General features: G+C 60.5%; 55 protein-coding genes (2 of these 55 running past the window's edge). 4 read left to right on the top strand and 51 right to left on the bottom strand.

The genetic code is table 11. The features are described 5' to 3' along the window. Positions 1-191, bottom strand: partial view of a GNAT family N-acetyltransferase gene (locus B5G03_RS05935; protein ID WP_087180840.1) — the beginning only. The gene continues 292 nt to the left of window position 1, outside the view; only the first 191 of its 483 coding nucleotides appear in the window; it begins with the start codon at positions 189-191; its stop codon lies off the left edge, out of view. Between the two features lie 208 nt (positions 192-399). On the opposite strand from B5G03_RS05935, the gene B5G03_RS05930 reads away from it, so the two are divergent. From B5G03_RS05930 to udk, 3 genes are all read left to right on the top strand, one after another. Beyond that, positions 400-2,151, top strand: a complete 1,752-nt coding sequence (locus B5G03_RS05930) for an ABC transporter ATP-binding protein (RefSeq protein ID WP_087180839.1) — start codon at positions 400-402, stop codon at positions 2,149-2,151. Beyond that, positions 2,148-3,884: an ABC transporter ATP-binding protein gene (locus tag B5G03_RS05925; protein ID WP_087180838.1), complete on the top strand. Its 1,737-nt coding sequence runs from the start codon at positions 2,148-2,150 to the stop codon at positions 3,882-3,884. The genes B5G03_RS05930 and B5G03_RS05925 overlap by 4 nt, the downstream gene beginning before the upstream one ends. 150 nt (positions 3,885-4,034) lie before the next feature. Then, positions 4,035-4,652 carry a uridine kinase gene (gene udk, locus B5G03_RS05920; RefSeq protein WP_087180837.1) on the top strand — a complete coding sequence of 206 codons (618 nt, stop codon included), beginning with the start codon at positions 4,035-4,037 and terminating at the stop codon, positions 4,650-4,652. A 78-nt stretch (positions 4,653-4,730) separates the two neighbouring features. On the opposite strand, the gene B5G03_RS05915 is transcribed toward udk, so the two are convergent. From B5G03_RS05915 to B5G03_RS05815, 21 genes are all read right to left on the bottom strand, one after another. Beyond that, a complete protein-coding gene (locus B5G03_RS05915) occupies positions 4,731-5,702 on the bottom strand; it encodes a serine hydrolase (protein WP_087180836.1) in 972 nt (323 codons plus the stop codon). Positions 5,703-5,928: 226 nt separating this feature from the next. Then, positions 5,929-6,138, bottom strand: a complete 210-nt coding sequence (locus tag B5G03_RS05910; protein ID WP_058963565.1) for a hypothetical protein — start codon at positions 6,136-6,138, stop codon at positions 5,929-5,931. 102 nt (positions 6,139-6,240) lie between these two features. Then, complete coding sequence (locus B5G03_RS05905; RefSeq protein ID WP_087180835.1) at positions 6,241-6,441, bottom strand: hypothetical protein; 201 nt, start codon at positions 6,439-6,441, stop codon at positions 6,241-6,243. A 16-nt stretch (positions 6,442-6,457) separates the two neighbouring features. After that, positions 6,458-6,649, bottom strand: coding sequence for a hypothetical protein (locus B5G03_RS05900; RefSeq protein WP_087180834.1), 192 nt, complete (start codon positions 6,647-6,649; stop codon positions 6,458-6,460). A 75-nt stretch (positions 6,650-6,724) separates the two neighbouring features. Further along, positions 6,725-8,143 carry a glycogen synthase GlgA gene (gene glgA / locus B5G03_RS05895; protein ID WP_087180833.1) on the bottom strand — a complete coding sequence of 473 codons (1,419 nt, stop codon included), beginning with the start codon at positions 8,141-8,143 and terminating at the stop codon, positions 6,725-6,727. A gap of 115 nt (positions 8,144-8,258) precedes the next feature. Next, positions 8,259-9,383, bottom strand: coding sequence for a glucose-1-phosphate adenylyltransferase subunit GlgD (gene glgD, locus B5G03_RS05890; RefSeq protein WP_087180832.1), 1,125 nt, complete (start codon positions 9,381-9,383; stop codon positions 8,259-8,261). Further along, positions 9,377-10,594 (bottom strand): glucose-1-phosphate adenylyltransferase, encoded by a 1,218-nt coding sequence (locus B5G03_RS05885; RefSeq protein ID WP_087180831.1) that lies wholly within the window; start codon positions 10,592-10,594, stop codon positions 9,377-9,379. The genes glgD and B5G03_RS05885 overlap by 7 nt, the downstream gene beginning before the upstream one ends. Positions 10,595-10,665: 71 nt before the next feature. Further along, positions 10,666-12,714: a 1,4-alpha-glucan branching protein GlgB gene (gene glgB / locus B5G03_RS05880; protein ID WP_087180830.1), complete on the bottom strand. Its 2,049-nt coding sequence runs from the start codon at positions 12,712-12,714 to the stop codon at positions 10,666-10,668. 480 nt (positions 12,715-13,194) lie between these two features. Beyond that, complete coding sequence (locus tag B5G03_RS05875; protein WP_087180829.1) at positions 13,195-14,406, bottom strand: AGE family epimerase/isomerase; 1,212 nt, start codon at positions 14,404-14,406, stop codon at positions 13,195-13,197. A gap of 106 nt (positions 14,407-14,512) precedes the next feature. Then, positions 14,513-15,430, bottom strand: a complete 918-nt coding sequence (locus B5G03_RS05870; RefSeq protein WP_087180828.1) for a dihydrodipicolinate synthase family protein — start codon at positions 15,428-15,430, stop codon at positions 14,513-14,515. Between the two features lie 199 nt (positions 15,431-15,629). Continuing rightward, the gene (locus B5G03_RS05865) at positions 15,630-16,079 is read right to left on the bottom strand and encodes a NanQ anomerase/TabA/YiaL family protein (protein ID WP_087180827.1); all 450 of its coding nucleotides are present in this window, start codon (positions 16,077-16,079) and stop codon (positions 15,630-15,632) included. After that, positions 16,076-17,722, bottom strand: a complete 1,647-nt coding sequence (locus tag B5G03_RS05860; protein ID WP_162613355.1) for an FAD-binding protein — start codon at positions 17,720-17,722, stop codon at positions 16,076-16,078. Before B5G03_RS05860 ends, B5G03_RS05865 begins: the two co-directional genes overlap by 4 nt. Before the next feature lies 1 nt (position 17,723). After that, positions 17,724-18,734, bottom strand: a complete 1,011-nt coding sequence (locus B5G03_RS05855) for an ABC transporter ATP-binding protein (protein ID WP_058963575.1) — start codon at positions 18,732-18,734, stop codon at positions 17,724-17,726. A gap of 2 nt (positions 18,735-18,736) precedes the next feature. Next, the gene (locus B5G03_RS05850; protein ID WP_087180824.1) at positions 18,737-19,762 is read right to left on the bottom strand and encodes an ABC transporter ATP-binding protein; all 1,026 of its coding nucleotides are present in this window, start codon (positions 19,760-19,762) and stop codon (positions 18,737-18,739) included. A gap of 12 nt (positions 19,763-19,774) precedes the next feature. Continuing rightward, positions 19,775-20,668, bottom strand: a complete 894-nt coding sequence (locus B5G03_RS05845) for an ABC transporter permease (RefSeq protein WP_087180823.1) — start codon at positions 20,666-20,668, stop codon at positions 19,775-19,777. A gap of 19 nt (positions 20,669-20,687) precedes the next feature. Then, a complete protein-coding gene (locus B5G03_RS05840; protein ID WP_087180822.1) occupies positions 20,688-21,650 on the bottom strand; it encodes an ABC transporter permease in 963 nt (320 codons plus the stop codon). Positions 21,651-21,804: 154 nt separating this feature from the next. Further along, positions 21,805-23,409: an ABC transporter substrate-binding protein gene (locus B5G03_RS05835; RefSeq protein WP_087180821.1), complete on the bottom strand. Its 1,605-nt coding sequence runs from the start codon at positions 23,407-23,409 to the stop codon at positions 21,805-21,807. A 517-nt stretch (positions 23,410-23,926) separates the two neighbouring features. Further along, positions 23,927-24,397: a NanQ anomerase/TabA/YiaL family protein gene (locus tag B5G03_RS05830; RefSeq protein WP_087180820.1), complete on the bottom strand. Its 471-nt coding sequence runs from the start codon at positions 24,395-24,397 to the stop codon at positions 23,927-23,929. A 105-nt stretch (positions 24,398-24,502) separates the two neighbouring features. Beyond that, a complete protein-coding gene (locus tag B5G03_RS05825) occupies positions 24,503-25,336 on the bottom strand; it encodes a carbohydrate ABC transporter permease (RefSeq protein ID WP_058963581.1) in 834 nt (277 codons plus the stop codon). A gap of 13 nt (positions 25,337-25,349) precedes the next feature. Continuing rightward, positions 25,350-26,294, bottom strand: a complete 945-nt coding sequence (locus B5G03_RS05820; RefSeq protein ID WP_481808406.1) for a carbohydrate ABC transporter permease — start codon at positions 26,292-26,294, stop codon at positions 25,350-25,352. Between the two features lie 163 nt (positions 26,295-26,457). Beyond that, entirely contained in the window at positions 26,458-27,807 is a 1,350-nt protein-coding gene (locus B5G03_RS05815; RefSeq protein ID WP_087180819.1) for an ABC transporter substrate-binding protein, read from the bottom strand. Between the two features lie 345 nt (positions 27,808-28,152). Here B5G03_RS05815 and B5G03_RS05810 point away from each other — a divergent pair, with 345 nt between their 5' ends. After that, positions 28,153-29,007, top strand: coding sequence for a MurR/RpiR family transcriptional regulator (locus B5G03_RS05810; RefSeq protein WP_087180818.1), 855 nt, complete (start codon positions 28,153-28,155; stop codon positions 29,005-29,007). 83 nt (positions 29,008-29,090) lie between these two features. On the opposite strand, the gene pgsA is transcribed toward B5G03_RS05810, so the two are convergent. The 29 genes from pgsA to B5G03_RS05670 form a co-directional block, all read right to left on the bottom strand. Further along, entirely contained in the window at positions 29,091-29,666 is a 576-nt protein-coding gene (gene pgsA / locus B5G03_RS05805; protein WP_087180817.1) for a CDP-diacylglycerol--glycerol-3-phosphate 3-phosphatidyltransferase, read from the bottom strand. After that, entirely contained in the window at positions 29,650-31,002 is a 1,353-nt protein-coding gene (gene rimO / locus B5G03_RS05800) for a 30S ribosomal protein S12 methylthiotransferase RimO (protein ID WP_087180816.1), read from the bottom strand. The genes pgsA and rimO overlap by 17 nt, the downstream gene beginning before the upstream one ends. A gap of 214 nt (positions 31,003-31,216) precedes the next feature. Next, on the bottom strand, positions 31,217-31,729 hold the full coding sequence (locus B5G03_RS05795; protein ID WP_087180815.1) for a regulatory protein RecX: 513 nt from the start codon (positions 31,727-31,729) through the stop codon (positions 31,217-31,219). A gap of 4 nt (positions 31,730-31,733) precedes the next feature. After that, positions 31,734-32,900 carry a recombinase RecA gene (gene recA / locus B5G03_RS05790; protein ID WP_087180814.1) on the bottom strand — a complete coding sequence of 389 codons (1,167 nt, stop codon included), beginning with the start codon at positions 32,898-32,900 and terminating at the stop codon, positions 31,734-31,736. Positions 32,901-33,081: 181 nt separating this feature from the next. Beyond that, a complete protein-coding gene (prmC, locus tag B5G03_RS05785) occupies positions 33,082-33,945 on the bottom strand; it encodes a peptide chain release factor N(5)-glutamine methyltransferase (protein WP_087180813.1) in 864 nt (287 codons plus the stop codon). Further along, entirely contained in the window at positions 33,939-34,871 is a 933-nt protein-coding gene (locus B5G03_RS05780) for a DUF1385 domain-containing protein (protein WP_087180812.1), read from the bottom strand. Before B5G03_RS05780 ends, prmC begins: the two co-directional genes overlap by 7 nt. A gap of 11 nt (positions 34,872-34,882) precedes the next feature. Beyond that, on the bottom strand, positions 34,883-36,736 hold the full coding sequence (locus B5G03_RS05775; protein ID WP_087180811.1) for a hypothetical protein: 1,854 nt from the start codon (positions 36,734-36,736) through the stop codon (positions 34,883-34,885). A gap of 4 nt (positions 36,737-36,740) precedes the next feature. Next, positions 36,741-38,210, bottom strand: coding sequence for a sensor histidine kinase (locus B5G03_RS05770; RefSeq protein WP_087180810.1), 1,470 nt, complete (start codon positions 38,208-38,210; stop codon positions 36,741-36,743). Positions 38,211-38,238: 28 nt separating this feature from the next. Next, positions 38,239-38,937, bottom strand: coding sequence for a response regulator transcription factor (locus B5G03_RS05765; protein WP_087180809.1), 699 nt, complete (start codon positions 38,935-38,937; stop codon positions 38,239-38,241). Positions 38,938-38,983: 46 nt separating this feature from the next. Beyond that, positions 38,984-40,267 carry a hypothetical protein gene (locus B5G03_RS05760; RefSeq protein WP_140401644.1) on the bottom strand — a complete coding sequence of 428 codons (1,284 nt, stop codon included), beginning with the start codon at positions 40,265-40,267 and terminating at the stop codon, positions 38,984-38,986. Between the two features lie 68 nt (positions 40,268-40,335). Then, on the bottom strand, positions 40,336-41,094 hold the full coding sequence (locus B5G03_RS05755) for a ZIP family metal transporter (protein ID WP_087180807.1): 759 nt from the start codon (positions 41,092-41,094) through the stop codon (positions 40,336-40,338). Positions 41,095-41,162: 68 nt separating this feature from the next. Continuing rightward, a complete protein-coding gene (locus B5G03_RS05750) occupies positions 41,163-41,813 on the bottom strand; it encodes an SGNH/GDSL hydrolase family protein (protein WP_087180806.1) in 651 nt (216 codons plus the stop codon). An 18-nt stretch (positions 41,814-41,831) separates the two neighbouring features. Further along, complete coding sequence (locus B5G03_RS05745) at positions 41,832-43,100, bottom strand: hypothetical protein (RefSeq protein ID WP_087180805.1); 1,269 nt, start codon at positions 43,098-43,100, stop codon at positions 41,832-41,834. After that, positions 43,097-44,308 carry a hypothetical protein gene (locus tag B5G03_RS05740; RefSeq protein ID WP_087180804.1) on the bottom strand — a complete coding sequence of 404 codons (1,212 nt, stop codon included), beginning with the start codon at positions 44,306-44,308 and terminating at the stop codon, positions 43,097-43,099. The genes B5G03_RS05745 and B5G03_RS05740 overlap by 4 nt, the downstream gene beginning before the upstream one ends. Positions 44,309-44,327: 19 nt before the next feature. Beyond that, entirely contained in the window at positions 44,328-45,098 is a 771-nt protein-coding gene (locus B5G03_RS05735; RefSeq protein ID WP_087180803.1) for a hypothetical protein, read from the bottom strand. Beyond that, positions 45,095-46,498: a sensor histidine kinase gene (locus B5G03_RS05730; RefSeq protein WP_087180802.1), complete on the bottom strand. Its 1,404-nt coding sequence runs from the start codon at positions 46,496-46,498 to the stop codon at positions 45,095-45,097. Before B5G03_RS05730 ends, B5G03_RS05735 begins: the two co-directional genes overlap by 4 nt. Further along, positions 46,495-47,154, bottom strand: a complete 660-nt coding sequence (locus B5G03_RS05725) for a response regulator transcription factor (protein WP_087180801.1) — start codon at positions 47,152-47,154, stop codon at positions 46,495-46,497. The genes B5G03_RS05730 and B5G03_RS05725 overlap by 4 nt, the downstream gene beginning before the upstream one ends. A 179-nt stretch (positions 47,155-47,333) precedes the next feature. Next, on the bottom strand, positions 47,334-47,579 hold the full coding sequence (locus B5G03_RS05720) for a hypothetical protein (protein ID WP_087180800.1): 246 nt from the start codon (positions 47,577-47,579) through the stop codon (positions 47,334-47,336). Between the two features lie 29 nt (positions 47,580-47,608). Continuing rightward, positions 47,609-47,842 carry a hypothetical protein gene (locus B5G03_RS05715; RefSeq protein WP_087180799.1) on the bottom strand — a complete coding sequence of 78 codons (234 nt, stop codon included), beginning with the start codon at positions 47,840-47,842 and terminating at the stop codon, positions 47,609-47,611. 149 nt (positions 47,843-47,991) lie between these two features. Next, positions 47,992-48,657: a deoxyribose-phosphate aldolase gene (gene deoC, locus B5G03_RS05710; protein WP_087180798.1), complete on the bottom strand. Its 666-nt coding sequence runs from the start codon at positions 48,655-48,657 to the stop codon at positions 47,992-47,994. After that, positions 48,657-48,797: a hypothetical protein gene (locus B5G03_RS17365; protein ID WP_162613354.1), complete on the bottom strand. Its 141-nt coding sequence runs from the start codon at positions 48,795-48,797 to the stop codon at positions 48,657-48,659. Before B5G03_RS17365 ends, deoC begins: the two co-directional genes overlap by 1 nt. Before the next feature lie 194 nt (positions 48,798-48,991). Continuing rightward, positions 48,992-50,917 (bottom strand): bifunctional 4-hydroxy-3-methylbut-2-enyl diphosphate reductase/30S ribosomal protein S1, encoded by a 1,926-nt coding sequence (locus B5G03_RS05705; protein ID WP_087180797.1) that lies wholly within the window; start codon positions 50,915-50,917, stop codon positions 48,992-48,994. Positions 50,918-50,956: 39 nt separating this feature from the next. Next, positions 50,957-51,574, bottom strand: a complete 618-nt coding sequence (locus tag B5G03_RS05700) for a lysophospholipid acyltransferase family protein (protein WP_087180796.1) — start codon at positions 51,572-51,574, stop codon at positions 50,957-50,959. 38 nt (positions 51,575-51,612) lie between these two features. Then, positions 51,613-52,275 carry a (d)CMP kinase gene (cmk, locus tag B5G03_RS05695; protein ID WP_087180795.1) on the bottom strand — a complete coding sequence of 221 codons (663 nt, stop codon included), beginning with the start codon at positions 52,273-52,275 and terminating at the stop codon, positions 51,613-51,615. Positions 52,276-52,345: 70 nt separating this feature from the next. Beyond that, a complete protein-coding gene (locus B5G03_RS05690; RefSeq protein ID WP_087180794.1) occupies positions 52,346-53,560 on the bottom strand; it encodes a BaiN/RdsA family NAD(P)/FAD-dependent oxidoreductase in 1,215 nt (404 codons plus the stop codon). Beyond that, positions 53,545-55,251 carry a hypothetical protein gene (locus B5G03_RS05685; RefSeq protein WP_087180793.1) on the bottom strand — a complete coding sequence of 569 codons (1,707 nt, stop codon included), beginning with the start codon at positions 55,249-55,251 and terminating at the stop codon, positions 53,545-53,547. Before B5G03_RS05685 ends, B5G03_RS05690 begins: the two co-directional genes overlap by 16 nt. A gap of 34 nt (positions 55,252-55,285) precedes the next feature. Next, positions 55,286-56,209, bottom strand: coding sequence for a glycosyltransferase (locus B5G03_RS05680; RefSeq protein WP_162613353.1), 924 nt, complete (start codon positions 56,207-56,209; stop codon positions 55,286-55,288). Beyond that, complete coding sequence (locus B5G03_RS05675) at positions 56,190-57,326, bottom strand: FAD-dependent oxidoreductase (RefSeq protein WP_087180791.1); 1,137 nt, start codon at positions 57,324-57,326, stop codon at positions 56,190-56,192. Before B5G03_RS05675 ends, B5G03_RS05680 begins: the two co-directional genes overlap by 20 nt. A gap of 15 nt (positions 57,327-57,341) precedes the next feature. After that, positions 57,342-57,671, bottom strand: partial view of a glycosyltransferase family 2 protein gene (locus B5G03_RS05670; protein ID WP_087180790.1) — the final stretch only. It continues 468 nt past the right edge of the window; only the last 330 of its 798 coding nucleotides appear in the window; its start codon lies off the right edge, out of view; its stop codon occupies positions 57,342-57,344.

Here is a 57,671-nt window from a genome sequence, read left to right as displayed (position 1 = left end):
ACCTCCCGGCCGTCCGCCAACACAAACAACACCTCCGCCTTCTGCTTGCGGAAGATCCATTCCTTCAGCGTGGCCTCATCTGCCACCACCTCACTGAGCATGCCCTCGTAGTCGGCCAGCTCCCGGATAAATTGCAGGATCAGCGGGGTATCCCCCTCCTCTGCAAAGCGAAATGCGGGTGTTTGATTCATCCAGCTCTCCTCCTGTCGTTCCGGGCGCTTTTCTGTTGCGGGAAAAGACCCGTTTTTTGTATCTACCACAAATTTTATCACAAATCCGCCGGGTAATCCATTTTGCTGCCCGCCGGACGCTTCGCTTTTCTTTTCTTGTTTCTTCTTATATAATAAAGGACAAGCCGGATTTTTCCCGGCCCTATTTTATTGCAAAGGAGCGTATCGCTTGAAAGCACTGTGCACCAATTTCCGGGGATACTACCCCCAGCTGATCCTCGGGCCCCTGTTCAAATTGCTGGAAGCCGTGCTGGAGCTCATGGTCCCGCTGCTCATGGCCAACATCATTGATGTGGGCATTGCCGGCGGAGACCGGGCCTATGTGCTGCGGCAGGGTCTTTTTCTTCTTTTGCTGGCGGTACTGGGCGTCGCGGCAGCCACCACCTGCCAGTACTTCGCCAGCGTGGCCGCCTTCGGGTTCGGCGCTTCCCTGCGCCGCCAGGTCTTCCGCCACATCCTCAGCCTTTCCGGCCATGAGACCGACGCCATCGGCGCGGGCAGCCTGATCACTCACATCACCAACGATGTGAACCAGGTGCAAAACGGCGTGAACATGTTCATCCGCCTTGCCACCCGCGCCCCCTTTCTGGCCATCGGTTCCATCGTGATGGCCTTTGTGCTGAACGCCCGCATCGCGCTGATCTTCCTGATCTCCACCCCGCTGATCGTGCTGGTGCTGTATCAGGTGATGAAGCGCACCCTGCCGGACTACGCCCGCATCCAGCAGCGGCAGGAGACGCTGGGCACCCTGACCGGCCAGAACCTGGAGGGCGCCCGGGTCATCCGGGCCTTTTCCCGCCAGGAAAGCGAGAAGAAGGATTTCGCTGCTGCCAGCGATGCCCACAGCGCCCTCACCATCCAGGTGGGCCGCATTTCGGCCACGCTGAATCCCCTCACCTATGTGATCGCCAACTTTGCCATTCTGGCCATTCTGTGGTACGGCGCCCGCTTTGCGGACCGGGGGCTGATCCTCAGCGGCGATGTGTTCGCCATGGTCAACTACATGACCCAGACCCTTCTGGCGCTGATCGTGCTGGCCAACCTGATCGTTCAGTTCACCCGCGCTGCAGCCAGCGCCAAACGGTTGAGCGCCCTGCTGGCCACCGAGAGCAGCATCCGAGGTGAGAGCGTCCCCCATACCCGGGAGCAGAGTGCCTTTTTGGCCTTTGAGCAGGTGGATTTTTCCTACGCGGGCCCCGCGGGAAAAAACACCCTGGAGGGAGTGAGCTTCACCGCCGAACAGGGCCAGACCATCGGCGTGATCGGCGGCACCGGCTGCGGCAAGACCACTCTGGCCAACCTGATTTTGCGGTTTTACGACGTCACCGGCGGCCGCATCCTGCTGGATGGCCAAGACCTGCGCAGCTATCCGCTGGAATCCCTGCGGGAAAAGATCGGCTATGTGCCTCAGAACGTGAAGCTGTTTTCCGGCACCATTCGCAGCAACCTGCAGCTGGGTGCACCCCAGGCGGACGATGATGCCTTGTGGGCAGCACTTACCACCGCCCAGGCCCGGGACTTTGTACAGCAGAAGCCGGAAGGCCTGGACACTCCGGTGGAGGAGGGCGGCAAAAACTTTTCCGGTGGCCAGCGTCAGCGCCTGACCATCGCCCGCGCTCTGGCAAAGCGGCCCTCACTGCTGATTCTGGACGACTCCTCCAGCGCGCTGGATTTCGCCACCGACGCGGCGCTGCGCCGCGCCCTGAAGCAGGACACCGGCGGCATGACGGTGCTGCTCATCAGCCAGCGTGCCTCGGCCGTAAAGGACGCGGACCGCATCCTGGTCATGGACGAAGGCCGGCTCGTGGGCCAGGGCAGCCATGAGGAGCTGCTGCAGACCTGCCCGGTCTACCGGGAGATCTGTGTTTCTCAGAAACTGGTGCCGCAAGCAAACCCGGAAAGTGAGGTGAGTGCCCGATGAAGCGCTCGATTCTGAAACGGATTTTTTCCTACCTGCGTCCCTACCGGGGCAGCCTTGTGCTGGGCTGCATTTCCGCAGTGCTGCAGGTAGCCTTCACCCTGATGACGCCGGTGCTCATCGGCCGCGCCATCGACTGCCTGATCGGCCCGGGTCTTGTGCAGTTCCGGCATCTTGCCGTTCTGCTGGCAGCGATGGCCCTGTGCATCCTGCTGGCGGCGGGGTTCCAGTGGGTAATGAACGTGTGCATCCGCCGCATCAGCGCCCTTGCCGCACAGGACATGCGCCAGCAGGCCTTCAATGCCCTGAATGCGGTCCCCATTTCCACCATCGACCAGCTGCCCCACGGCGATCTGGTCAGCCGCCTGGTCAACGACACGGACGCGGTGTCCGAAGGTCTGCTGCAGGGGCTTACCCAGCTGCTGCCCGGCGCGGCCACCATTCTGGGCGTACTGGTCATCATGTTTTATCTGAACCCCTTCATCGCACTGGTGGTGGTGCTGGTCACCCCGCTGTCCATCCTGTTTGCCCGCTTTGTGGCCAGCCGCACCCATGCGCTGTTCCGCAAGCAGGCCGCGGCCCAGGGCCAGCTTTCCGCTTATGTGAACGAGATGGTGAACGGCCAGGATCTGGTGAAGGCCTTCGGTCATGAGACTCAGTGCTGCGAAACCTTCGACCAGATCAACGAGGAGCTGCGCAGCGCCAGCCTGTGGGCGGTGTTCTACTCGGCGGCAGCCAACCCGGGCACCCGTTTTGTGAACAACATCGTTTACGGCGCGGTGGGTGTGTTCGGCGGTCTGGCCGCTCTGAGCGGCGCGCTGAGTGTGGGCACCCTGAGCGCCTTTCTCACCTACGCCAACCAGTACACCAAGCCCTTCAACGAGGTCACCAGCGTGCTCACCCAGCTGCAGACCGCCATGGCCAGCGCCCAGCGCCTGTTCCAGACCATCGATCTGAAGCCGGAACCGGCGGATGCGCCCGGCGCACTGGAACCCGAGCGCTGCAGCGGCCGGGTGGAGCTGGACCGGGTGGATTTTTCCTACCGGAAGGACGTTCCGCTGATCCAAAATCTCTGCCTGAAGGTGGAGCCGGGCCAGCGCATCGCCATCGTGGGGCCCACCGGCTGCGGTAAAACCACCCTCATCAATCTGCTGATGCGCTTTTACGAGGTGGACAGCGGGCGGATTCTGGTGGACGACGTTCCGGCGCGGCAGCTCAAGCGCAGCGCTCTGCGGGGGATGTACGGCATGGTACTGCAGGAAACCTGGCTGAAAAATGCCACCGTGCGGGAGAACATCGCCTACGGCAAGCCGGATGCCACCATGGAACAGATCATCCAGGCCGCCAAGGCCGCCCATGCCCATGGCTTCATCCAGCGCCTGCCCCAGGGTTACGACACCCTCATCGCCCCGGGCGGCGGCAACCTTTCCGCCGGGCAAAAACAGCTGCTGTGCATCGCCCGCATTTTGCTGTGCCGGCCCCAGATGCTCATTCTGGACGAGGCCACCAGCAACATCGATACCCGCACCGAGATGCTGGTGCAGCAGGCCTTCGAGCAGCTGATGGAGGGACGCACCAGCTTTGTGGTGGCGCACCGGCTTTCCACCATTCAGACGGCAGACCAGATTCTGGTCATGGATGCGGGCCACATCGTAGAACAGGGTACCCACCGGGAGCTTCTGGCCAAGGGCGGCTTTTACGCTCGGCTTTACAACAGCCAGTTCGCCATCCAGTGACACAACTCGCCTTTTCCCGTCCAAATTCTCATTTTTTGTTCCCCTTGTGGGCACAGATATGATATAATATATAAAATAACGATTCAGCCGGGGCAGGCGGTTCACCGCACGGCCCGGGGGCTCTAGGGATGTGCAAGGAGGCAATCTGGCATGGATATTATGGTACTGGGCGTAGCCGGCGGCACCGGCAGCGGAAAAACCACGTTGACCCGTCGTTTGAAGGAGCGATTTGGCGACCAGATCAGCGTGATCAGCCACGACAACTACTACAAGCGTCAGGACCACCTGACCTACGACGAGCGCTGCCGCACCAACTACGACCACCCGGATGCCTTCGATACCGACCTGATGGTGGAACATCTGGCCGCACTGAAGCAGGGCGAGACCATCTACTGCCCGGTATACGATTTCTCGGAGCACAACCGCTCGGACGACCTGCTGGAGATCAAGCCCGCACCGGTGATCCTGGTGGAAGGCATTCTGATCTTCGCCAGCCAGGAGCTGTGCGATCTGATGGATATCAAGGTCTTTGTGGACACCGACGCCGACGTGCGCATCCTGCGCCGCATCGTACGGGACGTGAAAAAGCGCGGCCGCACGCTGGACAGCGTCGTCTCCCAGTACCTGACCACCGTAAAGCCCATGCACGAACAGTTTGTGGAGCCCAGCAAGCGCCGGGCCGACCTGATTATTCCCGAGGGCGGCAAGAATCCCGTTGCTCTGGAAATGCTCATCCACCGGCTGGAAAGCCATCTGAACCAGGCCTGACCCATAAAAGCAGCGGCCCCGCGTACCTTGAACCAGGCACGCGGGGCCGCTTTTATTTCATTTTGGCGCAACGACCGCTCAGTTTTCCAGAATGATCTCCGCCGCCAGCTGGCCCACCTGCTGCATTCGCTCACGCCCCTCCTCGGGGAAGGAGACGTCCTCGCTGCCCCAATCGGTGAACATGGAGATAATGTAGGGCCGGTCCGCATAGACGATAGCCATATCGTGCAGCGCCTGATCCCAGCTGCCGTATTTCTTGGCCGCCGGGGCCGGGCAATACAGCAGATCGTGGTCTGCTGCCAGGAAGGACTCCTGCAATTTCAGAGCATTCTCGCTTCCGGTCTCAAAATAATCGTACAGCGCCCGCATTGCCCGGCCGCCGTCCGCACCGGTGACCCAGCCGTGGATGCCTTCCTCCACCACCTCGCAGCCCTCCGGGCTGGCGAAACTCAGCTCCGTCAAAAAGTCCGAGAAGCCGGTTTCCAGGCTACCGGGCCACATCTGGCCCAAATCGTGCGCCGCTCCGTTGCTGCTGTGGGCGATCATGGGATCGATCAGCTCCCAGCCGGTCTTGCCGCCCACGGTCGCGTCCAGGTCGATCAGGCCCGCATCATCCCGCTGGCAGAGCCACAGCGCATAAGGCGCCTTGAGGGTGCTGGCGCAGTAAAAGCCGTTATCCGGCTGATATGTATAGGTCTGACCGGAACCGATATCCTGAATCCACACCGAGATGCTGCCGGGCATGCTGTCCAGCAGCGCGTTCATCTCGGCCGCTTCCGCCGGTGTGATGGGCTCGTCACTGCTCAGCTCCGGCTCCGGTGTGGCCGTGGGCAGAGGCGCGGCAGTGGGCTCCGGTTCAGAATCCGGCTGGGGCGCGGGATGCGCCTGGCTGCTGCTCTGGCTTGCGGCTGTGCTTGCCGCCGCCCCCACTGCCTGCCGCATCATCGAGCGGGCGGCCGCCACGATCACCATGACCATAACCACCGCCATCACCACCCAGGGCCAGCGGGCATGTTTCTTCTTTCGGGTGTTTCTTGTTTGTGTTTTCATTGCTTTTTGTCCGGCGGGCAAGCCGCCTCGTTTCCTCCCTTTTCCCCCAAAAACAAGCTGCCGGCTGTGAAAACACCTGCCGGCTCGCTTTTTCTATTATACTACAAATTCGCCCAAATAGGACAATTACACAAATTTTTCAATTCCCGGGCCCATCGCCCTGCCCCAAAACGAAAGCCACGCCGGAACTTCCGGCGTGGCTTTCTGCTACTGATACGTTCGACCCTCAGGCACCCTTTTTCCAGTTGTCGCTCATACGCTCCCACCAGGTGGGCTCGTAGGTCCCCAACTGCTTGTGATATGCCTTTTCCGCAGCGCGCATTGCCTTATCCGCTTTGCGCTGCTCGGTGGTGTAATTCACCATTCCGTAGCTGTTCACATCGATCTCGATCTCGGGCTTTACCCGACCGGATTGTGCAGGCATCAAAAACAACATAAAACGCGCATCTCCTTTCAACAGCGTTCGTACCAGCTCGCGCACAAGCCCCGGTGGCTGTGCGCAAAAAAACGGGGAATGCAACCGCATCCCCCGCCTTTTTCATTTGAAGAATCGTTTCAGCAGGGTCTGCAACCGCCGGCCAAGTCCGGGCCGGTAAGTTCCAAGCTCTTTCTGATAGGCCTCTTCGGCCGCTTTCATCTGTTTATCCGCTCTGCGCTGACCGGCGGTCTGCCGACGGGAACGTGCGGTCTCATCAAACTGCCGCATCTCCGCGGCTGTGCGCGGGATTCTGCTGTTCATGACCGTCCACTCCTTTTCACGCGCTGCGGAACAGCGCCTTGAGGCGCTCCAGAAGGGTAGGCTTATAAATTCCAAGCTCCTTCTGGTAGGCGGCTTCTGCGGCTTTCATCGCCTTTTCCGCGTCCTTTGCACCGGCGGAAAAGCCCTCCGTCTCGGTATACAGCTTGGCATTCAGCCCTTGCTGAATCTGATTGGGGCCGTAATTCATAATTCCTACCTCCTCTCCTCGCTTTTAGAATATCATACAAAATTCAAAAAAGCAAGCAGAATCCTTTTGGCCGAATCACCAAAGAGTGGTCACCTGATTGTACATGTCGATGTAGCTCTGAGCCGACACATTCCAGCTGAAGTCGCAGCACATGGCGCGGCGCACCAGCACCGGCCAGCCCTCCTTCTGCCAATAGCCTTCCTTGGCGCGCCAGCAGGCCTCGTACAGGTCGTGGGCGTTGTACTGGCTGAAGGTGAAGCCGTTGCCGTAGCCGTCGCCGGAATCGTGGATGGAATCCCGCAGGCCGCCGGTCTCACGCACGATGGGAATGGTGCCGTAGCGGCAGGCCACCATCTGGGCCAGGCCGCAGGGCTCACTCTTGGAGGGCATCAGGAACATATCCGCGCCCGCATAAATGCGGCGGGCCAGCGGTGGCACAAAGCCGATGTAAACGCCCACCCGGCCGGGATGCCGGGCTGCCAGATCGCTGAAGAACGCCTCATAGGCATGTTCGCCGTTGCCCAGGATCACCAGCTCGATGCCCTGCTCCAGCAGGCCCTCGGCCACGCTGCGCACCAGGTCCACACCCTTGTGGCCCACCAGGCGGGTGACCATGGCCATGACGGGGCTGCCGTCCTGATCCAGGTTGAACTCCTCCTGCAGCGCCTTCTTGCAGGCTGCCTTGCCCTCGGGGAAGGTGTCTGCATTGTAATGGGCGGCGATGTTGGGGTCGCTCTCCGGATTGTAGGAATCCACATCGATGCCGTTCAGAATGCCGCACAGCTTGTACTGTTTCTGGCGCAGCAGGCCGTCCAGGCCATGGCTGAACCAGGGGTCCAGAATCTCGCCTGCGTAGGTGGGGCTTACGGTGCTCACCTTGTCGGCAGTCTCGATGGCGCCCTTCATGAAGTTGGCGCAGCCGTCGTACTCCACGATGTGGGCATCCCGGCGGCCGATGCCACAGGTGTCCTCCAGAATATCCAGGCCGTACTTGCCCTGGTACTGGATGTTGTGGATGGTAAACACGGTCTTGATGCGGCTGAACTTGTCCAGATGGCGGTAGTACAGGTTCAGGAACACCGGCACCAGAGCGGTCTGCCAGTCGTTGGCGTTGATCACATCCGGCACGAAATCGGTGTAGAACAGCATTTCCAGAATGGCCCGGCTGAAGAAGGCGAAGCGCTCGCCGTCATCATAGAAGCCATACAGGCCGCTGCGGCGGAAGTAGTACTCGTTGTCCAGGAAATAGAAGGTCACACCGTCCCGCTGACAGGTGAACAGGCCGCAATACTGGCTGCGCCAGCCCACCGGAACACTGAAGTTGGTCACGTAGGTCAGCTGGTCGCGGAATTTCAGATCGCCGTACAGCGGCATGACCACCCGGCAATCCACGCCGTTTTTCACAAGGGCCTTGGGCAGGCTGCCCGCCACATCGCCCAAACCGCCGGAGGCGGCAAAGGGATTGGCCTCACTGGCGCAAAAAAGAACATTCATCGTGTCGTCCTCCTTCAATGGGGTATATATGGGATAGGGCGGGAGCCGGTGGAATCCCCGGCTCCCGCCCCGGGGAGAGAGATCAGGGAATACTCAGATTCCCTTCAAGGATTATTTATACCGTGTGCCCCTTGGCCACATATACCGGGAAGGTATCTGTGCCGGACAGCTTCTTATCAGCAGTGATCTTCACGTTCTTGTCGGTCACAGCGTATTCCACTTCGGCGCCGGCTTCCACAACGGTGTTCTGCATCAGCACGCAGTTCTTGACCTTCGCACCCTTCTTTACCTTGACGCCGCGGAACAGCACGCAGTTCTCCACTTCGCCCTCGATCAGGCAGCCGTCGGCCACCATGCTGTTTTTCACCAGGGAATCCATGGCGTAGCGGGTGGGCGCATTGTCGTGCACCTTGGTGTAAACGGGCTTATCCTCGGGGAACAGCGCATCCAGATTCTTGGGGTCCAGCAGACGCATATTCTCTTCAAAGAAGCTCTTACGGTCCGCAATGCGGGCAGTGTAGCCGGTGTATTCAAAGCCCTGCACGTTCAGCAGCTCCAGGTTGCGGGCCAGGATGTCCTTCTCGAAGTACAGCAGGCCGCGGATGGAGGCGTCCTTGATCATGGCGATCAGGCTCTCGCGCTGGATGATGTACACGTTCATGGACAGGTTCTGCACACCGGGACGGTAGTCGTTGGTGAGCAGCTCGGTCACGCGGCCGTCCTGCAGCTTCAGGGTGTAGTTGTCCTCTTTCAGGCCCTGAGGAATCACGCTGCGCTGATACATCACGGTCACGTCGGCCTGGCTGGCCACATGAGCAGCGATCAGCTCGTTGAAATCAAAGTTGAAGGCCACGTCGGAATCGCTCATGATCACGAACTCTTCCTTCTGATCCTCCAGGAATTCCACCAGGCTGGCCAGCGCTTCCACGCGGCCGCGGTACAGCTTCACATTGGCCTCCGCATAGGGGGGAACCAGGTTCAGACCGCCACGCTTGCGGGTCAGGTCCCATTCACGGCCGGAGCCCAGATGGTCCATCAGGGAGTGGTAGTTCTGCTTGACCACGATGGACACGTTGCTGATGCCGGAATTCACCATGCTGGACAGCACAAAGTCGATCAGGCGGTAACGGCCGCCAAAGGGTACGGAAGCCATGGTACGCTCGGCCACCAGTTCCTGCACCAGGGAGTCATGCGCGTTGGGGAAAATAATTCCCAGAGCGTCCGTGTTCGATTTTACCATTGCTCCTCACCATCCTTAACATCTTTAACAACCATTGCCTTGGGGCCTACCTTGGCATTCGCGCCGATGGTCACACCCTCACCAACAACGGCCACGCCCCAGTCGTCCACGTTCTCCATGTCTTCCGGGCGCTCACCGACGACCGCGCCGCTCTTCACAACCACGTTCTCGGCGATAATGGAATATTTTACGGTTGCGCCGGGCTCGATCACCGCGCCGGGCATTACGATGGAATCCTCCACCAAAGCGCCTTCGCCCACCTTAACACCGGCGAACAGAACGCTCTGGATCAGCTTGCCTTCCACGCGGCAGCCTTCGGTGACCATGGAGTTGTCGATCACTGCGTTGGCGCCGATCCACTGGCCAGGCATACCGGAGTTGCGGGAGTAGATCTTCCAGTCGTCGCTCCAAACGTCCAGAGAAACGTTGGGATTCAGCAGGTCCATATTGGCGTCCCACAGGCTGCTGATGGTTCCAACGTCCTTCCAGTAGCCTTCGAAGTGATAAGCCACCATCTTTTCCTTGCTGGCCAGCATGCTGGGGATGATGTTCTTGCCGAAATCGTTGTCGGAAGCGGGGTTGGCCTCGTCCTCGATCAGGAACTTGCGCAGCTTCTCCCAGGTGAAGATGTAGATACCCATGGAGGCCAGATTGCTCTTGGGCTCCTTCGGCTTCTCTTCAAACTTGGTGATCACGTTGTTCTCGTCGGCGGTCATGATGCCGAAACGGCTGGCCTCTTCCCAGGGTACCTCCATAACAGCGATGGTGCAGTCGGCCTGGTTCTCCTTGTGAAAGTCCAGCATCTTGCCGTAGTCCATCTTGTAGATGTGGTCACCGGACAGGATCACCACATAGCTAGGGTTGTACCGGTCGATGAAGTTGATGTTCTGGTAGATGGCATTGGCAGTGCCCTTGTACCAGTCAGAGCCGGTGGCCGTCTGGTACGGAGGCAGCACATGTACACCACCGTACAGCCGGTCCAGGTCCCAGGGCTGGCCATTGCCGATGTACTCATTCAGCACCAGAGGCTGGTACTGGGTCAGGATGCCAACCGTGTCGATGCCGGAGTTCACACAGTTGGACAGGGGGAAGTCGATGATGCGGTATTTTCCCCCAAACGGTACAGCCGGTTTTGCCAGCCGTTGGGTCAGGGCGTAAAGCCGTGAGCCCTGGCCGCCGGCCAGCAGCATTGCGATACATTCTTTCATAATTTTTCTCCCCTTATCGGCGGTTTTTCCGCCTTAATGTGCTGTTTTATTCCAAAGCGCCCAGTAAGAAGCATTCACTTCTCCTTGGGAGCCGCCTTTTTGGGGGCGGCAGGCTTCCTGGCTTGTTTGGTGCCCGCGGATGCGGCTTTTGCCGTTTTGGCTGCGGCGGGTTTCTTCGCGGCAGGCTTTTTGGCAGCGGGCTTTTTCGCGGCGGTCTTCTTGGGCTGTGCCTTCGTTTCCGGCACGGCCAGATACACGGTGCTCAGAGGAGGCAGCGTGAGCTGAATGCTCTGATCGAAGCCGTGCATGGGCTTTTTGCGGGTGCGCTTGGCCGGGTTATGTACCCCGCCGCCGCCGTACTTCACATCGTCGCTGTTGAGCAGCTCCTTGTAGGTACCGGGGTTGGGCACGCCCATCTGGTAGTCCACGCGCTGGATGGGGTTGAAGTTGCAGACCACCATGATCATCTTGCCCTTGGCGTCCCGCCGCAGGAAGGCGATCACAGACTGCTGGTTGTCATCCGGCACGATCCACTGGAAGCCCTCCCAGCTGTAATCCACTTCCCACAATTCGGGATGTTCGGTGTAGAAATGGTTCAGATCCCGCACATAGGCCTCCATCTGGCGGTGGCTGTCGTATTCCAGCAGCATCCAGTCCAGACCCTTGGCCTCGTTCCACTCGCTGAACTGGGCGAACTCCTGGCCCATGAACAGCAGCTTCTTGCCGGGGTGCGCCATCATGTAACCGTAGAAGGTGCGCAGGTTGGCGAACTTGTCCTGATATTCGCCGGGCATCTTGTTGATCAGGCTGCCCTTGCCGTGCACCACCTCATCGTGGCTGATGGGCAGAACAAAATTCTCGCTGAAGGCGTAGAAGAAGCTGAAGGTCACCTTGTTGTGGTTGCCTGCGCGGAACAGCGGGTCGGTGCTCATGTAGCTGAGCATGTCGTTCATCCAGCCCATGTTCCACTTGAAGTTGAAGCCCAGGCCGCCGTCCTCCGCCGGCTTGGATACCATGGGCCAGGCGGTGGATTCCTCCGCGATCATCAGCTTGTGGGGATGGCGGCCCAGCACGGTGCTGTTCAGCTTGCGCAGGAAGGCGATAGCCTCCAGGTTTTCCTTGCCGCCGTGGATGTTGGCTTCCCATTCCCCGTCACGCCGGTTGTAATCCAGATACAGCATCGAGGCCACCGCGTCCACGCGCAGGCCGTCGATGTGGTACTGCTCGATCCAGAACAGTGCGCTGGACACCAGGAAGCTCTCCACCTCGGGCATGCCGTAGTTGAAGACCATGGTGCCCCATTCCTTGTGCTCGCCCCGGCGGGGGTTGGGGTCCTCATAGCAGGGCGCGCCGTCGTACATATACAGGCCGAAGGCGTCCTTCGGGAAGTGGGCGGGCACCCAGTCCATGATCACGCCGATGCCCGCCTGATGGCACTTGTCCACAAAGTTCATAAAGTCCTTGGGAGTGCCGTAGCGGCTGGTGGGGGCAAAGTAGCCGGTCACCTGGTAACCCCAGCTGCCGTCAAAGGGATGCTCGGTCACCGGCAGCAGCTCCACATGGGTGTAGCCCATGTACTGTAAGTACGGAATGAGCTGGTCGGCCAGCTCGGAGTAATTATACGGGTCGCCGTTTTCCTTCACCTTCCAGCTGCCGGCGTGCAGCTCGTAGATGTTCATGGGGCCGTTGATGGGGTCCGCCTTCTTCTGCTTGGCTTCCCACTCGCCGTCCTGCCACTGGTAGCCCTCCAGGTTGTACACCTTGCTGCCGTTGGACGGCCGGGTCTCCGCATGGAAGGCGTACGGGTCCGCCTTGAACAGAAGCTCGTCGCTCTGGGTGGTGATGCAGTACTTGTACACATCGTATTCCTGAATGCCCGGAACGAACGCTTCCCAAACGCCGGTGTCCTCCAGCTGCTGCATGGGATGGCTGCCCGGCACCCAGCTGTTGAAATCGCCGACGATGCACACCGCTTTCGCGTGGGGGGCCCAGGTGCGGAACACGACCCCCTCCCGGTCTCCCTGCCGTTCCATGTGGGCGCCGAAGAACCGGTAAGCCTCAAAATTGTTGCCCTGCTTAAACAAATATACGGGCAGCTCCGCATGTTTATGTTCTTTCTTCACGCCTGTCTCCCTCCCTGGGGCTTTTGCGCCCCATTACATTACCTTTATCATACCATTTTTAAGATATTTTTCAAGTATTTCATGTCACATACTGCCAAAAAATCTTTTTTCATTTTTTTGCTTTTAGCAAGTTTGCACAATGCTTTTTCCACTTAGTTGGGCAAAGCGGCGGATTTTCCGAACGCTTTCGGTTTTGGTTTTTTCCTACTTTTTCACTGCCATTTTATGCATTGTTTGCCGGCAAAAAGAAGCTGATTTCCACCGCGCACAGTCGCGCTCTGTGTATGGACATTTTCCCAGCTTTGGAACACGTTCTTTTTTAAGTATACAGTATAATTTTTCATCTGTACACGCAGAATTGTAAAATGTACGTGAATTCCAACATTTTTACTATGGTTTTTCAAAAAAAGAACCCCCGTACCGGCAATTCCGGTACGGGGGTTCCTTTATTTGGTAATGTTATCTGTCAGCAGACAAGGCTCAGCGGGCCAGGATCTCGCCGATCAGCTGATCCACCATCATCAGGCAGCGGGGCAGATGGAAGGGGCCCTTGAAGGTGGAGCCCTTGCAGGCGGGCTCGGTGGGCTTGCCGTCGCGGCGCAGGTAGCCGTACCAGTCGCCGTACTCGGGATCGCTGAACACCTTCTTGCAGTACTCCAGGGTCTCGTCGAAAATCTTCAGGTACTTCTCGTCCTGGGTGTCGCGGTAGATCATCATGCTGGCGATGAGCAGCTCGTTGTGAGGCCACCACAGCTTCATATCATGCTCGTAAGCCTCCGGGGGCAGGCCCTTGCAGTCGATGAAGTACAGCAGGCCGCCGTACTCCTTGTCCCAGCCGCCTTCGTAGGCGTAGTCGAACAGGGTCTGGGCCTTCTTGCGCAGCTCCTCGTCGCCGGTGTGCTTGGCCTGCTCCATCACAAACCAGCTGCACTCGATGTCGTGGCCGGGGTTGACCACGCGGCCGGCGGTGTAGTCCATCTGCAGCTCGCCGTTGGGGCCAACGCTCTCCAGAGTGCACTTCAGCTCGGGCTTGAAGTGGTACTTGAAGATGGTCTCGCAGCACTCCTTGGCACGGGCATCATACAGCGCGGTGTTCTCGGGGTCGCAGCGGCGCATCACGGCGGTGATGTTCAGATAGATCATGGGATCGGCCAGAGCACGGCCGGTGCGGGTCTCGGGAATGGTCTTGGGGCCCATGCCGGTGGGGTCCTTGATCAGGCCGTTGTTCAGCTGATAGATCAGCTCGTAGGCACGGCGGGCGCGCTCGATGCACTCCTTCTCACCGGTCACGCCGTAGTACTCGGCGTTGGCGATGGCGTAGAAGCCCTCGGAGAAGCAGTAACGGCGCTGGCGCAGGGGCTTGCCGTCGGCGGTCACAGTGAAGTACATGCGGTCGCCGGCTTCCCGGTTGATGCAGTACTTCTCCATGAAGTCCAGGCAGCTCTTGGCAGCATCCAGCCACTCCTGCTTCTTGCCGTATACATGGCACAGGTAGGAGAAGGTCCAGGCGCAGCGGCCCTGGAACCAGACGCTCTTATCGGTGCTGAACAGCTTGCCGGTGCGGTCCAGGCAGGTGTAAACGCCGCCGTACTCGTGGTCCATGCCGTTCTTCAGCCAGAAGTTCACGCTGCGCTCCAGCTCCTCGCGAACCCACTTCTGATACTCTTTCAATTGCTCTGCATGCTTATCCATGATAATCACAACTCCTTGTGCGAAGCGGCTTAAAAGGGCCGCTTATTAAAATCTCTGAAAGCCCGGGCCCTGTCAGTGCAGGGTCCGGGCTGGAAACGAAGTACGATCAGCAGAACTTGGCAATGGCCTCGTCGATCATCTTAGCGCACTTCTTGACCTGGTCCATATCCTCGGGGAACAGGTTGGGCAGGGGCTTGCGAACGCCGCCGATGTCCAGATTCTCGCGGATGCGCAGGATCTCCTTCATCACAGCGTACAGGTTGCCCTTGCAGGCGCACATGGCGTAGATGATGGCGTCGATGGCGTACTGAACCTCGGCAGCTTCCTTGACCTTGCCGGCCTTCAGCAGCTCGTCGGCCTTCAGCAGCAGCTCGGGCATTACAGCGTAGGTGCCGCCGATGCCGCCGTCAGCGCCCATGGCGCGGCCGGAGATGAACTGCTCGTCGGGACCGTTGAATACTACAAAGTCCGGGCCGCCTTCCATCTTGAACATCTGGATGTCCTGTACGGGCATGCTGCTGTTCTTCACAGCGGCAACGCGGGGGTTCTTGCGCATCTCGCGGAACAGGGGCATGGTCAGGGCCACGCCGGCCAGCTGCGGGATGTTGTAGATCACGAAATCGGTGTTGGGAGCGGCGGAGGAAATGTCGTTCCAGTACTGAGCGATGGCGTGCTCGGGCAGCTTGAAGTAGATGGGAGGAATGGAAGCGATGGCGTCAACGCCCAGGCTCTCGGCATGAGCGGCCAGCTCCATGCTGTCGGCGGTGTTGTTGCAGGCCACGTGGGCGATCACGGTCAGCTTGCCCTTGGCCTCGCTCATCACAGCCTCCAGGGTCTGCTTGCGCTCTTCCTTGCTCTGGTAAATGCACTCGCCGGAGGAACCACAAACGTATACGCCCTTAACGCCCTTCTTGATGAAGTAGCGGGTCAGTTCTTTGGTGCGCTCAACGCTGATGTTGCCTTCGTCGTCGTAGCAAGCGTAAAACGCGGGAATAATGCCCTGGTACTTGGAAATGTCTTTCATGTTTTTCCTCTCCTTTTTTGGAAATACACCTAAAAATTCGTCCACAAGGACTTCTGTCAACACCGCACAACTCACGGCGAACGCCTCAGGCGGCGTATCACGCCAAAATTTTCCGCGCTTTTGGGTTCCTGTCGCAAAAAATTTTCCGGCGTGCTCCACCACCTGGAATTGTGTGGTATTGCCTTATTTAAACTGCGGTTCAGGCCCGCACTTTAAACACAGCTTTCTGTACATGTGCCTCGCCGTTCAGCTGCACCTTCACCATATGAACGTCCTCGGGGAATACCACCAGAACGTCGCCGGGGTGCATGGTGAACCAGGTCTCCACCGGGCCTTCGTAACCGATGAAATCGGTGGCCTCGTCCCGGGTGGTGGCCGTCAGGCGGGAGACGTCGGTCACGCCGATCTTTTCCTCGCCGCTGAGCAGCACGTGGATGTCGGCATACTGGGCGTGTCCCTCCCAGGCAGCCTTGTCCAGCGGCAGCGTGTCGTAATCAAAACGGTTGATGTAAACGTTGTCGCCGTCCACATCGTTGCGGCCGAACTGCAACTGGCTCAGATCGGCCGTTTTCAGGTAACGGATGGCGGTATCCAGCGCATCGCTCACGCCCAGATAACGCTCCATCTGTTGGTAATTGGTATAGATCATTGTACTTCAGACCTCTTTTCTGCAAGGTTCTGCTCAAAGGCAGCCTGGGCCGTACCGTTCTGCATCCGCACCAGGATGCGTTTTTCCAGCGCCGGGTCCCGGTCCGGATAATCCGCCCGGTAATGGGAGCCGCGGCTCTCGGTGCGCATCCGCTGGACGCTCAGAATCGCCCGGGCCAGATGCAGCTGGGACCACAGGCGGCGGCTGGCCGCGATCTGTGCCGCGTCGCTGCCGCCGGTAAATTCGCAGCCCTCGGTCAGCTGGTTCAGGCGCTCGATGCCCCGGGCCAGTGCTTCGCCGCTGCGCACCACCATGCCGCATTCGCTCATCACGTCCTGCATTTGGCGGCGGCGCCCGGCCTGGTCCGGAATGATTCGGGCGTCGAACTCCACCGGTCCGTCCGCTTTTGGCGCGGGCTGCGCTGCCGCAAAGGCCGCCGCGCTCTCCCCCGCTTTTTTGCCGAATACCAGGCCGTTGGCGGTGGAAAGCCCGCCGATTCGATCCGCGCCGTGCATGCCGCCGGTCACCTCACCGCAGGCATACAGCCCGGGCACTCCGGTAAAGCCATTGGCATCAATGCGCACGCCGCCGTTCGCCGCATGGGCAAAGGGTGCGATCTGCACCGGGTCGTCCATGGTCAGATGCTTTTTCTCCCAGAGCCAGTCAAAATAAGTACGCACGAATTCCGGCGTGTCCTGCCGGATCTGGGGGCCGTAGGTCACGGTGACTCCCTGCTCCGGCGCAGCCTGGGCGGCCTTCACCATAGCCAGATCCACCCGTTTGGAGGCAAGGCGGCTGGTGAAGGGGCCGTGGGTGGACCGGCATTCCAGAAGGGCCTGCCGGTCGCACTCGTTTTCCAGAATATCCCTTCCGTCCGGTCCTGTCAAGCGGGTATAACGGAAAGTTTTTTCGTTGAAGATGGTTTTTCGGCAGGGGCTCAGGTAACCGGGCATCATCTGCATGAATTCCAGGTTCACCAGCTCGGCCCCGGCCTCCAGCGCCAGCCACTGGCCGGCGCCTGCCACATCGTCGGTGGTGAGCCGGTCCCGGAACAGGCCGCCGTAGCCGCCGGTGGCCAGCACCAGCGCGCCGCAGCGGACAGCGGTCAGCTCGCCTTTTTGGCAGATCACCGCACCGCCCACCCGCTCGCCGGTTTTGATCAGCTGCAGCAGCTCGCAGCCGGGCAGCTGCTCCACACCGGATTCCTCCATTTTACGGGAGAACACCTGGCGCATGCTGTCGAACAGCAGGCCGTTCCAGCTGCGGTGTTTGCGGTCAAAGCAAGGGATGAAATCCTTTTGGTTCTGGTCGGCGGCGGCTTTCAGCTGAACGCCCATGGCCTTCACGCCCTCGATGGCCGGGCCGATGCCCGCCACGAAGGCCCGGACCATGGTCTCGTCCGCCATGTCGCAGCCCACCTCCAGGATGCTCTGAACCAGATCCTCCTGGTCGGCTTCGTTTTCCGGCCCGATCAGCCCGAGCCCCCAGGTTCCAGGGTAGAAGCTGGAACCGGAGAACACCGGGCCGCTGCTTGCCAGGATCACCGAACGGCCGGCCCCCGCCGCAGCAAGAGCCGCCATGATCCCGGCAATGCCTGAGCCGACCACCAGCACGTCACAGTGCTTTGTATACTCCAGCCGCATATCAGGCCTTCGCCGCCTCTTTGTCATACAGATGGCAGGCGACCATGTGGCCCTCTGCACCGTGGTGCACCATAGCGGGGTCCACGGTCTTGCAGATCTCCATGCACTTGGGGCAGCGGTTGTGGAAGGCACAGCCGCTGGGCTTGTGGATGGGGCTGGGCACCTCGCCCTCCAGCACCTGACGCTTCTTGGTCTTGTGGATGTCGGGCACCGGGATGGCGCTCAGCAGCGCCTGCGTGTAGGGGTGCAGGGGCTCGTCGTACAGCGCGCGGCTGTCGGCGATCTCCACGATCTTGCCCAGGTACATAACCACGATGCGGTCGGACATGTACTGCACAACGCTCAGGTCGTGGGCGATGAACAGATAGGTCAGGTTCATCTCCTTCTGGATGTCCTTCATCAGGTTCAGCACCTGAGCCTGAATGGAAACGTCCAGCGCGGAAACGGGCTCGTCACACACCAGAACCTCGGGCATAACCTCCAGCGCACGGGCAATGCACAGGCGCTGGCGCTGGCCGCCGGAGAACTCGTGGGGGTAACGCATCAGGTAGTCGGGCTGGATGTTAACCATCTTCAGCACCTTCTGCATCACGGCCTCGCGGTCAGCCTCGCTCTTCACACCGTGAACCTTCAGGGGTTCCTCGAAGGAGGTGTAAATCTTCTTCTGGGGGTTCAGGGCCGAATAGGGGTCCTGGAATACCATCTGCACCTTGCGGCGGAACTGGAACATTTCCTCCTTGTTGAACTTGGTCACGTCCTTGAACTCGCCGCCGTAGTTGAACAGCACCTTGCCGCCGGTGGGCTTCTCCAGCATCATGATGGTTTTGCCGAAGGTGGACTTGCCGCAGCCGGACTCGCCCACGATGCCCAGGGTCTCGCCCTTGTACACTTCCAGGCTCACGTCGTCCACGGCTTTTACATGGCCCACGACCTTCTTGAAGGCGCCCTTGGTGATGGGGAACCAGGTTTTCAGGTTTTCGATCTTAAAGATAACTTCACGATTTTCGCTCATGATCAGTCCACCTCCGGGAAGTTCTTATACTTCAAGCAGCGAACCCGGTGGCCGGGGCTGATCTCGAAGGTCGGGATATCCTTTTCACGGCAGGCGGCGGTGCATTCGGGGCAGCGATCCGCGAACTCACAGCCGGGCTTCAGGTTGGCCGGGTTGGGGGTGGAGCCGGGAATGGTCTCCAGCTTTTGGCCATCGGCCAGGCCCAGCACGGGCACGCTGCGCAGCAGCGCCTTGGTGTAGGGGTGGGAGGTGCGGTCGAACACATCCTCCAGGCTGCCGAATTCCACCACGCGGCCCATGTACATGACGCAGACCTCGTCGGCCATCTCGGCCACCAGGCCCATGTTATGGGTGATCAGCACGATGGACTTGCCTTCCTTCACCTGCAGATCCTTGAGCAGTTCCATGATCTGTGCCTGGATGGTAACGTCCAACGCGGTGGTGGGCTCGTCGCAGATGATCAGCTCCGGGTTGCAGATCATGGCGATGGCAATGACCACGCGCTGCTTCATGCCGCCGGAGAACTGATGGGGGTAGTTGTCGATGCGCTCCTCCGGATCGGGAATGCCCAGCTTGCGGAACATCTCCAGAACCTTCACACGGGCTTCCTTCTTCTTCATGCCGGTGTGCTGAATCAGACCCTCGGCCACCTGGTCACCCACCTTGTAAACGGGGTTCAGGCTGGACATGGGGTCCTGGAACACCATGGACATGTCGGGGCCGCGCAGAGCGCGCATCTCGGGACCGTTGGGGTCCTTGATCTTTTCCAGGTGGTACTCGGTCACCTTGCCGTCCCGCAGGGCGTTGTACTGGATGCTGTCCGCCTCGACCCGGGCGTTCTTGCCCAGAAAACGCATGATGGAGTTCATGGTCACGCTCTTGCCGCAGCCGGACTCACCCACGACCGCCAGCGCGGTGCCGCGCTTGAGCTGGAAGGAAACGTTCTTTACGATCCGAATCTCCTTGCGGTCGGAAATAAAGGTGGTATTCAGATTTTTTACGTCTAAGATGATCTCTTTTGTATCCATACTGCCGCCTCCTTACTGCTGTTTCGGGTCCAGAACGTCCCGCAGGCCGTCGCCGAAGAAGTTGATGGCCAGAACGAACAGGCTGATGGCAAGACCGGGGAATACCCAGATCCACCACTGGTTGGTAACCACGGAAACAGACTTTGCAGCGTTCAGGATGTTGCCCCAGGTGGGGGTGCTGTCGGCAACGCCCAGGCCGATGAAGCTCAGGGAGGCCTCCTGCAGGATGAAGAACGCCACGTTGGTGGTGGTGGAAACGATGATGGGGCTCATCACGTTGGGCAGGATCTGCTTGAACATGATGTTGCTGCGCTTCATGCCAAAAGCCTCGCAGACCTTAACGTAGGTCTCGTTCTTCAGGCTCATGAACTCGTTGCGCACCATACGGAAGGTGGTCATCCAGCCGGTGACCACGAAGATGAACAGCAGGTTGCCCAGGCCGCGCTGGTTGAGGATGGCCACCAGCATCATGACCAGAACCAGCTGGGGGAAGGCCTGGAAGATCTCGGAGATACGAACGATCACGCTGTCCACCCAGCCGCCGAAGTAACCGGCGATGGCGCCCAGCGCCGCGCCGATCACGCTGCTGAGCACGGCGCAGAACACGCCGATCAGAATGGAATAGCAGCCGCCGATCAGCACGCGGGCCAGCAGGTCACGGCCGATGGTGTCGGTACCGAAGATGTGACCGGCCTCAGGGGCAGCCTTCATGTTGGTCAGGTCGGGGGTGGCGTAGTCCACGCCCATAACGGCGCCGATGATGCAGGCCAGGGTCATCACAACAACGACCACCAGGCCGAACACAGCCAGCTTATTGTTCAAAAATTTGCGGATATTCTTTTTCAGCAACGAGGAGGCCGCGCTTTTGTTTTGTTCCTTGATGCTTGCTGCATTGGGATTGCTCATATTCTACTCCTCCTCTCGCTTATTCGCCCAGCCGCACGCGCGGGTCCATGATGGCGTTCAGCACGTCCACCATGAAGGAGCACACCAGCATGGTGGCGGCGATGATCAGGGTGGTCACCATAACCACGTTGTAGTCGTTGGCAACGATGGCGTTGGTCATGGTCATACCGATGCCGGGGTAAGAGAACACGCTCTCAACAACCACGGAACCGCCGATCAGGGTGGGGATACGGAACATCAGGATAACCAGAACCGGCTTCATGGCGTTGCGGAAGCCGTGCTTTAAGTAAACCTTCCACTCGGGGATGCCCTTGCTGCGGGCGGTCTTGATGTAGTCGCTGTTCAGCACGTCCAGCATGGTGTTGCGGGCGTAGCGCATCAGAACCGCCACCATGCCGATGGTCAGGGTGGTCACCGGCAGGAACAGATGCATGAAGGCGTCCACAAAGGCGTTGGTAGCGTCCGGGCTCACACGGTTCGCCGCCGGGAAGATGCCCAGCTTGATGGAGAAGATCTGGATCAGGATGATGCCGACCAGGAACTGAGGAACCGCCTGGCCCAGAACGGCCAGCACGCGGCCGATGTAGTCGATGATGCCGTTCTGGCGGATGGCGGAAATGATACCGATGCCGATGCCGATGATGGCGGACAGCACCAGAGAGTAACCGGCCAGCTCCAGCGTGTAGGGCATACGCACCGCCAGGGTGCTGGCGATGGAGGTACCGTCGGTGATGGAGTATCCGAAGTCACCGTGCAGCATGTTGCCCAGCCAGTTGAAGTACTGAACGATCAGGGGATCGTTCAGGCCCAGCTCCTCACGCAGCTGCTCCACCACCTCGGGGCTGGCGGAAAGCTGTTCCGGACTGAGCATGAAGTTGATGGGGTCGATGCCGGTCGCCTGCAGGCCGAAGAACACGATCAGGCTGATGACAAGCAGCATCGGGATCATCAAAAGAAGCTTTTTGAGAATGAACTTTAGCATGTTCTCACTCCAATCTCGGTGATTCAAATGGGGCGAAGCACAGGCCCGCCGGAGGAGCCTGCCGAAGAGGAAAGGGAGAGACGAAAGGCAAAGGCCAACGTCTCTCCCTTTCCAGCAATCACATTATGCTAGGGATCGCAGCGATATCAGCGGATCAGGCCATCTCCCAGTTGGCGAAATCCAGGTCGCAGCTGTACAGGGGGTTGCAGAAGGTGGCGCCCTCGGGAATCTTCACGTTGCTGCTGGTGAACACGTAGTTACCAACGGTGAACAGGGGAACCTTGTACAGCTTCTCCTGCTCCAGATCCTGCAGGGTCTTCAGAGCAGCATTCTTCTCTTCCTCGGTGGTGGCGGCAGAGTAGGTGGCGATGGCCTCGTCAAAGGCGGTGTCGCCGCCCCAGATGTTCTGGAACAGAGCGTCGGTGCTCAGGTACTCGCTGTACCACTCGTCCAGGGAGAAGGAGCTCTTGCCCTTGAAGCCGATGTCGTACTGGCGGGTGGTGAACAGATCGGTGGTGCCGTCGTTGGACAGGGTAGACTCAACAGTCAGGCCAGCCTGCTCCAGGTAGTAAACGATGGTGTTGATCAGGTCGATGCTGGTCTGATCGTTGTTGTAGTAGCAGATGCGGATGGGACGGCTCATATCGTAGCCGGAAGCGGCGATATCGGCCTTGGCCTTCTCAGCGTCGAAGGTGTAGCTGAAGCCGTTGTAAGCGGGGTGAGAATCGGGCACGCCGGAGTTCAGCACGGTGGCGCTGGGATACAGGGTAGCCAGAGTAGCACGGTCGATGGCTTCCATGATGGCCTTGCGGACCTCAACGTTCTGCATGGCCGGGTTCTCGGTGCCGTCGGTGCCCTTCATGTTGAAGATGAAGTATTTGTAGAACAGCACGTCGACCTCGTGAGAGGTGTAGTTGCTCATGCCCTCCATGGCCTCTACCAGGTCGGTGGCGTTGCCGTACAGATAGTCGGCGTTGCCGGACTGGGCAGCGGTCAGGTAATCGTTCACGTAGGAAACGGTGACCTTCTGAATCTTGGCGGGAGTGCCTTCATAGTTGGGGTTGGGAACCATGGTGAAGTAGTTGCCCACGTTGAACTCGCCAACCATGTAGTAACCGCTGGTCACGGGGTTCTGCCAGAAGGTGGTGTCGGCATCCAGCTTCAGAACGTCCACGTTCTCCAGGCTGTGCTTGGGCAGAATGGCGAACTGGCTCAGAATCTGAGGCAGGGAGCTGTAGGGCTCGCTCAGGGTCAGGGTGATCACGTTGCCCTCGGCGCTCTTGTCAGCGATCTTCTTGAACGCGGAGGTGTAGATGGCGTTCACCTGAGTGGTCTGCAGGGCAGCGTCGATGGACCACAGCACGTCGTCAGCGGTCAGGGGCTCGCCGTCGCTCCACTTCAGGCCGTCCTTCAGGGTGATGGTGTAGGTCAGGCCGTCCTCGCTGACCTCATAGCTCTCGGCCAGGTCGGGGGTCACTTCGTTCAGGGTGCTGTCCGCAATGAACAGGCTGCGGAACATCAGGTTGGTGGGCAGGCTCCGGTTGTACCAGGGAGTGGGCACCTTGTCGTCGGTGCTGCTGCCGTCGGTGGTGGACAGGACCAGCTTCAGAGTGCCGTCGCTGGCGGGAGCGGCAGTACCGGTGCTGGATGCGCCGCTGGTTGCGGTGGAACCGCTGGTGGTGGTGGTCGAGCCACCGCCGCAGGCTACCATGGAAAGTGCCATGGCAGCTGCGAGAACAAGTGCAAGAACTTTCTTCATGTTTTTTGCCTCCTTCAAAAATCGAGAGCGCCTTCCCCGATCGCTTTATTAATAACTAAGCATCAGAGCCAAGGTGCTCCATTTCCCTTGGAACAAGGCGTGCCCTTGTGCACCCCTTGCTTTACTCTTATGGTACCATTTGTGAAAAAAATTTTCAATTATGAAGTCCTACGAATCTACCCGAGCCAATTTTGTCACTTTGCACAAGACTCCTTCAAAAACGCCTGTTTTGGGCTATCTGACGCCATTTCTAGAGTGCGCTCTGTTATTTTTTGTTACTTTTGACGCTTCTTTTTTTCGCTTTTTCTGTTCTTCCCCTTTCCGGCATTCTCCGTGAAATCCTCTCCCCAGTGGCTGAAATGAAAAATTTTTTTCACGTTTTGGACCCATGCCCTGGCAGATTTCCGTTTTTTCATCCATATTTCCCCGCTTTTTCCATAAAAAGAGAAAACAAAAAAAGGCCCGGGCGCTCTTCCGCTCAGCGGATACGCCTGGGCCTTTCGCCCGCAAGGTCCGATCAGACCTCGTCGTAATATTCGTTGCTCAAAATCTTGAACACAGCCTTCTTCACATGGGTGCAGCTGCCGTTGGATAGCGTGGGCATGTGGGGCTCACCCGCCAGGAACAGCGCAAATTTGCCGCCGCCCAGATGGCCCAGATCGCCCACCGGGCCATCGCCGAAGCCGATGTCCGCCGCGTCGTCAAAGCCCTTTTCGTCCTGGCTGTAGCTGATGGGCACCTCGAAATCCTCACAGCCCTCGATGTCCATCTGCAGGTCCATGTACTTGTGGTGGACCTCATAGTGAGCGCCTGCCTCCGGGCGGGTATCCGCCTCCATCACATTCACGAACACCCGGCTGCCGTCGATCTCGGTACGGCCCAGGGGCAGCTCCTCCACCTTATGGGTCTTGACCCATTCGATCACCTTGTCCAGGCCCTTGGAAAATCCCTTGTATGCGCTCAGATTGCTGAAATTATCATAGATCATGGTATTCTCTCCTTCTCCGGCCGCTCTCTCGTCCGGCCGCCGGTGATGACAAAAAACCAGGTGGCGGCAGCCACCTGGTTTTGGAAAACAAACGGGTCTGAGGGATCAGCCCTTCACAGCACCCATGGTGATGCCCTGAGTGAAGTACTTCTGGAACATCAGGAACACAGCCAGGATGGGAATGGCGGCAACCGCAGCACCGGCCATGATCAGGCCGAAGTCGGTGGCCATTTCGGCCTGCAGGTTCGCGATGCCCAGCGAGATGGTCAGGCTGGTGTTCTTGGTCAGCATGATCAACTGCATGAAGTAATCGTTCCAGGCGGTGATGAAGGTGAAGATGGCCAGAGCGCCGATGCCGGGCTTGACCATGGGCAGGATGATCTGCACGAAGGTGCGGATCTCACCGGCGCCGTCGATGCGGGCAGCCTCCAGCATCTCGTTGGGGATGCCTTCGCTGAACTGCTTCATCAGGAACACGCCGAAGGGCCAGCCGACGGTGGGCAGGATCACGGCCCACAGTGTGTCGTGGATGCCCAGGAAGGACATCTCCTTCAGCAGGGGGATCAGGATAACCTGCTTGGGCAGAGCCATGGCGCAGACGATCAGGCTGAAGATCACGGTGCGGCCGTAGAACTTCTTCTTGGCCAGAACGTAACCGGCCATGGCGGCGGTGATGCAGGTCAGGGCCATGGCAACCACGGCGATGAAGATGGTGTTCCACAGCCACAGCAGAGCCGGGTTGTCAAACAGCTTCTCGTAGTTGGCCAGGGTGGGGTTGGTGGGGAACCACTGGGGAGTGGGGGTGTTGATATCCGCCGCAGTCTTTACGGAACCGGTGAAGATCCAATACAGGGGGAACACCAGGAACACGGTCAAAATGGCAAGGATGATGCCGGAGATGACCTTGTAAGGAGTCATTTTGCCAGTCACAGTATTCATCTTCTATGCCTCCTTAGTCGTTGCCCTTGCCGGCTACCTTGAACTGCAGGGCAGACAGCAGAGCGATGATGATGGCCAGGATCACGCCCATGGCGTTGCCGTAGCCGTACTGATACAGCTTGAAGGCCTGGTAGTAGATGTAGTACATGATGGTATCGGTGGCGTGGTTGGGGCCGCCGCTGGTCAGCAGCTGGATCAGAGCGAAGCACTGGAAGCTGTTGATGGTGGTGATAACCAGGATGTACAGGGTGGTGGGAGTGATCTGGGGCCACATGATCTTCCAGAAGGTCTGCAGCTTGGTGGCGCCGTCCACCTGAGCAGCCTCAGTCAGGCTGGCGTCCACGTTGCCCAGAGCGGAAACGTACAGAACGATGGGCTGGCCGATGCTGGTGGTGAACAGGATCAGGATAATGCACCAGATGGCGGTCTTGGGGTTGCCCAGCCAGTTCACGTTGTTGTCGATCACGCCAACGCCCTTGGCCACATAGTTGATGATGCCGTAGTAGTTGTTGAACATCCACTTCCACACCACGGTAACGGCCACAGTACCGGTTACAACGGGCAGATAGAAGATGCAGCGGAAGAAGGAGCAGGAAGCCGCCTTCATTTTATAAATGGCCGAAGCCACCCACAGAGAGAACGCGGTAACGGTGGGCACAGCCACCACCACGATCAGTGCGGTATTCATCAAGGCCTTCCAGAAGATCTCGTCCTGGAACATCTTGATGTAGTTGCCAAAACCAACGAAAATGTCCTCACGGGCCATGGTGGAATCGAAGAAGCTCGTCCACAGGCACATGACCATGGGGATCAGAACAAAGCCGACGAAAACGATCAGAAACGGCAACAGGAAAAGGTAGGCCGAGATGGTCTCACGGCGTGCCTCCGCCCGGCTGATGCCAAGGCCGGAACGTTTGCTGGGTCCTTTTACAGGCTGCTTAGCGGCAGATGTAGTCAAATGGATCCTCTCCTCTCATCTCTCACAGGTTCCTCTAACGCCGGAACAGCGGGTGAATCATGTTCACGTCTTCTAAGAAAGAGCGCACCTCTCTTTTTGCGCATCGGGCGAAAAAGAGAGGTGCGCGTCCCTGCTCTAACGAATCAGTTGGAAGCGGTGCTCCTTAGCCGATAGCGGCGTTGGAGGTCTCAACGAACTTGTCAGCAGCAGCCTGAACGTCGCTGCCGTTGCCAACTTCCTGCAGCATGTTCCACCAAGCAGTGCGCTGCTCGGTCCAGCCGCCGGTCACGTTGTAGTAGTCACCCATGTTGGGCAGGAAGGTCTGGAAGGTAGCCATGCGCTCCTCGTTCTCAGTGCCGGCGTAAACGTTGCCGAAGGAAGCACGAACGGGGAAGAAGCCGGTGGCCTGCACGCTGGCGGGGCCCTGAGTGGCGTCGTCGCAGATGAACTTGATGAAGGTCTTGGCAGCCTCGATCTTGGCCTCGTCGCCGTTGTTGAAGATACCGAAGCCCCAGATACCGCCGCACAGCTCAACCTTGCCGTCGTCGGTGGGGAAGTTCATGGCGTAGGGAGTGAAGGTAACCTGCTCCGCGTAGGTAGCCTCGTTGGAAGCGTTCCAGCAGAAGGTCATGGCAGCAGTGCCGTTAGCGAACATCTGCAGCTCGTCGGAAGCCTGCAGAGCGGGGTCGAAGGTCAGAGCCTGCTCGCCGTTCAGCTTCTGCAGCAGCTCCAGAGCCTTCACGTTCTGCTCGCTGTTAGCGGTGTAAGCGGTGTGGTCAGCGTTGGTGTAGGTGCCGCTGTACAGGTTGTTTACCAGAGCGCGGGTGCCCTGGTCGCCGCCCTGGCCGCCGCAGTAAACGATGGCGGGGGTCATAACCTTGCCGCTGTCGCGCAGGGTCTCCAGAGCCTTCACGAAGTTATCGGTGGTCCAGGTACGGGTCTCCTGATCAATGTACTGCAGAGCGCCGGTCTCCTCGAACAGCTCGTAGTTGATGGCCATGTTGTGGGCGGTCATGCACATGGGGTACTCATAGTACTTGCCGTCAGCGCCCTTGCAGGCGTTCACAACAGCCTCGCTGGTCTTGCTGATGTCGGCAGTGGCCTCTTCGGTCCACAGATCGCTCAGGTCGACCATCAGGCCCTTGGCGCCCCAGTTGGATACCAGACGCTCGGGACCCTCGAAGATGATGTCGGGGGTGTTCTTGGCTTCGATGGCGGTGGTGACCTTATCGTCGCCGTTGGTGTAGTCCAGGTACTCCACGTTGACCTTGATGTCGGGGTACTGCTTGTTGAACTCGGCGATGAAGCCGTTTACGGTCTCCTCTTTCTGCCAGGAGCCGATGGGGTAGGTCCACAGGGTGATCTCGGTAGCAGCGCCGGAAGCGGTGCTGGTGCCGGTGCTCGCCGCAGTGGAGCCAGAGGTAGCGGTGCTGGTGCTGGTGCTGCCGCCGCCGCAAGCCACCATGGACAGCGCCATTGCGCCGGCCATGACAAGTGCTAACGCTTTTTTCATTTGAAATTCTCCTCCTTAGGATTTTTCAGTCTGTTCGACCCGATCAGGGCGCGGACAAAACCACGCCGTCTCGCTTTACTCAAATTCTATCATCCATGAAAAATTTTTTCAATTGGAAACTCCACCTATCTTTTCTATGAATATTCAGTGAACTTGCACAACGATTTTTTGGGTGTTTTTTTCTTGTGATTCCGTCATTTTCGCCTTATAATATAGGTAGTATTAATTTCATTTTGTAATGATTACATAAAGTTACAAAGTGTACGCATTTTCTCCTTCCTAAAACATGTTTGAAAAATTTTTTCGCATTTTAGCAGGAAGGAACATTCCGGGAGTGTGTCGCCAATGTTAGACGTTATGTACCAAATCAATACGCACTACGATCAGTTCACCCCCTCTTCCCGAAAGATCGCCGACTATGTGCGCGAGCATTGCGCCCAGGCTCAGTATCTTTCCATTTCCGGGCTGGCCAGTGAGTGCGGGGTGGCCGAGGCTACCATTTTCCGCTTCTGCAAGCAGCTGGGCTTCGGGGGCTACAACGAATTCAAGCTCGCACTGGCAAAGTCCAGCATTCTGAATCAGCCCAACCCCTACGCGGCCTACGGCGAGCTCACGCCCGAGGACAACACGGTGGAGGCCATGTGCCGCCGGCTGTACGAAGCGAACATCCAGGCGCTGAACCAGACGCTTTCGCTGCTGGACGAGGCCGCGCTCATCAAGGCGGGCGACCTGCTGGCCGGAGCGGGCAAGATCCTGGGCCTTGGCTACGGCGGCAGTATGTCCACCGTGCGTGAGGCCTGGAGCCGCTTTCTCACCGTTACCCCCAAGTTCTTCACCATTGAAGACAACCACATGCAGATCATGGCCGCCAGCCTGCTGGAGAAAAACGACGTGATCCTGTTCGTCTCCTATTCCGGCTCCACCCGGGATGCGGAGGACGTGCTCCGGCCCGCCAAGGCCCGGGGCGCCAAGATCGTGCTGATCACCCACTACGCCGACTCCCCCGCTGCCAGCATGGCGGACGTGGTGCTGCTGTGCGGCGGACACGAACGCCCGTTGCAGGCCGGCAGCATCGCGGCCAAGATGGCCATGCTGTTCGTGGTGGATATGCTGGTGAACGAGTTCTGCCGCCGGGATATGGACACCACCATGCGCAACAAGGACCTGACCGCCAACGCGCTGGCCATCCGCCATCTGTAATCCGGTTTTTACACACAGAAAGGGCTCGCCTTCCTCATGGAAGGCAAGCCCTTTTTCTTTTCTGCTTTGCGGAACGGTTCCAATTACTTGGCGTTCATGAAGCATTCCCGGTTCTGCCACAGGTAGATGCCGCCGGAGAGCAGGGTCACCAGCGCCACCGCCCAGCACAGCACCATGGAGATCAGGCCCACGGCCATGATATCGCCGCCGCTGGAGAAGGCCGCTGCAAAATAGTAGAACAGGATCGTGAGCATCTGCAGCACGGTTTTCACCTTGCCCCACATGTTGGCGGCGATCACATGGTTGGAGGAAGCCGCCACCATGCGCACACCGGCCACGGCGAACTCCCGGGCCAGGATGATGGCCACCACCCAGATGCTGCACACGCCGTCCCGCATCATGTACAAAAAGGCCACGGTGGTGAGCAGCTTGTCGGCCAGAGGGTCGGCAAACTTGCCGAAGTCGGTCACCAGGTTCCACTTGCGGGCCAGGTAACCGTCCAGAAAATCGGTGAAGCTGGCCACTGCAAACACCACGCCCGCCGCCAGATACCAGGCGGGATCAAAATTGGAGGTGCCGTACTGGCTCATCTGGGCCAGCACCATGAACACCGGCACCAGCAGGATGCGGGCCAGGGTAAGTTTATTCGGCAGATTCATCCTTCTCATCCTCCACTACATAACCGTACAGATCATACATATCGCTTTCCTCGATGTACACCTGATAGAACTCGCCGGGATACAGCGGGTCTTCGCTGGAAACGCACACGTTGCCGTCGATCTCCGGAGCGTCGGCCTCGCTGCGGCACAGGTACAGGCCGCTCTCCTCGTCGATGCCGTCGCAGATCACGGTGAGGGTCTTGCCCACCTTCTCCTCCAGCTTGGCGGCGCTGATGTTGGCCTGGGCGCGCATGATGATGTCGGCCCGGCGCTGCTTCTCCTCTTCCGGCAGCTGGTCCGGCATGGAGGCGGCCACGGTGTCCTCCTCGGGGCTGAAGGCAAAGCAGCCCAGCCGCTCGAAGGCGGTGTCCTTCACGAACTGGCACAGCTCGTCGAACTCCTCCTCGGTCTCGCCGGGGTAGCCCGCGATCAGGGTGGTGCGCAGGGTGATGCCGGGAATGGCCTGGCGCAGCCGCTGGATGGCGCTTTCCACCACCTGGCGGTTGCCCTTGCGGTTCATGGCCTTGAGCACCCGGCTGTTGCAGTGCTGGATGGGCAGGTCCAGATAGGGCACCACCTTTTCGTTGCGGGCCATGGCCGCGATGAAGGCGTCGGTGATGCGCTCGGGGTAGGCATACAGGATGCGAATCCAGCGGATGCCCTCGATCTTGTTCAGCTCATCCAGCAGCTCGCAGATGCTGTTCTTGCCCCAGTCGTCTCCGTAGGCGGTGGGGTCCTGGGCCACCAGCACCAGCTCCTTCACGCCCTCGTTTGCCAGCCAGCGGGCCTCGGCCAGGCAGTCCTCCATGGGACGGCTGCGCAGCGGACCGCGAATCAGCGGGATGGCGCAGTAGTGGCAGCGGTTGTTGCAGCCCTCGGCAATCTTCAGATAGGCGTAGTGATGGGGGGTGGAGATCACCCGGCGGCCGCCCAGAGGCAGGTCGGTCTTGGGACCGTAGTACTCCCGGTTCTGGTCCTCCGCGCCGCCGCACAGACGGTCGATGATCTGGGGGATGGCTTTATTGGAGCCGATGCCCACCACCGCATCCACCTCGGGGATCTCGGTGCGGATCTCATGCTGGTAGCGCTCGGCCAGGCAGCCGGTGACCACTACCTTCAGGTTGGGGTTCTGCTCCTTGTAGGAGCAGGCGTTCAGGATATTCTCGATGGCCTCGGTCTTGGCGCTCTCGATGAAGCCGCAGGTGTTCACGATGATCACATCCGCCAAGCTCAGGTCGGCGGTGGTGGTGTGACCGGCAGCGATGAGACCGTGGCACATCACGTCGGCATCCACCTGGTTTTTGGGGCAGCCCAGCGAAATGATTGCGATATTCAATGCAGTATTCTCCTTTTTATCTGGTTCGTTTGCGCCGCTCCGCTTTTTGTGCGGGCTCTTCGGCCCCGGGCGGGCGGTCATTACAGGAAAAGGCGAGGGAGAACTCTCCCTCGCCTTGTTATTCTATCATGTTTATAGGGGCAAAGTCCAGCTTTGCGGGGTGGAAGTTGGCAGAAATCCGGCCATTCCCCCACCCTTTTCACGGTTCCGGCATTTAAAAATCCGGCTCCCAGTCCGGCTGGTCCTCCTCGGGCGGGTTTTCCTCCTCCCAGCGGGCCAGCGCCTCCTTGACGTCCCCCAGGGAAAAGCCCCGACGGGCCATGGCGGCGATCACGTTCTGACGCTTGCCCGCGGCCAGCTTGCGGCCATAGCTGCGGCACAGCAGCTGGTACACCGCGTCGGCGGGGCTTTCCTCTTCAAAAAGCTCCTCCAGCACCTGGGCGGCGGTCTGCCGGTCCACGCCCTTTTCCGCCAGGTGGGCCCGGATCTGGGCCGGGCTCTTGTGGCGGGCCAGCAGGTATTTGGCCCGGTGGCGGGCAAAGGCCTCGTCGTTGATCAGTCCCAGCTCCACGCAGCGGGCCACAGCTGCCGCGGCCGCCCGGTCGTCCTCCAGCTTTTTACGCACCTTGTCGTACAGCTCGCCGCTGGAATGGTCCCGCAGCGAAAGGTATTCCATGGCCTTGTCCAGCGCGCGGCGGTAGGCCTTGTCCTCCTCTTCAAACAGCACCGGCTCAATCCTCGACCATGATGTCCAGGTCCGCCTCGCTCACTGCGGCTGCCTTCTCCTTGGCGGGGGCTTCCGCTGCGGCGGGTGCGGGCGCAGCCACCACCGGAGTCACCGAACCCTTCGCCTTCTTGCCGCCCTTTACCAGCTTGTCGGCGTTCTGGCGCACCAGCTCTTCGATCTCGGCCATCAGCTCGGGATGCTCCTTGAAGTAGATCTTCACATTGTCGCGGCCCTGGCCCAGGCGGGTCTCGCCGTAGCTGAACCAGGCGCCGCTCTTCTGTACGATGCCCAGGGTCACCGCCAGATCCAGAATCTCGCCGGTCTTGCTGATGCCTTCGCCGAACATGATGTCGAACTCGGCCTCCTTGAAGGGAGGGGCCACCTTGTTCTTGACCACCTTGGCGCGGGTGCGGTTGCCGATGAAGGCGCCGGTGGAATCCTTCAGGCCCTCGATGCGGCGCACGTCGATGCGCACGGAGGAGTAGTATTTCAGCGCGCGGCCGCCGGCGGTCACCTCGGGGTTGCCGTAGGTCACGCCCACCTTCTCACGCAGCTGGTTGATGAAGATGGCCACAGTGTTGGTCTTGCCGATGACACCGGTCAGCTTGCGCAGGGCCTGGCTCATCAGGCGAGCCTGCAGGCCCACGTGGGAGTCGCCCATCTCGCCCTCGATCTCAGCGCGGGGCACCATGGCGGCCACCGAGTCAATGACGATGGCGTCGATAGCGCCGGAGCGCACCAGCGCCTCGCAGATCTCCAGCGCCTGCTCGCCAGTATCCGGCTGGCTCACCAGCAGGCTGTCGATGTCCACACCCAGAGCGCGGGCATACACCGGGTCCAGTGCGTGCTCCACGTCGATGAAAGCAACCTCGCCGCCGGCCTTCTGGGCCTCGGCCAGCACATGCAGCGCCAGGGTGGTCTTACCGCTGGATTCCGGTCCGTAGATCTCCACCACACGGCCGCGGGGCATACCGCCCACGCCCAGCGCCAGGTCCAGCGACAGGCTGCCGGTGGAAATGGCGTCCACCTGCATGGCCACGTTGCTGCCCAGCTTCATCACCGCGCCCTTGCCGAACTGCTTTTCGATCTGGGCCAGTGCGGTCTCCAGCGCGGCCTTTTTGTCTCCCGCAGCCTTTTTGCTGGGGGAAGGAAGAGGTTTCTTATCTGCCATAATGTTTCTTGCTCCTTTATTCAAACCGGATTTGTATTCATGATTTCGCCGCCCCCGGCCATAGGCCCGGGCGGCTTTTGTTTCGCATGCTCTTATTATACACAAAAGAAAAGAAACTTACAACTGCAAGTTGTAAGTTTCTTATTGATCGACCGTTTTATCGGACAATTCCTTCCGTTTTTCAGGGCTTTTGGCCCAGAACTACTCGGTCTTTGCCCGCCAGATCCTGCCGGACGGCCACATTCCGGTAGCCCGCGGCCTCAAAAATACCGCGCACCGCCGCGCCCTGGGCCCAGCCGATCTCCACCGCCAGCCAGCCGCCTTGCCGCAGCGCGGCGAAATAACCGGGAGCGATGTGCTCGTAAAACGCCAGCCCCTCGTGCTCTGCCTCCAGAGCCATTTCCGGCTCAAAGCGCAGCTCCGGCTCCAGAGTCTTCATCTCGTCGCCGGTCACATAGGGCGGGTTGGAGAGAACAAGGTCCAAGCTCTCCGGCTCCAGCTCGTTCTGGTAGGTGAATACATCCCCTGCTACCGGCTGCACCGCAGGCCGCTCCGGGTCAAAGCCGGGCAAAGCTGCTGCGGCGTTCTGGCACAGGTAGACAAATGCCTCGGGGCTTTTTTCCAGACAGGTGACCCGGGCAGCGGGAACCAGCCGCTTGATGCCCAGGCCCACGCAGCCGCTTCCGGCGCACAGGTCCAGCACCTGCGGGCCGTTTACACCCGCCAGCAGCTCCGCGCCGGTCTCGCACAGCAGTTCGGTGTCCGCCCGGGGAATCAGCACCCCCGGCCCCACCGCCAGCTCAAAGTCCAGAAAAGGCCAGCGCCCGGCCAGATATTGCAGCGGGTAGCGCTGCACCCGCTTTTCGGTCAGCTGCTCCAGCCGGGTTTTCTGCTCTTCGGTGAGCTCGTCGTCCATCCAGCGCCAGTTTTTGCCCGCCACCAGCTCCATCAGGCAGGCCGCGTCAAAGGCCGCGTCCTCCACACCGGCCGCTTCCAGCCGGGCCCGCGCCCAGGCATGGGCGGCCCGGGGCGCACCGCTTACCACAGCCCCTCCTCCGGGCGTTCCGGCAGCACCGGCTTCACCGCGGCGATGGCCACTTCGATCATGGAATCGTCCGGCTCAAAGGTAGTCAGCCGCTGGAGCCAGAGGCCCGGCGCACTGATGATGCGGGTAGCCAGATTGTCGTACCGGCCCGCCAGTTTGATCAGCTCATAGCTGATGCCCATGACCACCGGCAGAAGCAGCAGCTTGAGCACCACCCGCAGGCCGGTGCTGTTCCAGGGCAATACGCTGAACAACAGGATGCTCACAATCAGCACCAGGATCATAAAGCTGGTGCCGCAGCGGGGATGGAAGCGGCAGTGGCGGCGGATGTTCTCCACCGTCAGCTCCTCGCCCGCCTCATAGCAGGCGATGGTCTTATGCTCCGCGCCGTGGTACTCGAACACCCGGTGAATATCCTTCATGCGGGTGCACAGGAACAGATAGATCACAAACATGGCGATCTTGAGCACGCCCTCCAGCAGCACCTTGCTCCAGCCCAGGGGCACAAAATGGCTCACGCCGCCCACGATGGCGGTGGGCAATACCATAAAGAGCACAATGGCCAGCATGCCGCCGATCACCGCGGCCAACCCCATCAGAAAGCTCTGGAACTTGGGCCCGGTGTGCTCCTGTAGCCACAGGTCCAGCTTGCTGGGCTCCTCCTGCTCCTCTTCGGGCATGCTCACCTCGGCGGAGTGCATCAGGTACCGGTAGCCCAGCACCAGGTTCTCAATCATGGCACAGGCACCCCGCACAAAGGGGACCTTCTGCCAGGCGTGATGCTTCACATCCTCCAGCGTCAGGTCGATCTCGCCGTCCGGCTTGCGCACGGCCACACAAATCTTCTTGGGGCCGCGCATCATGATGCCCTCCATCAGGGCCTGACCGCCTACGCTGGTCTTAAAACATTCCTTTGGTTTTTCCATTCTTTCTCCTTTCAGCCGGGCTGGCACACCGGCTCCAGCTGCACGGTGCCGTCCTCTGTGTCCACCCGGTAAAGCCAGCCCGACCGCACCGGCGCACCCATCTGGTCGGTCAGCATCTCCTGGTCCGCGGTGGGCTGGCCATCCGCCGCGCAGTATACATACTCAAAGCCCTGCTCCACCAGAAACTCATTCCACCGCAGCGAAAGCCCGTGGGAATCGCCGCACTCGGTGGGGGACCAGTACTCCACCTGATTGGGCAGCAGCGCATAGCGCAGCAGCTGGCCCAGCCGGTCCATGGAGGAGGTCTGGGTGATTGCCAGCACCCGGTCGGTGGGTTCCAGGCAATCGTGCAAAGCCTCGGCCTCCTGCAGGATGCCGTCCACTCCGGAGGCCTGATCGCCCATAAACTGCTCAAACACCGTCTGATAGGCGCCGGGCAGCCACCGGGCCGGGGCATGCCAGTTCACGCATACGAGGAAGGCCGCCCCCGCGCAGCACCAGGCCAGAGACTTTCCCCTGCCCCAATACTGCCACACCGCCGCCCCCAGCACCAGGTAAAGCGCCCCGGTGGGCAGCGGGCCGATGTAACGGCTGAAGGCGGAAAGGGTCAGCGCCTCGCCCTCCTGGAACAGGTACACATAGGAGTAGCACACCGATGCCGCGTACACAACAAAAATCACAGTGAAGGCCGCCAGCACCGGGCGCAGCCCGGCCGAACGCAGCCGGGGCATCAGGCAGGCCAGCGCCCACACCACCGCCAGCATCGCCAGGGCGGAAAGCCCCCAGCGCTTGGCCAGCGGCTGCACCGCCAGCGCCCGCAAAAAGGAGGGGATCACCTGCCCCGCCAGTCCTTCGCCCTTCAAAAAGGCGGTCAGATTGTCCAGCGTATAGGCCTGGGGCGCATCCTCGGTAAAATAGGAAACATAGCCCTTTTCTACGCACAGCCAGCGCCAGCTCTGCCACAGGCCAGCGGCAGCCGCCACGGTGACGCCCGCAAAAACCAGCCTGCGGGCCCGGCCCTCGCTGCAAAACAGCGCCTTGCGCCACAAAATCGCCGCGGCCAGCAGACCCGCCGCCGCATACAGGATTCCGGTGCTTTTGGTCAGCACCAGCAGGCAGGCCAGCAGGCTCACGGTTACTCCGTCCAGAAGGTCCGGGCAGGTGCGGCCCCGCCAGGCGGTGTAGGCCATGCAGCCCAGCATCAGGCCCATCAGGGGTTCCACCACCAGACTCTCGGTATAGTAGTGGTTGAACACCGCCGGGAACAGCAGGAGGAACACCGCGCCGCCCGCTGCGGCAGCGATTCTTTGCAGCCTGCCGCCCTCGCCGGTTTTCTCCAAAAGGGGCAGCGTCAGGCCGGTGTACCACAACAGCTGACCCCAGAACAGCATCGGATGGGAAAAGGGCTGCCCGATCTGCAAAAACACCAGCAGCATCTGGGCGCCGGGCGGATAATCCGCATAGGCGCTGGCCAGCTGAACTCCGTCCGGGAATGCTTCCAGCCCGCACATCTGCTTGCTGAAAAGGGCCCAGTGAAGCAAATCGTCCAGCATCACGAAGCCGATCTGCCGCATCAGCAGCCAGCCCGCGGCCAGTGCCAGAACCAGCGCCAGCACACCCGGCCGCACCAGCATCGCCGCGCACCGGCCCGCCCCCGCTTTGCGGCAGCGAACCACCGCCGCCAAACAGGCCGCACCGGCGCACAATGCCATCACAGCCAGCGCCGCGCTTTTGTGCCCGGCCAGCGTGGCACAATAGGTCACAAGAGCGGTCCCGGCCAGTACCGCCGGGACCGTGCGTTCCAGCGGCCGCTCCAGCGCCAGAGCCAGCGCCGCCGCCAGAACGATCAAAATCAGAATCGTCACAGGGTTACTCCTTTTCCGAACTGTCCGCCGGATCATTCAACGCCCAGGCAGGCGCTTCACCGCTGCCCCGGTAGATGGGCAGGCGCAGGGTCACGGTGGTGCCCTTGCCCAGCTCGGAGGAAATATCCGCCGAGCCGTCCAGCGCGGTCATGATTTCGTCCACCACCGCAAGGCCGATGCCGCTGCCGCGCACCGCGCCCTTGCCCTTGAAGAATTTGAGCTTCACATTTTCCAGATCGTCCGGCGCAATGCCCCGGCCCTCGTCCTGGATCAGCACATACACGTTCTCGCCGTCCTGCAAAAGGTCCAGGGTGATGGCACCGCCCGGCGAGGAATACTTCACCGCGTTGTCCATCACATTGATGAACACCTGACGCAGCCGCCCTCCGTCCGCCCAGATGGGCAGGGGCAGCTCCGGTTCCTCATATACCAGATGCAGCCCCTCGGCGCGGATGCGCGCCTCCATGAACAGGGCAACATCGGTAAGCTCGGCCACCAGGTCCAGCGGCCGGCATTCCAGCTTCACGCCGCTCTGCAGCCGGGAGAAGCTGAGCAGCTCCTCCACCATATCATACAGCCGGTCGGTCTCCCGCCCGATGATGGACAGGCCCTTGCGATAGTTTTCGTTCTCCGGGTCCCGGATGTGGGCGATGGTCTCCACCCAGCCCCGGATGCTGGTGAGCGGGGTACGCAGCTCGTGGCTTACCGATGAGATGAACTCATTCTGCAGCCGCTCGGTTTTGGAAAGCTCCCCCGCCATCTGGTTGATGGTGTTGCACAGCCGGCCGATCTCGTCGCTGTCGCTGCCCTCGGGCAGGCGGGCGCTCAGATCGCCCCGGGCAATGGCGTTGGCCGTCTGCTCCACTTCGTCCAGCGGGCGCACGATGGAGCGGATAAAGAACACGCCGCTCCAGGCGCTGAACAGCAAAATCACCGCTCCGAGGCCCAGAGCCAGCAGCACCCGTTCCACCATCATCTGGTCCACCATGGTCAGGCTGGTCACCATACGCAGCGCGGCCACATCCTCCGCCGGGTAGGGCACCATCACGGTGAGGGCCATCACCCGCTCGCCGGTCACGCTGGTATACACGCTGCGGCCGGTGCTATTGGGGGATTCCATGGCCATGAGAAAGTCCTCGGGGGCCTCTTCATAGCGCAGGGTCCCGCCCGAGGAGGTGGCGATCACCTGACCCTCACTGTCCAGCAGCATGAACTCGAACTTGTCCTTCTCGTCGAACTGCTCCACCATCCGGCGCAGCAGGCTGCCCCGGTTCTGAGCGGTCTGCTCCGCGCTCTGGCCGGTGGTGATCTTCAGCTGGCCGCCCATGCTGGAAATACGGCTGAGCATGGCCTGCTGCACCCCGTTGTAGCTGCCGGAGATCAGGGTGTACACATAGATGCTCACCGCACCTGCCACCAGCAAAAAGGTGATCAGAAGGCTGCTGCGCAGCCATCGCTTGGTGATGCTGTTCATGGCAGCCCCCTTCCTGCGTGCTTGTTTGTCATCCGTTCCAGCGGTAGCCGTAGCCCCACACGGTGAGGATATGCTTGGGGCTGGAGGGCTCGTCCTCCACCTTCATGCGAAGGCGTCGGATGTTCACGTCCACGATCTTCACGTCGCCGTAATAATTCTCGCCCCAGACCCCTTCCAGGATCTTTTCCCGCACCAGGGCGGTGCCGGGGTTCTGGAAGAACAGCTCCATGATCTGGAACTCCACCTGGGTCAGGTCGATGGGCTTGCCCGCCTTATACAGCACCCGGCTCTTCTGGTCCAGAATGAACTGGCCGCTCACCATGCGGGTCTCGTCCGGCACGGGAGCCTCCGCCGCGCCCCGGTTGACCCGGCGGCACAGCGCTTCGATGCGGGCCAACAGTTCGGACACGCTGAAGGGCTTGGTCATATAGTCATCCGCTCCGATGGACAGGCCCCGAATCTTATCCTGCTCCATGCTCTTGGCGCTCAGGATGATGATGCCGATGTTCGGGTCGTCCCGGCGGATGGTCTCGCACAGGGAAAAACCGTTCATGCCGGGCAGCATCACGTCCAGCACGGCGGCGTCGCACTTCTGGCCCTGGCTGAGCAGCGCCAGGCCCTGCTCGGCGCTTCCGGCCTCCAGCACCTGGTAGCCCGCCATCTGAAGATTCAAGGCGATCAGCTCGCGGATGCTGGTCTCGTCTTCCACAACTAACACTCTACGCATGCAATCAAACCTCCTATAAAAACGGGACGGGCGGCACAAAAACCGCTCACAGCACCCGGAAGCAGTCGGTCAGTGCCGCCGGCTGCAGGTTTTCGCCGTTTTCTCCGATATGGGAAGCCAGAATCCTGGCCTGTACCTTTTTGCCGCCCACATTTCCCAGGCGGAAGTAGGACCCACCCTCGGTGCTGGGCTCCACTACCCGGACCTCCAGATAACCGGTGCCGTCCTCCAGGCTGCGGATGGCCCAGCTGCCCTCCTGCGAGCCCTCCTTCACCTGGATCTTGCCCTCCCAGCTGGGAGGCAGCTCCAGATAAAAGCCGTTCTCCAGGTCCACGATGCCGAAGCTCTTCTCCGGTGTGGTGCTGGTGTAGTCCATCCAGGCCACAAAGCTCAGCCGGCCCACCGTGATGTGGCCGTTGGCGTCCGGTAATTCCACCGGGATCTCCACCGTTCCGTCGCCGTCGATGTCGGTGCTGGTGAGCAGGCTGGAATAGCGGATGCTTTCGGTGTAGACGTCCACCGGCAGCAGAGGGGTGTATTCCTCCAACTGCTGGGTCGTGGCGTTGTAGCCCAGCAAAATGCTTGCCAGCGCCGCCCCGGAACCCACATAGCCGTCCAGCACCAGATAATAGCCGCCGTCCGCACCGCTGCTCAGGTGCAGGCCCTCACAGCTGGAAAACCGCTCCGGGCTCAGCCAGAACTCCTGCGCCATGGCGAATTCCCCCCGAATGGCGGTGAGCAACTGCACCTTCATGCCGTCGCTGGTCTGGGGGCCGATCAGAATCAAGTCCTTCAGGCCGCTGCCGGTGATGTCCTGCAATTCATACTGGGAATAGGCCTGCTCCATCACCTGGGTGAGGGTGTGGTCCTGATAGGCATATACCGAAAGATATTTTTCCCCGCTGGCGCCCGCATAGCCCACCAGCAGCTGCATGCCGCCGTCGCCGCTCATGGCCGCGGTGCTCACGCTGTCCACCTCGGCGGAAAGACCTTCGATCTCCTGGGTCACCACCCAGCTGCCGCCGGACTGTTCCAAAATCGCCAGGCAGACGTTCTGCATCCCGGAGCTCACATACAAAGCCGCCGCGTCCATCGAGCCGTCGCCGTTCCAGTCGCCGAACAGAAAGGGGGAAAGAATCTCCCCGTTCTGGGGGTATTTCAGCTGGGGCGCTTCGCCCAGATAGGCTGTGAGCGCCCGCTGCACATTGGTCTGGGGACCGGCCAGCTGGGGGGCGCGCAGAAGCTCCTCCACGCCGCCGCTCATGCTGCTGGCACAGCCGCACAAAAGGCTTGCCGCTAGCGCGAGCGCCGCCAAAGCCATTCGTTTCACGGCCTTCCCCCCTTCCCGCCCACGGCATCTCGTGCCCCGGGCCAAAAAAGATAATCTGCTTTATTATATCACGATAGCACACTGATTCCAAGTAGCATCGTCAAAACCCCCGCCGCAAAGCCCGCCGCAGCCTTGGGCGCCGGACCCAGCCGGTAGGCCATGGGCAGCAGCTCAAAGGCCGACGCCCAGCACATCACCCCAGCCACTCCGGCCAGTATCCCGTTCAGAAAGCCCGGGGTGAGCAGCGGTCCCAGCAGCCCGAAGGCCAGCACCGCCCCCAGCGGCTCGGCCAGCCCGCTGGCAAAGGCCGCGCCCGCCGCCTTTGCCCGGCTTTTTGTGGCGTAATACATCGGTGCGGCCACCGCCATGCCCTCCGGCAGGTTGTGCAGCCCCACCGCCAGGCTCAGCCGAAGGCCAGCCGCCGGGTCGGCCACACCCGCAAACAGGGTGAGCGCCCCCTCCGGCAGGTTATGGACCAGCAGCGCAAGACCGGTGACCAGCGCGCCCCGCAGCACCCTGGCTCGTCCCTCGTCGCCCCGGCACGGGTCCGGCTCAGGCAGCAGCTGTTCCAGCAGCGCCGCCAGAGCCATGCCCAGCAGCGCAAGACTGGTCACCGCAAGCCCCGCGCCCACCGGCCCCATCCCTGCCCGCCAGCCCGCCAGCGCGTGAGGGAGCAGGTCCAGCAGGCTCATGGCCAGCATCACCCCCGCTGCAAAGCCGCTGCAAAGCGCCATCGACCGCCGTCCGGGCCGGAAAAGCGCGGCGGCCAGCCCGCCGATGCCGGTGCTCAGCCCGGCCAGAACTGTCAACGTGAGCGCATGCAGCATACAACAACACCCCATATCCCTTTTTTACAAGGATATGGGGTGTAAAAAACCTCTATGCGTGCGGACGCTCAGCTCCGGCCGCTCAGCAGCACCCGGATCTTGGCTTCCAGCGCCAGGGCAAAGCGGGCCTGGCTGGCCTCGTCGAAGTGCATCCAGTCCGCCTCGCCCGGCTGCACGTAGGGGTTGCAATCCATGAATTCGCAGCCGGTGACCCGGGCGATCTGCTCCAGCAACGCGGGCAGCTTTCGGGATTTCTCCACACAGCCCTCACCCATCTCCTGGTCAATGCCGGGCACCTGATGCACCCGGGGATCGATCATCATGGGCGCCACGATCAGCACCTTCGGCTCGCCTGCCCACACCGGCAGCTCCTTTGCCCGTCTCACCAGCCGGGCCAGTCCGTCGGCAATGTTCTGGGCGTTGGCGGAATAGCGCTGCTTGCAGTCGTTGGTGCCCAGCATCACCACCAGAAGGTCCAGCGGACTGTGGGCGTTCAGCGCCGGAACCAGGTGAGCAAAGCCGCACAGGCCCTCGCCCAGCGGGTCCTCAAACACGGTGGTGCGGCCGCACACCCCTTCCTCCGCCACCAGATAGCCCTCGCCCAGCTGCTCCTGCAGCAGGCGGGTCCAGCGGACGTCGTCCTCATAGCGGCCGCCGGTGGCGGCGCAGTAGCCCCAGGTATTGGAATCGCCATAGCATACGATGTGTTTTCTGTTCATGGATGTTCGACCGCCTTTTTACGTTGTTTTCTGCCCCCTATTGTAGCAGAGCAGGGGGCGCAAAACAATGCCCGCAGGCAAAATACATCTGCCGTCCGCCCAGGTGAAATACCGGTATTCGGGGACGTTGTTCCAGTAGTCCTCTTTTTTGATGAGCGCATAATCCCGCCAGTAATACCGCTCCTGCTGGGGTTCTCCCGTTTGGCTCATACCGGCTCGGGTACCGGAATGGGACCGGCATTCCACCACATAGCAGTCTCCCAGCGGGGCCAGGGCATGCAGCACGTATTCCTCGCCGCTGTTCGTATACCTTCCCCGCAGTGTTGCCTCGGTGATGCTGCCGTCCGCCAGGTCCAGCGAACAGGCCAGCATAGGCAGGCTGGTGTTCTCCAAAAGAGCGTACCCGTCCCAAACAAACTGCACCCAGGAAGCGACCGCCGTTTTTTCCTCCTGCTGCCACACCAGCCGCTGCTTTCCGCTGGACAGATCCACTTCATACAGGCTTGCCGATTCCTGATCCTGAAAATACAGCATGCCGTCTTGAATCAAACTGAGATACCCGGTCGTATCCGGCAGGGTGAAAAGCTCGCAGGTTTCGCCGGTGGTAAGATCCAGCAGCCAGAAAAAATACTCCCGGTCCTCATTCCGCAACCCACAGAATACCGGCTGCCCGTTCATCTCGCCGGTGAATATGCCGCAGGGAAGCGGGTCCGGGTATTCCACTCGGCTGGCAACGGTTTCCTCTACGCCGCACCGGTACACCTCCGGGCTGGAAAAGAGGTTTTCTCCCCGGTAAAAGAACCAGACCGCATCCTGCTGCGCAAAGGCCACCATGCGGGTTACATCCGTCACCCGGCTGCTCAGACATGTATTCTCCAGCACTCCCTTCCCGCCCGTCTCACTCTTCCAGATCATTTCTGCGCCGCTGCCGTCCGGATTGCAGCGCCACACCTGCTCGCTCAGGTCAGGCATGTACTGGGTATCCGAGGTGGAGTAGTACAAAAATTTGCCGTCGGTGACCGGGTAGCCAGTCAGATGTTCCCATGGTCCCATGGTCAGGGAGATGGGGCGGACGGACATATCCGCAGTATCGCACACCGCATTTTCACTGGTGTAGTACCGCTGCCCGTCCCAGGGAAAAAGCCAGCCCTCCAGCCGGGTCTCTTCCGCCTGCTCCGGCTCCGGCGCTGCTGAAGCAGCGGGAGCCGCGGGTTCGGCCTGCTGCCCGCAGCCTGCTAACAGCAGCAGTGCCAGCGCCACTGCCAGCAGCCGTTTTGCCGTTCTCATGGTACCTGCTCTCCTTCCCATTTAAAAATCTGATAGTCGGGCCGGCCCGCCCAGTAATCTTCCTTGGCAATAAGGGCCAGCCCGCGTTGGTTCACCCAGGAATTCACCGGCTCCCCCTGGTCATTGATCCACAGCTGTTTGGTCCACCGCTCGCTTTCCACATCGATCAGGTAATATTCCCCGATCTGCGCCCGGATGTGCATTGGTGTGCCACTTTCATCTGCCAGCATGCCTTTTACCTTCTGACCGGTGGAGCAGTCCACATACCACAGTTCCGACTCGTAGCCTTCCGAGCCCCGAACGCGCAGTTTTCCGTCCCAGATATCCTGCACGCGTACCAGCAGATAACCGTCATCCGAACTGGCAAGCTGCCGGACCGCCCCGGTTTCCAGGTCCAGGCAATACACCCGCTCCTTGCCGTCCGGATTCTGGGCAAAAATGCTGCCCACGCAGATGAAATTTTCCCGGATCAGCAGCGCCGGTCCCAGAACAAACTGGGAGGTCTCGGCATTTTCGCTGCTCAAAAGAACCGTCATTTCTCCGGTCTCCGCGTCCAGCTGGAACAGGCCCGCCTCCGGTTCCCACGAATCCCGCAGCACGGCCCGGCCCTGATACTCGCCCCAGAAGCGCACATGGCCGCCCAGCCGCTTCACCGGCTCACAGGTGCCGGACGCCGAGTCCCACGCATAAAGCCAGGTGGAATCCTCTTCCTCCTCGCCCCACCGGTTCACCAGGAAGCAGCGCCGTTCGCCGCTGCGCAGCAGGATGGGCCGCTTGTAGTATTCGCCCGCACCGTCGGTATAGGCAATCCCGATCTGCTCATGCTCGCCGCATTCGTAAAGAATTTGCACTTCTCCGCCTTCCAGCGGCACCCGGCCCAGCGCCTTACTGGACGATTCTCCCGGCCGGGTCAGGACGAAATACAGCGCCTGCCCGTCCGAGACCGGGCCCTCGGCGGTCATCTGATATCCCCGGGGCAATTCCGGTCTCCAGTCGCGGGCGGTCATGGTTTCCAGATCATAGCGTGTGTTTTGCGTGTAATAGCTCCGGCTGTCGGTGCTGTGCAGCACCTGGCTCTGCGGCTTCTCGATCTGAATCGCGGGCGTTGGTGTGGGCGCCTCTGCCCCCGGGTCCGGCTCCTTCGCGCCGCAGCCCGCCAGGAGCAGCAGAGGCAGCGCAACTGCCAGCAGCCAATGATTCCGTTTCATCCAGGCCCCTCCTTCCGGGTCATTGTTCCGGCAGGCTCACATCCAGCTGAGCCAGCTCCTCCTGCTCCAGCGGGCAGACCCCGAACACCAACATGCCGTTCACATAATTGGCATACAGATACAGCTTCGCTCCCGGCGAATACCGGGCCCGCAGCTCGCTCGTGTTTCCCTCTGTCACATAAGGCTGAATCAGCACATCCAGCACCTGCCAGTCATCCAGCACATCCAGCCCGGTAACCGCCAGATATTCGTCCATCAGATGCTCCAGATCCTGCCCGGTGTATTCCCGCGAGTTTCTCATCAGCATGCGCACCAGCTGCCCCTCGGCGCTCATTTCCCATTGCAGAGAGGAGCATTGTTCCCAGTCCTGCGTGGTGTTCAGATTCCATGCGGAAAATCCCACGCTGTCCGAGGCGGAGCGCCAGTGGTCTGCATTTGCGATCTGCCGTTCCAGCTCCGCCTGCTCCTCCTCGCTCCAGAAATCCATCTGCCGCAAAAAGTCATACAGCCGGTCGGGCGCGTCGCCCAGGGCTTCCTGATCCGTCATCTGCAAAAGCGCTCCCGCGTAGTTTTTGATTCCCAGCAGCTGATCCCGGTCGTAAAGCTGGCGGGCAAAATCAATGCTTCTCGCCTGGGTGCTCTGCCCGTCAGCCGTCAGCTGGCGGGGCATGACCTGGGCGTACAACGCCTCATCGCTTCGCTCCATCAGGGGCAGCGGAGCGGCCAGCACCAGAGCCAGAAAGGCGAAAGCCGCCAGGAAGGCCGCCGCCGTAAAAAGCCTCTGTTTCATACCGTCCCCTCCCGCAAGTTCAGTTCCACCACCGTGCCCTGACCCAGCCTGCTTGTAAACCGCAGTTCACTGCCGTGCAGCCGGGCAATTCGGGCGCAGAGAGCCAGGCCCATGCCGCTGCCGTTCTGGGCCCGGGCGCGGGACTTGTCCACCATATAAAAGGGCTCGGTGATGTGGGGCAGATCCGCCTCCGGGATGCCCCGGCCCCGGTCCGCCACCCGCAGCACAATGCCCTCTTCCGTGCGGCCCGCCGTGATGTGCACCCGGCCGTCCTTCGGCTGAGCCCGGGCTGCGTTGATCACCAGATTGCGCACGAGATCCGCCAGCAGGTCCCGGTCCGCCAGCACCGTGAGCGCCGGGTCACACTGAATTTCCAGCATGGGGGCAAGCTCGGGTAGACTGGCCGCCGTATCCCGCAGCACCAGCGCAAGCCGCACCGGCTCCAGCGTGAGCTCCTCCTGCTCCACAAGGCCCATCAGCTGCATCAGCTTGCCGCTCAAAGTTTCCAGCCGCAGGGCCTCCCGGTGGATATACTGCACCGCCTGCCGCTGGTCCTCCGGGTCCATCTCGCCGCTGCGCAGCAGGTCGGAATAGCCCAGGATGCTGGTCATTGGGGTTTTCAGCTCGTGGGTAAAGGCCGACACGAATTGCTTTTGCCGCAGGATGGTATCCTCCATCTGGTCCACCTTGTCCCGCACGGTGGCGGTCATGGCGTCAAAGCTGCGGCTGAGCGCGCCCACCTCGTCCCGGCTTTTGGTGGCGGTGGAGAGGGTATAATCCCCCGCCGCCACCGCCTGGCTGGCCTTTTCCAGCTTTTTCAGCGGGCGAATCATCCAGCTCACCGCCAGAGCAGCCGCCGCGCCCGCCAGGGCCAGCGCCGCCAGTTCCAGCCGGAACAGCTCCCGGAATTTGGCCTCCCGAGCCTGGAACACGCCCGTCACATCGTAGGCGCTCACCAGCCAGTATTCCTCACCGGCCGCCTGCACCTCGCTGGCCATCATCATGTAGCTGTCCTGCCCCGCCTTTTGCAGCAGCAGCGCTTCCTCTCCTGCGTCGATGGCCCGCTGCGCCGCCTCCTGCCCCAGCGTTCCGGGCAGGCTGGAATACAGCGCTTCTCCGTTTTGATACACCGCAAAGCCGCCCTGCTGCTGCCCCACGTACCGGCCCAGACTTTCCCCGTAATCCACCACAGCCTGACTGCTCAGCATTCCGTCGTTGACCTTGGCCAGCAGGCCGTTCTGCAGCGAATAGGTGTCCCGCCGGTGGGCCAGCGTATTCTGGGTGCGGGCCTGGTCGAAGTTCCGTTCAAAATCCGTTTTGGTCAGCCAGCCGCCGCCAGCCGCCAGCAAAACGCCCAGCAGAAGCAGAATAGTCAAAACCAGTTTCGGCGCAAGTTTCATGACGTTTCCTCCAGTCGGTAGCCCACCCGGGGAATGGTTCGGATCATATGCTGCCAGCCCAGCTTTTTGCGCAGCCGGTGGATGTGGATGTCCAGGGTGCGGGTGTCCAGCTCAGCGTCCCGCCCCCAGACCCGCTCATACAGGGTATCCCGGTAGAGGGCAATGTTCTTGTTGTGCAGCAGCACCAGCAGCAGGTGGTACTCGGTGGGAGTGAGCGCCACCTCCTGCCCGGCCTTTTTCACCTGACGGGTGGCCACGTCCACCGTCACGTCTCCGGCCTTCAGCAGCGCCTGTCCCCGGCCGGAAAGCCGCAGCACGTTCTCCACCCGCGCCAGCAGCTCCTCCGGGGCAAAGGGTTTTACAATGTAGTCGCAGGCGCCCAGATGCAGCCCCTTTACCCGGTCTGCCACGGTGGTCTTTGCACTGATGAAGATCACCGGGATGCCGGTGGGCCGGATGAAGTCGATGAGCTCATAGCCGTCCGCCCCAGGGAGCATGATATCCAGCAGCACCAGATCGTACTCGTTTTTCTCCAGCAGCTCGGCGGCCTTCAGCCCGTCAAAGGCCATCTGGCAGGTATAGCCCATCCGGGCCAGCGTCATGGCGATCAGCTGCGCGATGGCCGCCTCGTCATCTACGATCAAAATCGGCTTCATTTCTCATGCCCCCTGTTCTCGTTTTCCACCTTGATGATAACAGCGCTATCTTTCGGAGTTGTTACAAAATGTTCCGCTTTTCTCCATGATAGCAAACGGCACAACGAAAAAACAGGCCCCGGACCCTTTCCTCGGGTCCGGGACCTGTTTTCTCAGTTTTGCCGCGCTGCGTGCCGGTGTTATTGTTCGTGGGACTTCCTGTCATTCAGGGCCTTCTGCACTGCGTCCAACTTTTGCAGCAACGCCAGCGTGCAGCCCACCACCAGGCCCGCCAGCAGCGCCAGACCGGTCATGATAGGGGCAAAATAGGAATTCACAAAGGCGTCGCCCCCGATCAGACACAGCTGACCCAGCCCGCCCAGAAAATAGCTGTTGCCAAAGAAAAATACCACAAAGGTCAAAATCCCCGCCAATGCAGGCTTCATATCCGTTCCGTCCTTTCCTCTTTTGGAGATTATTCTTTCCGGAATGCTTCAATCACACTGAGCGCGAATCCGGCCAGTGTCACAGCAATACAGACCCCCAACGGAAGCTGTAGACGCATTCCCAGGAGGCAGCCGTACCAGCCGGTAATTCCGTTGTAGCTCCAGGGATTCATGGGGCTCAGTACCATGGCGCCGATCAGCAAAATCCCGCCCAAAAACCCCATACACATGAGGACCAACCCCAAAACCATTTTTCTGCTCATGCGTTCTCCTCCTTCTTGTTTGCCGTTTCCAGGCATTCCATCACCGCGTTTCTGTTTGCCTTGAGTATAGCATTTCACCCGGCTGGTTTTCAACCAAAAGCGGGCCGCCGGTGGAAAACCCCGGCGGCCCGCTCAAAAACTTGATTCAATTAGTATCCGCTGGACTCCAGGCCCTGCAGAATCTTCACCGCGCGGCTGGTGCCCAGGCGGTCGGCGCCCAGCTCCAGGAACTTCTCGATGTCCTCGATGGTGGAGATGCCGCCCGCAGCCTTGATCTTGCAGCGGCCGCGGCAGCAGCGGGCAAACAGCTCGATGTCCGCAAAGGTGGCGCCGCCGGTGGAGAAGCCGGTGCTGGTCTTGATGAAGTCCGCGCCAGCCTCGCACACGATGTCGCACATCTTTTCCTTCTCAGCGTCGGTGAGCAGGCAGGTCTCAATGATGACCTTCAGCACCTTGTCGCCAATGGCCTTCTTGATGGCGGCGATCTCGTCGCGCACAAAGTCGTACTCGCCGTTCTTCAGGCGGCCGATGTTGATGACCATGTCCACTTCCTCGGCGCCGTTCTCAATGGCGGTCTTGGCCTCAAACACCTTGGTGGCGGTGTCGGTGGCGCCCAGAGGGAAGCCCACAACGGTGCACACGGGGATCGCGCCCTTCATGTATTCACAGGCCTGCTTCACATAGCCGGGATTGATGCAGATGGAGGCAGTGTGGTTTTCCATGGCCTCGTCGCAGATCTTCTGAATGTCGGGCCAGGTGGCGTCGGCCTTCAGCAGGGTATGGTCAACCTTTGCCAGAATTTCTTTTTTATCCATTATTTGATCTGACCTCCCAACTTGCACTGCTTGCACTGGCGGGCCTTGTACATGCCCACCGCACTGAACACAATCGCGGTTACAGACAGGATCACGCCCACGATCCCAAGAATCAGGCCGGTCAAACGAAACGCTTTCATAAATTCAACGATCTCCTTTCCCTGAGGTGCCGGGCAAAAAGCAGCCTGCCGGTGGTGGCAGCGCCGTCCGCCCTGCTCTGGAATAGTTCCAGTATAGCATGTTTTCGCCCTGATTCCTAGTGATTTGCACGTAAATACATGTGGCAAACAAAAAAGCCGCCCGGCAGTTGCCGGGCGGCTTTTGAGCCATTCAATTATTCGGCGTCGCTGGCCTCGTCGTCCAGCAGAGCCTTCATGGACAGGCTGATGCGCTTCTTGTCGAAGTCGACATCCAGCAGCTTCACGTTGACCTCATCGCCAACCTTCAGCACGTCGCCAACCTTCTCCACGCGCTCGTTGCTGATCTCGGAGATGTGAACCAGACCGTCCACACCGGGCAGGATGCGAACGAAAGCACCGAACTTGGTGATGCTCACAACGGGAGCGGTGAACACGCTGCCGATGGGATACTCGTTCTTCAGCTTCTCCCAGGGGTTGTCCTCGGCCTTCTTGTAGCCCAGGGAAACCTTGTGGTTCTCGGGGTCCAGAGCCTTCACATACACCTCGATGGTGTCGCCCACGGCAACAACCTCGCTGGGGTGCTTGATGCGGTTCCAGCTCAGCTCGCTGATGTGGCACAGGCCGTCCACGCCGCCGATGTCCACGAAGGCACCGTAAGCGGTCAGGCTCTTCACAACGCCGGTGTAGGTCTTGCCAACCTCAACGTCAGCCCAGAAGGCCTCACGCTTGGCAGCGTTCTCCTCGGCGGTGACCTTGTTGATGGAACCAACGATCTTGCGGCCAGCGCACTCGGTGATGATCAGCTTCACGTTCTGCTTTACCAGAGCGTTGATGTCCTCGTCACGGCGCATGGTGGCCTGGCTGCGGGGTACGAATACCTTCACGCCCTTCACCAGAACGATCACGCCGCCCTTGTTGGTCTCGGTGACAACGCCTTCCATGACGGTGCCTTCCTCAGCGGCCTTGGCCACCTCTTCCAGACCCTTGCGGGCTTCCAGCTTCTTGCGGGACAGGTAGGCAACGCCTTCCTGATCGTTAACTTTTTCAACGACGAGGTCCAGCTTGTCCCCAACCTTGACCAGATCCTCCGCACGGGCTGCGGGGTCGTCGGTAAGCTCACTCAGTTTCACAAAACCGGTGTGTTTGGTGCCGATATCAACCTGCACCTCGTTGGGCGTAATGCTGGTAACAGTGCCCTCCACTACCTTACCTGCGAAAACAGGCTTGAGATTGGCCTCGCTTTCTGCGAACATCTCGGCAAAGCTCATCTCTTCACGGATTTCTTCACTCATACTGTTAAGTACCTCCTCAATTATAGACGATGGCGTGGAAGCCCCGGCTGTGACGGCCACTGTGCCCACACCCTCAAACCATTCCGGCAGAAGCTCCTTTGCGGTCTCCACCGTAACGGCCTTTGTGTGTTTTTCAGCGACTTTCACAAGCTTTTGGGTATTGGAAGAATGATGACCTCCAATGACGACCATCAGGTCGCATTTTCGGCTGAGGTCTTCCGCCTCCTGTTGCCTCGTCCACGTCGCATTACATATTGTATCAAAAATCTCGGCGTTTGTATAGTCTTTTTTTATAAAGTTTGTACATTCTAACCATTTTGTTACCTGAAATGTGGTTTGTGCCACCACGATTATACCATTTTGCCCATTTTTCGGGCCCTGCCAGGCCTTTAATTCATCCAAATCGGCGAACACAAACACCTCGCCTTTGGTGTGGCCAACGATGCCCTGCACCTCCGGGTGGGTCTTGTCGCCCGCCACCAGCAGGGTCTTGCCCTCGTCGCTGGCGCGCTTGGCGATGCGGTGGATCTTGGCCACAAAGGGGCAGGTGGCGTCGTGAAGCACCAGTCCCTTTTCGGCAATGGCGCTGTACACATCCGCGCCAACGCCGTGGCTGCGGATGACCACCTCGTACCCGTCGGGCACGTCTTCCAGCCCGGCGGCGGTGACCACGCCCTTGGACTCCAGGTCCGCCACGCACTGGGGGTTGTGGATCAGCGGGCCCAGGGTGGCCACCTTACGGCCCTCTTCGGCCAGCTGATAGGTCAGCTTCACTGCCCGGTCCACGCCAAAGCAGAACCCGGCGGTCTTGGCTTTCAAAATCTTCATGGGTGCTTCTCCCTTTATTCTGCCCCGCCTGCACGGGGTTTATTCAAACTTATTCTGCTGATACAGCTCTTCCCAGGCGTCGGCCAGCATGGCCTTGCACTCCCGCAGCTTTGCGGCGGTCTTGTGCTCGCCCATGTCCAGCGCGGCGGCGGGAATGGGCTTGCCGAAGCAGACCTTCACCCCGCTGAACAGCTTCATGTGTCCGTGGCGGTAGATGATGCGGCAGGGGATCATATCCACCCCGGCGGCGCTGGCCACCACGAAAGCTCCGCTCTTGATCTTGCCGGGCTCGCCGGTCTTGGAGCGGGTGCCCTCCGGGAAGATCAAAAGGCCCTGGCCCCTCTTCACCTTATCAATAGCCACTTCCACTGCGCCGGTGTCGCCCTTGCCCCGCTCCACGCCGAACACACCCACGTTGCGGAACATCCAGCTCAGCACCGGATTCACCTGGAACAGCTCTTCCTTGGCCATAATGAGCATCCGTTTGCCCCAGAACCGGGCGATGACCACGAACACCGGGTCGATGGCGGAGATGTGATTGGGCGCCAGCACGAAGCCCTTGCCGTCCCGCGGCAGGTTCTCCTTGCCCACCACCCGGATGCGGAAGACCAGATGCCAGATCAGCCAGGCACCGGTCACCATAATACCATAAAACATGCTTGTTTCCTTTCTCGATTGGCTTGGATTGCGGGTTCTCAGACCCGGCTGAGAATCACCGATTTCATGGCCTGGAAACTCTGTTCCAGGTCCATATCGCTGGTGTCCACCAGAACGGCGTCCTCGGCCTGGCGCAGCGGCGCGGTGGCCCGGTGGCTGTCCTGATAATCCCGCTGGCGGATATCCTCCAGCACGGTCTCGTAATCGGTGGCCACGCCCTTTTCCTGCAGCTCCTTGAAGCGCCGGTCAGCCCGGGCCTCGGCGCTGGCGGTGAGGAAGATCTTCACGGTGGCGCCAGGCAGAATCACGGTGCCGATGTCCCGCCCGTCCATCAGGATGTCGTGGGTGCGTGCCATGCCTCGCTGCAGCTCCAGCAAAAAGGCGCGCACCGGCGGATGGGCCGACACCGCGCTGGTGGCCATGCCCACGTTCTCGGCCCGGATGGCCTCGCTCACATCCTCGCCGCACAGCAGCACCCGCTGGGCGCCGTTCACATAGCGCAGCTCGATCTGAATCTGGGGCAGAAGGGCCGTGACCGCGGCCTCATCCTTGGGGTCCACGCCCTGGCGCAGAGCGTACAGGCCGATGGAACGATACATGGCGCCGGTATCCACATACAGATAGCCCAGCTCCTTGGCAAGGCGTTTTGCAAGGGTCGATTTTCCCGCCCCGGAGGGGCCGTCGATGGCAACAGAGATCATGTTTTCCTTACTTCCTTTTATTGTATTCTATGCAAAGCGGCCCCGCCGCTTGTGTCACGGTGTCGCCGTATCACAGGTTTGCCGCGAAGGCCTGGGCGGTGCACCAGGCAATCTGCAGGTTGTAGCCGCCGGTGTAGGCGTCCACGTCCAGCACCTCGCCCGCAAAGTACAGGCCCGGGCAGAGCTTGGACTCCATGGTTTTCGGGTCCACCTGCTTCACGTCCACGCCGCCGGCGGTGATCACCGCATGGGCCAGGTCGCCCCGCTTCGTGATGGGCACCTCCCAGTGCTTGACCAGCCGCACCAGCTCCCGCTTCTGCTCCTTGGTGATCTGATTGGCCCGGGTGGCCGGGTCCACGCCCCAGCGTTTGACCATCACCGGCTGCATGCTGGCGGGCAGCAGCTTGACCAGCGCGCCCTGGGCGCTCTTGTTGGCCAGCAGGGCAAAGTCGTTGGTGACCCGCTTATACAGCTGTTCCTCGTCCAGGGCGGGCTTCAGGTCGATGACCGCCCGCCAGCTGTGCTTCTGCATATCCTTGATGTAGCTGGAGGCCATCAGGGTCAGCGGGCCGGAGATGCCGAAGTGGGTAAACAGCATCTCGCCCATTTCAGTGAACACGGCCTTTTTGTCCCGGTAGAGGGTGAGGGTCACGTTTTTCAGCGAAAGGCCCATCATGGCCCGGCAGTCCTCGTCCGGCGAGACCAGGCTGCACAGACTGGGTACGGTGGGCACGATCTTGTGCCCCGCCTGCTTGGCCAGCTGGTAGCCGTCGCCGGTGGAGCCGGTCACCGGATAGCTCACACCGCCGGTGGCCACCAGCACCGCGTCCGCGGCCAGGGTGCGGCCGCTTTTGGTCACGACACCCACGGCCCGGCCTTCCTCGATCACCAGCTTTTCGGCCCCGTCATACAAAATCTGTGCCCCGTCCGCATAGCGCAGAAGGGCCTGGCGGATATCCTCCGCCCGGTCGCTCACCGGGAACACCCGGCGGCCCCGCTCGGTTTTCAAGGGAACGCCCAGCTCCTCAAACAGCTCCATGGTCTTGGCTGGAGGAAAGGCGTAGAGCGAGGAATACAGAAAGCGCGGATTGGTGCGCACGTTCTGCAAAAAGGTATTCTCGTCGCAGTTGTTGGTCACATTGCACCGGCCCTTACCGGTGATGAGCAGCTTCTGGCCGGGCTTTTCGGTGTGCTCCAGCACGGTGACCGAATGGCCCAGCTGCACGGCCGCGCCCGCAGCCATCAGACCGGCCGCGCCCGCGCCCACGATCAGGATGTTTGCCACTGATTTTTCCTCCAAAGGGTCAGGATACCGGCCCCGCTGTAAAGCAGCAGCAGCGGATGCACGGTGGAAAGGTACATGGTAGAGGTGCCGATGTTGAAGGAGGCCACCTCCACAAACGCGATCATAAAGCAGCGCAGCAGCGCCATTCCAAGCAGGCCCAGCAGCAGCACCCACAACAGGGCCTGCCCGGGCTGGATGGCTTTTTGTTTGCGCAGCTGCAGCAGCACAAATCCCTGCTTTGCCTGCAGCAGGACCGCCGCCACAAACAGGATAGGCACTCCAATCTCATAAACAAGACGGATGCCCTCCATACCGGCGAACGCCAGCTTCTGCAGCGGACTGTAATAGGGCAGGTCGCTGCCCGCCTGGGCCGCGCTGTTCACCTGCTGGCCCAGATAGGCCTCATAAACAGCTTCATCCTCCGGCAGAATCAGGCTGCGCTGGTCCGGGTAATAGGGTGCGCAGTCCATAAATGCAAGGGCGTGGAACAAGCTGTTCATTCCCTCGCTGAGCACCTCCGACACATACTCCATCCGGATGGGCGGGGTGGTGCTGCTGCGTTTTCCTCCGTTGGATTCCAGCTGGCCGGAATCGCACAGGGCGTTGATGGCGTCCGCCACCTGCTGCCAGTACTCCGCTGCTTTCTGGGGGCTGTCGTATACGCCCTCGTTCCAGGCGGCCTTGCGCAGCGCCCAGTAGAAGCTGCCGGACTGGTAATCGTCCAGCTCCGGGTTGCGGAAGCTGTTTTGCAGGTCCTCATCCTCTTCCAGCCAGTATTCCAGCGGCTTGAGCTGAGGCACCGCGTCGTACAGCTTCATGCGCACATCAGTGGGCACGCTGCACAGAGGCTTCCATTCCTCGGCCTTCACCCGGCTCATGGCACCCACCGCTGCGGCAAAGCTGCCGGAAGAGAAATCGCTCACCGCAAACAGACCGTAGTAGGCGTAGTTCACCGCGCTGTAAATGAGGATCGCCGCCGCCAGCAGGCCGTAGGGCACCGCCAGCAGGGCGCAGCGGCCCAGCTTTTTGACCAAAGCACCCTTGTCCCGCAGAGCGGTGATAATCAGAATCAGGGTACCCGCCGCCGCAAAAGGAAGCAGCCAGATGCCGTCCTCCCGGGTGAGCCAGGCAAGGCCCAGCCCCACGCCGGACAGCACCAGCCAGCCGATGCCCTGCTTCACCGGTTTGCGGCAGCGCAGCGCGTAGCCGCACAGCCCGGCAAAAAACAGCATGCACAGGCCGGGGAAGATGTTGTCCCGGTAGACGCGCAGGGTGAAGGAGGCGGTGGCCGCCGGGCTGAAGGCCAGCAGGGCGAACACCGCGAACCGGCTCTTCCACCGGCGCAGCACCGGCGCAAAGGCAAAGGCACAGGCCAGGGCCGCACCGCAGGTGAGCAGCTGGCCCGCCGCCAGATAAGGCAGGTGCAGCAGGTTGCACAGCGCCAGCCACACCGCGAAGAACATGTGTTTGGAAAGGGTGAGCCAATCGTAGGCTCCCAGCCACTGCCCGGCAGTGATGCTCTGGGCCGCCTGGAACATGAGTTCATCGTCCAGCGGCGCGCCGCCCACCCAGACATAGACCATCTGGAAGCGGGTCATCACAAGCTTGACGAGCACCACCAGCGCCGCCAGCACCCAGAAGGTGCGGCGGCTCATATCCTGTTGCAGCGCACTGCGCAGCCGTTCATTCATGGCGTTTCTCCCTTTGTTACTGTAGATGGATCGGTTATTTCTGGATCTTCTCGATGCCCTCGATCAGGTAGGCCTGCTTGCGGAAGGAAAGATCCACCAGCAGGCTCAGGTACTTCACCGCGATGGTCAGGATGATGAACATTCCAGCCAGGCCACCGCTGAGCACCAGCATGGTGGTGGTCCAGCCGGTGACCGGCTCGCCCACCAGCCACACCACCACGGTGTAAATCAGAGCGATCAGGGTGAGCAGAGCCATCGCACAGGAAATGCCGAAGCTGATCTTGTAGCCCGCGTTGGTGTAAAGGGCCAGACTGTCGATGGCCTTGTCCAGCCGGTCCTCCCGCTGGCCGTGGATGCTGCCCTCAAAATGCAGGGTCTTGCAGGCCAGACCGCTGGCCGCATAGGCCGCCTTGCGGTAGGGCAGGTTCTCGCTGATGGCCTTCACCCGGTTGATGGCCCGGCGGCTCACCAGCCGGAACGCGTCGCTCTCCAGCTTGTAAACGCTGTTGCTGAAGGCGTTGAACAAGGTGTAAAATGCCTTGCTGGCCGTCTTCTGACGGCTGGGGCTGACGGTCACCACGTCAAAGCCGGTGAGAGCCGTCTCGTAGGCCTGCCAGACCAGCTCGGCGGGATAGGGGGTATCCAGCCTGTCGAACTCGAACACAAAGTCGCCGATGGCTGCGTCCAGTCCGGCGTTCATGGCCTGCTCCACCCCCTGGTGCAGGCTCATGTTCAGAATGGTCAGGGGCTTTTCCATCTTCCCGGCCGCGAATTCCTTCAGCCGGACCACGGTATCGTCGGTACAGCCGTCGTTCACGGCCACGATCTCGTAGTAGTCAAAATGCTCCTCCAGCCGGGCCAGCAGCCGGTCGAAGAAGGGCTCCACCTGCCCGGCACAGTCGTGCAGGTAGACCACCGCCGAGACAAAATTCTTTTCCTTATTCGTGATCTGCGCCATATTGCAGCACCTCATCCAAATCGTAAACGGTATTGATCTTGCCGGACAGCACACTCACAAAGGCCGGGTCCGAGGCATACTGCCGGATCACCGTGGGGCGGGAGTCGTCGATCTCGCTGGCCTTTAGAATGGGCTTCATGCTGAACAGGCTTCCGGCATACTGGAAGCCATATTCCGGCTTCAGATACTTGCGGGCCAGCTGGCTCATCATGGGCCAGGCACTGGCGGGCTTGGCCGGGCACTCGTTGCAGTTGTAAAGGTCGCCCGGGCGGCATTTTCCCTCGCTGCGGCTCTGGCACTCGAAGGTTGCCACACTGTCGTAGCTGGTCACATGAGGGGTGAAGGTCACGCTGGTCAGGCTGTGGTAACCGGTCTGACCGAAAGGCATGATGGAGAAAAACGGCCCGTCCATCACGGTGATGCCAGTGTTTTTCAGCTTGTCGTCCACGGTGCAGAGGATGATCTCGCACAGCTCATACTTGATCTTGAAGGGCTCATAGCCCAGCATGGCGTGCAGCTCATTCACTCCGGCATAGGTGGCGTTCAACAGGAAGGGCGCTTCGGCGGTGATGTCCCCCGCCTTCACCCGCCAGACGCTGCCCGCCCGCTCCACTGCCTCCGGCTTGCGGCTGTAGGCAATGGTCACGTTCGGCAGCTTGGCCAGCTCCTTCAGAAAATACTCCTTGAGCACCTGAGCGTCGTAGGTGTATTCGGTGGTCAGAAACGCGCCGTCGCACTGGCCCGGATTAAAGTATTTGGTGGGGGCCACATCGTCGCAGCGGATGTGCGCCGCCGCGCAGAAGGAACGGAACTCCTGGGCATTGGTCCAGGAGAAGTGAGCGCTGGTGGCGTAGACCTGGTCGAATTCCTTCAAAAGGCAGAAGTCGTAATCCCGGCAGAAGCGCTCGAAGTAATGGGCGCTCTTGATGGCCGTGGAATAGCTGCGGGGATAGTGGTAGCCCATGTGGACCCGGGCCTGGTTGATATAGGTGGCACGCATGAAGGGGCCGGGGTCCTTTTCCAGCACCAGCACCCGCTGGCCCGCAGCGCCGCACTTCTGCGCCGCGTACAAGCCGTAAAGGCCCGCGCCCACAATGATTTTATCGTAAACCTGCATGTCGCATTCTCCCCTTTAAGGGTTGTATTTTCCCCGCAGTGCGGCGAACAAAATTTTCAGCAGATTGGTGTTGCCCTGCAAGCCCTTGATTTTGGTGGGGGTGGGCTCGTTCTTGGGGTAGGCACGCTCCACCGGCACCTCGCAGGCCTTGAGGCCCAGCTGGGTAGCCCGCACGCTCAGGTAGGCCAGCAGCTCATAACCCACGAACACATCCCGCAAAGGTTTTACCAGCGGATGGGTCAGATAGGCCCGGCTGTAGCCTCGGTAGGCGTTGGTGGTGTCGGTGAACCAGTGGCGGGCCGCCAGGCTGATCACCGGCGCGTGGATCAGGCGCACCGCCCAGTA

This window comes from Gemmiger sp. An50 (assembly GCF_002161595.1).
GTDB lineage: Bacteria > Bacillota > Clostridia > Oscillospirales > Ruminococcaceae > Allofournierella.
This window is presented reverse-complemented; position numbering and strand designations above follow the sequence as displayed.

Bases quoted from the DNA above. Each gene is read 5' to 3' on its own strand.
- B5G03_RS05925 (WP_087180838.1), top strand. From the start codon at position 2,148: ATGAAGCGCTCGATTCTGAAACGGATTTTTTCCTACCTGCGTCCCTAC.
- udk (WP_087180837.1), top strand. From the start codon at position 4,035: ATGGATATTATGGTACTGGGCGTAGCCGGCGGCACCGGCAGCGGAAAA.
- B5G03_RS05915 (WP_087180836.1), bottom strand. From the start codon at position 5,702: ATGAAAACACAAACAAGAAACACCCGAAAGAAGAAACATGCCCGCTGG.
- B5G03_RS05910 (WP_058963565.1), bottom strand. From the start codon at position 6,138: ATGTTGTTTTTGATGCCTGCACAATCCGGTCGGGTAAAGCCCGAGATC.
- B5G03_RS05905 (WP_087180835.1), bottom strand. From the start codon at position 6,441: ATGAACAGCAGAATCCCGCGCACAGCCGCGGAGATGCGGCAGTTTGAT.
- B5G03_RS05900 (WP_087180834.1), bottom strand. From the start codon at position 6,649: ATGAATTACGGCCCCAATCAGATTCAGCAAGGGCTGAATGCCAAGCTG.
- glgA (WP_087180833.1), bottom strand. From the start codon at position 8,143: ATGAATGTTCTTTTTTGCGCCAGTGAGGCCAATCCCTTTGCCGCCTCC.
- glgD (WP_087180832.1), bottom strand. From the start codon at position 9,383: ATGGTAAAATCGAACACGGACGCTCTGGGAATTATTTTCCCCAACGCG.
- B5G03_RS05875 (WP_087180829.1), bottom strand. From the start codon at position 14,406: ATGGATAAGCATGCAGAGCAATTGAAAGAGTATCAGAAGTGGGTTCGC.
- B5G03_RS05870 (WP_087180828.1), bottom strand. From the start codon at position 15,430: ATGAAAGACATTTCCAAGTACCAGGGCATTATTCCCGCGTTTTACGCT.
- B5G03_RS05865 (WP_087180827.1), bottom strand. From the start codon at position 16,079: ATGATCTATACCAATTACCAACAGATGGAGCGTTATCTGGGCGTGAGC.
- B5G03_RS05860 (WP_162613355.1), bottom strand. From the start codon at position 17,722: ATGCGGCTGGAGTATACAAAGCACTGTGACGTGCTGGTGGTCGGCTCA.
- B5G03_RS05855 (WP_058963575.1), bottom strand. From the start codon at position 18,734: ATGAGCGAAAATCGTGAAGTTATCTTTAAGATCGAAAACCTGAAAACC.
- B5G03_RS05850 (WP_087180824.1), bottom strand. From the start codon at position 19,762: ATGGATACAAAAGAGATCATCTTAGACGTAAAAAATCTGAATACCACC.
- B5G03_RS05845 (WP_087180823.1), bottom strand. From the start codon at position 20,668: ATGAGCAATCCCAATGCAGCAAGCATCAAGGAACAAAACAAAAGCGCG.
- B5G03_RS05840 (WP_087180822.1), bottom strand. From the start codon at position 21,650: ATGCTAAAGTTCATTCTCAAAAAGCTTCTTTTGATGATCCCGATGCTG.
- B5G03_RS05835 (WP_087180821.1), bottom strand. From the start codon at position 23,409: ATGAAGAAAGTTCTTGCACTTGTTCTCGCAGCTGCCATGGCACTTTCC.
- B5G03_RS05830 (WP_087180820.1), bottom strand. From the start codon at position 24,397: ATGATCTATGATAATTTCAGCAATCTGAGCGCATACAAGGGATTTTCC.
- B5G03_RS05825 (WP_058963581.1), bottom strand. From the start codon at position 25,336: ATGAATACTGTGACTGGCAAAATGACTCCTTACAAGGTCATCTCCGGC.
- B5G03_RS05815 (WP_087180819.1), bottom strand. From the start codon at position 27,807: ATGAAAAAAGCGTTAGCACTTGTCATGGCCGGCGCAATGGCGCTGTCC.
- B5G03_RS05810 (WP_087180818.1), top strand. From the start codon at position 28,153: ATGTTAGACGTTATGTACCAAATCAATACGCACTACGATCAGTTCACC.
- pgsA (WP_087180817.1), bottom strand. From the start codon at position 29,666: ATGAATCTGCCGAATAAACTTACCCTGGCCCGCATCCTGCTGGTGCCG.
- recA (WP_087180814.1), bottom strand. From the start codon at position 32,900: ATGGCAGATAAGAAACCTCTTCCTTCCCCCAGCAAAAAGGCTGCGGGA.
- B5G03_RS05780 (WP_087180812.1), bottom strand. From the start codon at position 34,871: ATGGAAAAACCAAAGGAATGTTTTAAGACCAGCGTAGGCGGTCAGGCC.
- B5G03_RS05770 (WP_087180810.1), bottom strand. From the start codon at position 38,210: ATGAACAGCATCACCAAGCGATGGCTGCGCAGCAGCCTTCTGATCACC.
- B5G03_RS05765 (WP_087180809.1), bottom strand. From the start codon at position 38,937: ATGCGTAGAGTGTTAGTTGTGGAAGACGAGACCAGCATCCGCGAGCTG.
- B5G03_RS05755 (WP_087180807.1), bottom strand. From the start codon at position 41,094: ATGCTGCATGCGCTCACGTTGACAGTTCTGGCCGGGCTGAGCACCGGC.
- B5G03_RS05750 (WP_087180806.1), bottom strand. From the start codon at position 41,813: ATGAACAGAAAACACATCGTATGCTATGGCGATTCCAATACCTGGGGC.
- B5G03_RS05745 (WP_087180805.1), bottom strand. From the start codon at position 43,100: ATGAGAACGGCAAAACGGCTGCTGGCAGTGGCGCTGGCACTGCTGCTG.
- B5G03_RS05740 (WP_087180804.1), bottom strand. From the start codon at position 44,308: ATGAAACGGAATCATTGGCTGCTGGCAGTTGCGCTGCCTCTGCTGCTC.
- B5G03_RS05735 (WP_087180803.1), bottom strand. From the start codon at position 45,098: ATGAAACAGAGGCTTTTTACGGCGGCGGCCTTCCTGGCGGCTTTCGCC.
- B5G03_RS05730 (WP_087180802.1), bottom strand. From the start codon at position 46,498: ATGAAACTTGCGCCGAAACTGGTTTTGACTATTCTGCTTCTGCTGGGC.
- B5G03_RS05725 (WP_087180801.1), bottom strand. From the start codon at position 47,154: ATGAAGCCGATTTTGATCGTAGATGACGAGGCGGCCATCGCGCAGCTG.
- B5G03_RS05720 (WP_087180800.1), bottom strand. From the start codon at position 47,579: ATGAAGCCTGCATTGGCGGGGATTTTGACCTTTGTGGTATTTTTCTTT.
- B5G03_RS05715 (WP_087180799.1), bottom strand. From the start codon at position 47,842: ATGAGCAGAAAAATGGTTTTGGGGTTGGTCCTCATGTGTATGGGGTTT.
- deoC (WP_087180798.1), bottom strand. From the start codon at position 48,657: ATGGATAAAAAAGAAATTCTGGCAAAGGTTGACCATACCCTGCTGAAG.
- B5G03_RS17365 (WP_162613354.1), bottom strand. From the start codon at position 48,797: ATGAAAGCGTTTCGTTTGACCGGCCTGATTCTTGGGATCGTGGGCGTG.
- B5G03_RS05705 (WP_087180797.1), bottom strand. From the start codon at position 50,917: ATGAAGATTTTGAAAGCCAAGACCGCCGGGTTCTGCTTTGGCGTGGAC.
- B5G03_RS05700 (WP_087180796.1), bottom strand. From the start codon at position 51,574: ATGTTTTATGGTATTATGGTGACCGGTGCCTGGCTGATCTGGCATCTG.
- cmk (WP_087180795.1), bottom strand. From the start codon at position 52,275: ATGATCTCTGTTGCCATCGACGGCCCCTCCGGGGCGGGAAAATCGACC.
- B5G03_RS05685 (WP_087180793.1), bottom strand. From the start codon at position 55,251: ATGAATGAACGGCTGCGCAGTGCGCTGCAACAGGATATGAGCCGCCGC.
- B5G03_RS05680 (WP_162613353.1), bottom strand. From the start codon at position 56,209: ATGGCGCAGATCACGAATAAGGAAAAGAATTTTGTCTCGGCGGTGGTC.
- B5G03_RS05675 (WP_087180791.1), bottom strand. From the start codon at position 57,326: ATGCAGGTTTACGATAAAATCATTGTGGGCGCGGGCCTTTACGGCTTG.